This window comes from Klebsiella sp. MBT K-1 (genome assembly GCF_002556465.1).
In the GTDB taxonomy this organism is placed as follows: domain Bacteria; phylum Pseudomonadota; class Gammaproteobacteria; order Enterobacterales; family Enterobacteriaceae; genus Klebsiella; species Klebsiella grimontii.
In genome coordinates, this window is record NZ_PDEL01000005.1 from 288357 (window position 1) to 332118 (window position 43762).

Annotated in this window: 36 protein-coding genes (1 of these 36 running past the window's edge); 21 read left to right on the forward strand and 15 right to left on the reverse strand. The window is 59.0% G+C overall.

Going from position 1 to position 43762, the window contains the following annotated elements; translation table 11 throughout:
• The 8 genes from CMQ96_RS09645 to CMQ96_RS09680 all read left to right on the forward strand — a co-directional run.
• Nucleotides 1–336, forward strand: the final stretch of a protein-coding gene (locus CMQ96_RS09645) for a mandelate racemase family protein (protein ID WP_024359170.1). 819 nt of this gene lie to the left of the window's left edge; only the last 336 of its 1155 coding nucleotides appear in the window; its start codon lies beyond the left edge, outside the window; its stop codon occupies nt 334–336.
• Between the two features lie 64 nt (nt 337–400).
• Nucleotides 401–2023, forward strand: a complete 1623-nt coding sequence (locus tag CMQ96_RS09650) for an ABC transporter substrate-binding protein (RefSeq protein WP_098066669.1) — start codon at nt 401–403, stop codon at nt 2021–2023.
• Complete coding sequence (locus CMQ96_RS09655; protein WP_004138648.1) at nt 2020–3057, forward strand: ABC transporter permease; 1038 nt, start codon at nt 2020–2022, stop codon at nt 3055–3057. The genes CMQ96_RS09650 and CMQ96_RS09655 overlap by 4 nt, the downstream gene beginning before the upstream one ends.
• Entirely contained in the window at nt 3054–3959 is a 906-nt protein-coding gene (locus tag CMQ96_RS09660) for an ABC transporter permease (RefSeq protein WP_004138649.1), read from the forward strand. The genes CMQ96_RS09655 and CMQ96_RS09660 overlap by 4 nt, the downstream gene beginning before the upstream one ends.
• The gene (locus tag CMQ96_RS09665; RefSeq protein ID WP_032710982.1) at nt 3931–4794 is read left to right on the forward strand and encodes an ABC transporter ATP-binding protein; all 864 of its coding nucleotides are present in this window, start codon (nt 3931–3933) and stop codon (nt 4792–4794) included. Before CMQ96_RS09660 ends, CMQ96_RS09665 begins: the two co-directional genes overlap by 29 nt.
• 10 nt (nt 4795–4804) lie before the next feature.
• A complete protein-coding gene (locus CMQ96_RS09670; RefSeq protein ID WP_024359167.1) occupies nt 4805–5578 on the forward strand; it encodes an ABC transporter ATP-binding protein in 774 nt (257 codons plus the stop codon).
• A gap of 415 nt (nt 5579–5993) precedes the next feature.
• On the forward strand, nt 5994–6800 hold the full coding sequence (locus CMQ96_RS09675) for a winged helix-turn-helix domain-containing protein (RefSeq protein WP_024359166.1): 807 nt from the start codon (nt 5994–5996) through the stop codon (nt 6798–6800).
• Nucleotides 6787–7257 carry a hypothetical protein gene (locus tag CMQ96_RS09680; RefSeq protein ID WP_024359165.1) on the forward strand — a complete coding sequence of 157 codons (471 nt, stop codon included), beginning with the start codon at nt 6787–6789 and terminating at the stop codon, nt 7255–7257. The genes CMQ96_RS09675 and CMQ96_RS09680 overlap by 14 nt, the downstream gene beginning before the upstream one ends.
• On the opposite strand, the gene yegS is transcribed toward CMQ96_RS09680, so the two are convergent.
• The 8 genes from yegS to CMQ96_RS09720 form a co-directional block, all read right to left on the reverse strand.
• On the reverse strand, nt 7258–8151 hold the full coding sequence (gene yegS, locus CMQ96_RS09685) for a lipid kinase YegS (protein ID WP_024359164.1): 894 nt from the start codon (nt 8149–8151) through the stop codon (nt 7258–7260). It abuts the gene before it with no gap.
• A gap of 246 nt (nt 8152–8397) precedes the next feature.
• A complete protein-coding gene (yegQ, locus tag CMQ96_RS09690) occupies nt 8398–9759 on the reverse strand; it encodes a tRNA 5-hydroxyuridine modification protein YegQ (protein WP_004138658.1) in 1362 nt (453 codons plus the stop codon).
• A gap of 292 nt (nt 9760–10051) precedes the next feature.
• A complete protein-coding gene (gene baeR, locus CMQ96_RS09695; RefSeq protein WP_004138660.1) occupies nt 10052–10774 on the reverse strand; it encodes a two-component system response regulator BaeR in 723 nt (240 codons plus the stop codon).
• Nucleotides 10771–12306, reverse strand: a complete 1536-nt coding sequence (gene baeS, locus CMQ96_RS09700) for a two-component system sensor histidine kinase BaeS (protein ID WP_024359163.1) — start codon at nt 12304–12306, stop codon at nt 10771–10773. Before baeS ends, baeR begins: the two co-directional genes overlap by 4 nt.
• Nucleotides 12303–13718 (reverse strand): MFS transporter, encoded by a 1416-nt coding sequence (locus tag CMQ96_RS09705; RefSeq protein WP_049133826.1) that lies wholly within the window; start codon nt 13716–13718, stop codon nt 12303–12305. The genes baeS and CMQ96_RS09705 overlap by 4 nt, the downstream gene beginning before the upstream one ends.
• 1 nt (nt 13719) lies before the next feature.
• On the reverse strand, nt 13720–16797 hold the full coding sequence (gene mdtC / locus CMQ96_RS09710) for a multidrug efflux RND transporter permease subunit MdtC (RefSeq protein WP_049089146.1): 3078 nt from the start codon (nt 16795–16797) through the stop codon (nt 13720–13722).
• Entirely contained in the window at nt 16798–19920 is a 3123-nt protein-coding gene (locus CMQ96_RS09715) for an MdtB/MuxB family multidrug efflux RND transporter permease subunit (RefSeq protein WP_098066671.1), read from the reverse strand.
• The gene (locus CMQ96_RS09720) at nt 19920–21164 is read right to left on the reverse strand and encodes an MdtA/MuxA family multidrug efflux RND transporter periplasmic adaptor subunit (RefSeq protein ID WP_098066673.1); all 1245 of its coding nucleotides are present in this window, start codon (nt 21162–21164) and stop codon (nt 19920–19922) included. The genes CMQ96_RS09715 and CMQ96_RS09720 overlap by 1 nt, the downstream gene beginning before the upstream one ends.
• Nucleotides 21165–21548: 384 nt before the next feature.
• On the opposite strand from CMQ96_RS09720, the gene CMQ96_RS09725 reads away from it, so the two are divergent.
• From CMQ96_RS09725 to CMQ96_RS09740, 4 genes are all read left to right on the forward strand, one after another.
• Nucleotides 21549–22310: a dimethylarginine dimethylaminohydrolase family protein gene (locus tag CMQ96_RS09725; protein ID WP_098066675.1), complete on the forward strand. Its 762-nt coding sequence runs from the start codon at nt 21549–21551 to the stop codon at nt 22308–22310.
• Between the two features lie 27 nt (nt 22311–22337).
• Nucleotides 22338–23111 carry an ABC transporter substrate-binding protein gene (locus CMQ96_RS09730; RefSeq protein ID WP_098066678.1) on the forward strand — a complete coding sequence of 258 codons (774 nt, stop codon included), beginning with the start codon at nt 22338–22340 and terminating at the stop codon, nt 23109–23111.
• Between the two features lie 64 nt (nt 23112–23175).
• Entirely contained in the window at nt 23176–23868 is a 693-nt protein-coding gene (locus CMQ96_RS09735) for an ABC transporter permease (RefSeq protein WP_024359158.1), read from the forward strand.
• The gene (locus tag CMQ96_RS09740) at nt 23865–24590 is read left to right on the forward strand and encodes an ABC transporter permease (protein WP_004138673.1); all 726 of its coding nucleotides are present in this window, start codon (nt 23865–23867) and stop codon (nt 24588–24590) included. The genes CMQ96_RS09735 and CMQ96_RS09740 overlap by 4 nt, the downstream gene beginning before the upstream one ends.
• Here the strand turns inward: CMQ96_RS09740 and CMQ96_RS09745 are convergent, their stop codons facing one another.
• On the reverse strand, nt 24591–25046 hold the full coding sequence (locus CMQ96_RS09745) for an Lrp/AsnC family transcriptional regulator (RefSeq protein ID WP_004122605.1): 456 nt from the start codon (nt 25044–25046) through the stop codon (nt 24591–24593). It abuts the gene before it with no gap.
• Nucleotides 25047–25060: 14 nt separating this feature from the next.
• On the opposite strand from CMQ96_RS09745, the gene CMQ96_RS09750 reads away from it, so the two are divergent.
• Complete coding sequence (locus CMQ96_RS09750; RefSeq protein WP_004138674.1) at nt 25061–26179, forward strand: succinylglutamate desuccinylase/aspartoacylase family protein; 1119 nt, start codon at nt 25061–25063, stop codon at nt 26177–26179.
• Here CMQ96_RS09750 and CMQ96_RS09755 read toward each other — a convergent pair.
• Together CMQ96_RS09755 and CMQ96_RS09760 are read right to left on the reverse strand one after the other, a co-directional pair.
• Entirely contained in the window at nt 26151–27083 is a 933-nt protein-coding gene (locus CMQ96_RS09755; RefSeq protein ID WP_098066679.1) for a proline iminopeptidase-family hydrolase, read from the reverse strand. The two genes, CMQ96_RS09750 and CMQ96_RS09755, sit on opposite strands and share 29 nt — an antisense overlap.
• A gap of 84 nt (nt 27084–27167) precedes the next feature.
• Entirely contained in the window at nt 27168–27920 is a 753-nt protein-coding gene (locus CMQ96_RS09760) for a LuxR family transcriptional regulator (RefSeq protein WP_024359155.1), read from the reverse strand.
• 201 nt (nt 27921–28121) lie between these two features.
• On the opposite strand from CMQ96_RS09760, the gene CMQ96_RS09765 reads away from it, so the two are divergent.
• The 7 genes from CMQ96_RS09765 (at nt 28122) to CMQ96_RS09795 (ending at nt 35816) form a co-directional block, all read left to right on the forward strand.
• On the forward strand, nt 28122–29021 hold the full coding sequence (locus tag CMQ96_RS09765) for a proline iminopeptidase-family hydrolase (protein ID WP_098066681.1): 900 nt from the start codon (nt 28122–28124) through the stop codon (nt 29019–29021).
• On the forward strand, nt 29021–29959 hold the full coding sequence (locus CMQ96_RS09770; protein ID WP_098066683.1) for an ABC transporter permease: 939 nt from the start codon (nt 29021–29023) through the stop codon (nt 29957–29959). The genes CMQ96_RS09765 and CMQ96_RS09770 overlap by 1 nt, the downstream gene beginning before the upstream one ends.
• Nucleotides 29956–30801 carry an ABC transporter permease gene (locus CMQ96_RS09775; RefSeq protein ID WP_049100347.1) on the forward strand — a complete coding sequence of 282 codons (846 nt, stop codon included), beginning with the start codon at nt 29956–29958 and terminating at the stop codon, nt 30799–30801. Before CMQ96_RS09770 ends, CMQ96_RS09775 begins: the two co-directional genes overlap by 4 nt.
• The gene (locus CMQ96_RS09780) at nt 30798–31778 is read left to right on the forward strand and encodes an ABC transporter ATP-binding protein (RefSeq protein ID WP_098066685.1); all 981 of its coding nucleotides are present in this window, start codon (nt 30798–30800) and stop codon (nt 31776–31778) included. Before CMQ96_RS09775 ends, CMQ96_RS09780 begins: the two co-directional genes overlap by 4 nt.
• Entirely contained in the window at nt 31778–32812 is a 1035-nt protein-coding gene (locus CMQ96_RS09785; protein WP_171016403.1) for an ABC transporter ATP-binding protein, read from the forward strand. The genes CMQ96_RS09780 and CMQ96_RS09785 overlap by 1 nt, the downstream gene beginning before the upstream one ends.
• Entirely contained in the window at nt 32793–34307 is a 1515-nt protein-coding gene (locus tag CMQ96_RS09790) for an ABC transporter substrate-binding protein (RefSeq protein ID WP_024359149.1), read from the forward strand. The genes CMQ96_RS09785 and CMQ96_RS09790 overlap by 20 nt, the downstream gene beginning before the upstream one ends.
• A 234-nt stretch (nt 34308–34541) precedes the next feature.
• Nucleotides 34542–35816 (forward strand): dicarboxylate/amino acid:cation symporter, encoded by a 1275-nt coding sequence (locus CMQ96_RS09795; protein ID WP_049085868.1) that lies wholly within the window; start codon nt 34542–34544, stop codon nt 35814–35816.
• A 298-nt stretch (nt 35817–36114) separates the two neighbouring features.
• Here the strand turns inward: CMQ96_RS09795 and CMQ96_RS09800 are convergent, their stop codons facing one another.
• From CMQ96_RS09800 to CMQ96_RS09810, 4 genes are all read right to left on the reverse strand, one after another.
• Entirely contained in the window at nt 36115–36732 is a 618-nt protein-coding gene (locus CMQ96_RS09800) for a transcriptional regulator (RefSeq protein WP_024359147.1), read from the reverse strand.
• 108 nt (nt 36733–36840) lie between these two features.
• Nucleotides 36841–36981 (reverse strand): small membrane protein, encoded by a 141-nt coding sequence (locus CMQ96_RS28315; RefSeq protein WP_004138686.1) that lies wholly within the window; start codon nt 36979–36981, stop codon nt 36841–36843.
• A gap of 366 nt (nt 36982–37347) precedes the next feature.
• Nucleotides 37348–38046, reverse strand: a complete 699-nt coding sequence (locus tag CMQ96_RS09805; protein WP_024359146.1) for a response regulator transcription factor — start codon at nt 38044–38046, stop codon at nt 37348–37350.
• Nucleotides 38043–39950, reverse strand: a complete 1908-nt coding sequence (locus CMQ96_RS09810; protein ID WP_098066687.1) for a sensor histidine kinase — start codon at nt 39948–39950, stop codon at nt 38043–38045. The genes CMQ96_RS09805 and CMQ96_RS09810 overlap by 4 nt, the downstream gene beginning before the upstream one ends.
• Nucleotides 39951–40664: 714 nt before the next feature.
• On the opposite strand from CMQ96_RS09810, the gene fdnG reads away from it, so the two are divergent.
• Nucleotides 40665–43715, forward strand: a complete 3051-nt coding sequence (gene fdnG / locus CMQ96_RS09815) for a formate dehydrogenase-N subunit alpha (RefSeq protein ID WP_098066689.1) — start codon at nt 40665–40667, stop codon at nt 43713–43715.
• Nucleotides 43716–43762: the final 47 nt, after the last annotated feature.

The following is a 43762-nucleotide window of genomic DNA, read 5'->3' on the forward strand; positions in this document are numbered from 1 at the left end:
GGAGCCTGCGACATCCTGCGCGCCGGGGCCAACGGCGTGGGCGGCATTACCCCCACCATGAAGGTGGCGGCGCTGGCGGAATCCTTCGGTATGGACTGCGAAGTCCACGGCAACGGCGCGGCAAGCCTGGCGGTGGTCGGCGCGATCCGCAACTGCCGCTGGTACGAGCGCGGCCTGCTGCATCCATTCCTCGACTACGATGAGCCGGCGGCCTATCTCAACAGCATTGTCGATCCTATGGATGACCAGGGCTTTGTGCATTTGTCCCAGCGTCCGGGTCTCGGCGAAGACATTAATTTTGCCTGGATCGAAGCCAATACCGTTAGCCACGACTGATGAATAACTAAAAAAACAGGCGCGTGCTGAGTCGCGACGCCTGAGTACCCTACAGGCGATAGATATGAAAAAAAACTCCTTACTGGCAGCGTGCTTACTCGCGCTCGCCGTGTCGATGGGGAGCGGGGCGGCGTTGGCGAAAACGCCGCCGGATCAGCTCATCATCGGCATGAATATGAATAACCTGCTCACCCTTGACCCGGCGGCGATGACCGGGAACGAAGTGGTGGGGATCGTGGTTAACCTCTACGACTCGCTGGTGGAGCTTGATCCTGAGCAGCTCACCAACGTCAGGCCCGCGCTGGCGAAATCCTGGGACATCAGCCCGGACGGTAAAACCCTGACCTTTCATCTGCGCGACGACGTGAAGTTTCACTCCGGCAACCCGCTGACCGCCGCCGACGTGGTGTGGTCGATGCGGCGTATTTTGCATCTCAACCTCGCGCAAGCCTCGGTGTGGAAGTCTTACGGCTTTAGTAAGAAAAATATCGACGGCCAGGTCAGCGCGCCGGACAGCTTCACGGTGCAGATCGTGCTGCCGAAAGATAACGACCCGCAGCTGGTTATCTACTCGCTGGCGGCGCTGGGCAACCTCGGGGTGCTGGACAGCAAAACGGTGCAAAGCCGCCAGCAGGATAATGACTGGGGCAACCGCTGGCTGACCACCCATGACGCCGGTTCCGGGCCGTTCACGCTGGAAACCTGGCAGGCAAAAGATGTGCTGCGCATGAAGCGCAATCCTGACTACTGGCGCGGCGAGGCGAAAATGAGCCGCGTGGTGCTGCGCCACTTCCAGGAGTCGCAAACCCTGCGCCTGATGATCGAAAAAGGCGACCTCGATATTGCCAACAATATGGCGGTTTCCGACATCAACGCCCTGCGCGGCGACCCTCAGCTGACCGTCGACGCGGTGCAGCGCGGCACCATGTACTACGTGGCGATGAGCATGAAAGAGGCGCACTTCGCTAACCCGAAAGTGCGCGAAGCGGTGCGCTATCTGATTGATTATCAGGGCATCAATAAAGCGCTGATGCCGGGCTACGGGGTGCTGCATCAGCGGCCGATTAAGGCGGGTATGCCGTCAACGCTGCCCGATCCTGGCTACAGGCTGGACGTGGCGCGGGCGAAAAAGCTGCTGGCGGAAGCGGGCTATCCCAACGGGTTTGATACCACGCTGCGGGTGCTCGCGGATCAGCCGTTTCTCAATATCGCCATCGCCGTGCAGTCGACGCTGATGCAGGCGGGGATTAACGCCAAAATCATCACCGGCACCGGTAACCAGATTTATGGCGCGATGCGCGAGCGTAAATTTGACCTGCTGGTGGGGCGCGGCGGCAGCGGCATGGAGCCGCACCCGCACTCCAGCCTGCGCGCGCTGGTCTATAACCCGGATAACAGCGATGAGGCGCGCCTGACCAACTTCCAGGGCTGGCGCACCGGCTTTTACGACCCGCAGCTCAATTCGATGATTGACCACGCCCTGCTGGAACGCGATGCGCAAAAGCAGGTCGCCGATTACCAGGCCATTCAGGCGCGCTACGACCAGCTGATCCCGGCGTTAATTCCGCTTTCGCAGATGGTCGATTCGGTGGTGGTGCGCAACGAGGTGCGGGAGTATCAGCCGCACCCCTCCGCCACCACTTTTCTGCGTGACGTCTACAAAACCCGCGAAGGAGAGAAAGGATGAGCACCGCAATCCTTGCGCCCGGCTCACGCGGCCGGCGCTTATCAAAACGGCTGCTGCAGGTGGTGATTACCCTGTTCGGCCTGCTGCTGCTGACCTTCACCATCGGCCGCGTTATGCCCATCGACCCGGTGCTGGCGATTGTCGGCCCGGACGCTGATCAGAGTACCTATCAGCAGGTTTACCAGCAGCTGGGGTTTGATAAATCGCTGACCACCCAGTTTGGGATCTATTTCGTCAACCTGCTGCACGGCGATCTGGGCAACGCGCTGCTGACCGGGAAACCGGTGGTGGACGATATTATCCGCGTCTTCCCGGCCACCATGGAGCTGGCGACGATGGCGATTCTCGTCGGCGCCGGGCTGGGCATCCCGCTTGGCGTGCTGGCGGCGGCGCGACGCAACAGTATTTCCGACTATGTGGTGCGCATTATCAGCCTGGCGGGCTACTCAACGCCGATCTTCTGGGTGGGGATGATGGGGCTGCTGCTGTTCTACGCCTGGCTTGGCTGGGTGGGCGGCGCCGGTCGGGTAGACCTCGGGCTGGACGGTATCGTGCCGCGGCGTACCGGTCTGATGACCGTCGATGCGCTGCTGGCGGGCAACGGGCAGGTGTTCTGGAACGCGATTAACCACCTGATTCTCCCCGCCTCGCTGCTCGGCTTTCACTCGCTGGCCTACATCAGCCGCATGACCCGCAGCTTTATGCTGGCCCAGCTGTCGCAGGAGTTCATTATTACCGCACGGGTGAAGGGGCTGACCGAGCGTCAGGTCATCTGGAACCACGCGTTTCGCAATATCCTCGTACAGCTGCTGACGGTGGTGGCGCTGGCCTACGGCGCGCTGCTGGAAGGCGCGGTACTGATTGAAACCGTCTTCTCCTGGCCGGGCTTTGGCTCCTATCTCACCGGCAGCCTGCTGTTGGGCGATATGAATGCGGTGATGGGCTGCGTGCTGCTGGTGGGGGTGATCTTCGTGATGCTCAACCTGCTCTCCGACATGCTGTATCAATTCTTTGACCCGAGGACAAAATCATGACCGTTTCTCTGGATTCGCCGCTTTCCGACGGCACGGGTGAAGGCCGCCAGCGGCTGCGGCGCGCGGCGTCGCGGACGGCCGGGTTTATCGGCAAAATGGCGCGCAACCCGCTAACGGCGATCGGCGGCGGAATTATCTTTCTGCTGCTGGTGGTGGCGATTTTCGCGCCGCTGATTGCGCCTTATAACCCGCTGGTGCAGGACCTGAACAGCGCGCTGGTCGCGCCGAACGCGCAGCACTGGTTCGGCACCGATGAGTTTGGCCGGGATATCTTTAGCCGCCTGGTGTACGGCTCGCGCATCACGCTTTACATCGTGCTGCTGGTCTCGGTGACCGTCGGTCCACTCGGGCTGCTGCTCGGCGTCAGCGCCGGCTATTTCGGCGGCAAAGTCGATATGGTGCTGATGCGCGTTACCGATATTTTCATCTCCTTCCCGAGTCTGGTTCTGGCGCTGGCGTTCGTCGCCGCCTTAGGTCCGGGGCTGGAGCACGTGGTTATCGCCATCACGCTTACCGCCTGGCCGCCGATTGCCCGTCTGGCGCGCGCCGAAACCCTCTCTCTGCGCCAGGCCGATTTTATCTCCGCCGTACGTCTGCAGGGCGCGTCATCGGCCCGCGTCCTCTGGCGACATATCGTGCCGCTGTGTCTGCCGTCGGTGATTATCCGCATCACCATGAATATGGCGGGGATCATTCTGACCGCGGCCGGTCTGGGCTTTCTCGGCCTCGGCGCCCAGCCGCCGGAGCCGGAGTGGGGGGCGATGATCTCCAGCGGGCGCACTTATATGATGGAGTGCTGGTGGGTGGTTACGATTCCGGGGCTGGCGATTCTGATCAACAGCTTAGCGTTCAACTTTTTAGGAGATGGCCTACGTGACATCCTCGATCCTCGCAGCGAGTAATGCTCCGCTGCTCGACGTACGCGATCTGTGCGTCGACTTTGTTAACGGCAGCGCGGTGACCCATGCAGTGCGCGGCGTCTCCTTCCAGCTGGGGCGCGAAAAGCTGGCAATTGTCGGCGAGTCCGGTTCGGGTAAGTCCACCGTTGGGCGCGCGCTGCTGCAGCTGCATCCGAAAAAAGCCCGCGTCACCGCCGCCCGGATGCAGTTTGCCGACCTCGACCTGCGGCATCTTAGCGAAGCGCAGATGCGCGGCGTACGCGGTAAGCGTATCTCCATGATTATGCAGGACCCGAAATATTCGCTCAATCCGGTGGTCTGCGTCGGCAAGCAAATCGCCGAGGCCTGGCTTACCCATCATCCGGGGCGTAAAGATGAGGCCAAAGCAAAGGCGCTGGAGATGCTGGAGGTGGTGCGTATTCGCCAGCCGGAGCGCGTTTACCAGCTTTATCCGCATGAAATATCCGGCGGGCAGGGGCAGCGCATCATGATCGCCATGATGCTGATTACCGACCCGGAGCTGGTGATCGCCGATGAACCCACTTCCGCGCTGGACGTGTCGGTGCGCCTGCAGGTGCTGGGCCTGCTGGATGACCTGGTTCAGTCGCGCGGGCTGGGGCTGATTTTTATTAGCCACGATATCAACCTGGTGCGCAGCTTCTGCGACCGCGTGCTGGTGATGTACGCCGGACGGGTGGTGGAGTCCATCGCCGCTAGGGATCTCGATAACGCCCGCCATCCCTATACTCAGGGATTGATTAACTCGCTGCCGGATATGCAGCATCGTCGCCCGATACTGCCGGTGCTGCAGCGTCAGGCCAGCTGGTTAACGGAATAAGGAGCGGATGATGATTGAAGTTCAACATCTCAACCTCGCGTTCGGCGAAGGGGAGAAGCGCAATCAGGTGCTGTATGACGTCAGTTTCCACGTTAAGCCCGGCGAGATCTACGGTCTGGTGGGCGAGTCCGGCTCCGGTAAAACCACGGTGCTGAAGTGTCTGGCGGGGCTGTTTACCCACTGGCAGGGGGAGCTGGCAATCGATGGTCAGCGTTTAGGCCACGAGATTAACCGCGAGCGCTGCCGGCAGGTGCAGATGGTTTTTCAGGATCCGTACGGTTCGCTGCATCCTCGTCACACCATTGGCGACATCCTCGAAGAGCCGTTACAGATTCATCGCATTCGCGATCGCGACCGGCGGATCAATGCGCTGCTGGACAAAGTGGGCCTCAATCGCGCCTTTCGCGAACGCTATCCGCACCAGCTCTCCGGCGGCCAGCGGCAGCGCGTGGCGATTGCCAGAGCGCTGATTCTTGAGCCACGGGTGCTGCTGTTGGATGAGCCGACATCGGCCCTGGATGTGTCGGTGCAGGCCGAGATCCTCAACCTGCTGGCGGAGCTGCAGCAGGAGGCGAAGCTCACTTACCTGATGGTGACCCACGATCTGGGCGTTATTGCCCACTTATGCCAGAAAGTAGCGGTGATGCAGTATGGCAAGATCCTCGAAACTTTGACGGTGGACGCGCTGGTCAACGGCGAAGCGCAAACGGCCTATACGCAGATGCTGGTTAACGCCAGCCAGCAATATACGCGCGAAATGGCGCGGGCGGTCGCTGCCTATTAGGCAATATGGCGCATTCTCTACCGGAGTCTGCGCCATTTTTTAGATAAAAGATTGAAATTATATGTATTTATAGTTATAAATATCGTATATTAATGTAAAAGTGGTGTTTAGATCTAAAATGATTATATCTTTCGTATAAATGAAATTATATGAAACTATAATTTATATTTATGGTTTTTAATGACATAAACGACCATTTTCTGTTTAAAGTGCAAAATCATCCCTTCTGTAAATTCGCTTAAACCTTGTTAATAGCAAGGAAAAACTGCGTATTGTGCCTCCAGATCCGCTGAGTAATAGAGTAAACTCGCTTGCGAAAAATCTTAAGCTGTCATCTCCGTCATGGAGGATTATCGTATTTAAAATACGGTACCCATGCCGCTCATCCACATGATTACCACGCTCAGGGAACAGGATGGAAAAATATACGATTAATGGAATAGTGGAATTTACTCCGCAACGTAGCGTTTTAATACTCATTGCTGACGAGACGAAAGCGGTATCATTAAATATGCCGGCCAGCCGCTGCCTGTTGCTGCTTATTCAGCAGGATGGCAAAAACGTAGCCCGTGAAACCTTTTTCGAGGAAGTGTGGATAAAGCATGGTGCCCAGGTGACCAGCAACGGTTTCTATCAGAATATTTCCCTGCTGCGCCGCGCATTTAAGGAACTGGGCGTCGAGGAAGATATTATTATTACGGTGCCGAGAGTGGGCGTCAGGCTGGAGGCGACATTAACGATGACGGAATTTCAGCCGGACGAGGCGGAAAAGACGCCGGTCGCGGAGGAACAACGCCCGCACGTTGACGAGCCTGGGCATAAGGAGGTCGCTGCTGCGAGTGTGCCGGGAAAAAAGCGGTTAAGGCCGCGAAGCTCTCTTCTGTGGGGGCTTGCGGCGCTGTTGAGCTGTCTGGTGGGCGGTTTTGTTGCGTGGTACACAGAATTCGACTCTTATTTGCAAAGTTATGTGCCCATTAATGCTAAATTTTCGCAACAATGTCATTTTTTTGCCAATAATGATGTGGTAGATCACGTTCGGCATACGACTTTTATCAATCGTAGCAAATTTGATTGTGAAAAATATTCGTGGATTTATTTGACGCTTTATCCTGGGGGAGCCCGCGTTTCGGTGATTAGCTGTCAGCAAAAATTTAGTCAATGGCGTGATAATCAATGCCTCACCAAATATTACATTAAGGAGGTAGTCAATGCGCCGGCGTGAAATTAACTGGTTAATCACTATCGTATTTATCGGCATATTAACTGGGGTAGCAATAAAATCCTGGCAATACTGGCAGCGCAACCATTTTCAGTGTAGCGGGGAGCTGCGGCTATTTAGCGCAGGTTACCAGGGCGATATTTCGTTACGCTATGTATTTGATAGCAGCCGCGGGCTGGTGATTGTTCGCGGGGAAATTACGCCGCCGCAGGGCGAGTCGTTTACTATTAATCAGAACATCTGGTTTAGCTTTACCCGCGACGGCCGGCACTACTTCCTGCGTTCAGAAACCGTCTCGGCCAGCATCGGCGAGACCGAGCAGGAGGAGCACATAAAGCGCATCCTGCCCTCGTTTTTCCTGCAGCCGCAGGTGCCGTTTTACCTGAACATCCAGCGGCTTAACGAGCGTACCCGGCTGCTGTATACCAGCCGGGCGCCGTCTTTACTTTGCGAAGCCTGATTAGCGTAACAGCGGGCAGTCGGGCGGCAGTCGGCAGCGCAGCGCGGCCGGTAAGAGCTCCATCCGGAAGGTTTTACCGGTTAGCGGTTCGCCGTCGAGGTTAAACGTCATCTCATGGGGAGCGGTTATCTCAAACCACGATGAGACGCCGTCGATAATATTCGGTGAGTTTTCCGGATTGGCGAGGGTGCTGAACAGCGTAGGGATCAGCTCTTCGCCGGTGAAGATGCGCAGGTGCAGCAGGCCGTCGTTAATTAACGCTTCCGGGCACAGCTGCTGGCCGCCTCCGGCCTGGCGTCCGTTGCCGATGCCGATGACCAGCGCATCGCCGTGCCAGTAAAAGTTCTCGCCGCGGATTTCGCAGCGGTCCGGTTTGAGCGCGTCCATACGCATCAGGCCGTGGATTAAATAAGAGACGCCGCCGAGCGCGGCCTTGAGTTTCTCCGGGGTTTCGGTCGTGATTCGGGTGCCAAAGCCGCCGGTGGCCATATTAATAAAACCGGTCTTATCATTAACCCGCGCAATATCTATCGCCACGTCGCGGCCAACAATGGCTAGCTTCAGGGCGCTGGCCAATTCCTGGGGGATACCGACGCTGGTAGCGAAGTCGTTCGCCGTGCCCAGCGGTAAAATTCCCAGCGCCATATCGCCGTCGCGCTCGACCAGCGCCGTCGCCACCTCATTGATGGTGCCATCGCCGCCGCCGGCAATCACCGTTTCGACATTCAGCTTCAGGGCCTCATCGATAAACCGAGCGGCATCGCCTTTTTCCCAGGTCACGCGGACGTGAATATCAATTCCTTCGTCGCGTAACAATTTAACCGCCTCTCGTAGCGACGGTTCATTGGCGCCTTTGCCATTCAGAATCAGTAAGCTGGCTGGAAACGTGGACATTATCAGGGGACCTTTGTTGCTCAGTAATGCATAAAGTGTACCGCATGAAGAAAGGGAAGGACGGGGGAGAGAGATAAAAAAATAAGCCCGCGTAAGGGAGATTACGCAGGCTAAGGAGGTGGTTCCTGGTACAGCTAGCATTTATGGGTTATGTTTTTCAGCGAAATGGATGATATCTGCTTTGAACGAAACGGTATGTGATCCGTTTCTAATATCTTTACATCGTGAAAAAATAACCCCGATTAACTAGTTTCCGTGTGGGTTTCTGGTCGTCTGACCCGCAAAATTGCGCATCAGCAGCGCATACTGCAGCGCCATATCTTCCGGAACGGGCAGCCATACCGTGTGGCCATCGCCTGGCGCGACCGGCATGATTTCGCCTTTGCCGTTTTCCATATGCTCAAGGGTAAAGTTGACGTTGCCCTGCGGGGTCATCAGCTCCAGGCTGTCACCGACGGAAAATTTGTTTTTCACCGCCACCGCGGCCAGCTGGCCTTTGCGCTCGCCGGTAAATTCGCCGACGAACTGCTGGCGTTCGGACACGGAGTAGCCGTGCTCGTAGTTCTGGTAGTCATCGTGGGTATGGCGGCGCAGAAAGCCTTCGGTATAGCCACGGTGAGCGAGGTTTTCCAGAGTATCCAGCAGGCTGGCGTCGAACGGTTTGCCTGCGGCAGCGTCGTCAATGGCCTTGCGGTAGACCTGAGCGGTACGGGCGCAGTAGTAATGTGATTTGGTGCGGCCTTCGATTTTCAGCGAGTGGACGCCCATCTGGGTCAGGCGCTCAACGTGGGCAATCGCGCGCAGATCTTTCGAGTTCATAATGTAGGTACCGTGTTCATCTTCGAACGCGGTCATATATTCGCCCGGACGCTTGGCTTCTTCAATCATAAACACCTGGTCCGTGGGCGCGCCGATGCCCAGCGTCGGCTCGACGTTCTGCACCGGGATCGGTTCGTGCTTGTGAACGATATTGCCGACGTCGTCTTCTTTGCCTTCCTGAACGTTGTACTCCCAGCGGCAGGCGTTGGTGCAGGTGCCCTGGTTGGGATCGCGTTTGTTGATATAGCCCGAGAGCAGGCAGCGGCCAGAGTAGGCCATGCACAGCGCGCCGTGAACGAAGATTTCAATTTCCATCTCCGGCACCTGGCTGCGAATTTCGGCGATCTCATCCAGCGACAGCTCGCGGGAGAGAATCACGCGGGTCAGCCCCATTTGCTGCCAGAACTTGACCGTCGCCCAGTTGACGGCGTTAGCCTGTACCGAGAGGTGAATATCCATGTCGGGGAAATTCTCGCGCACCAGCATAATTAACCCCGGATCGGACATGATCAGCGCATCCGGCCCCATTTCCACTACCGGCTTCAGATCGCGAATAAACGTTTTCAGCTTAGCGTTATGCGGCGCGATATTGACTACCACATAGAACTTTTTACCCAACGCGTGGGCTTCGTTGATGCCGAGCTGCAGATTTTCGTGATTGAATTCGTTATTACGCACGCGCAGCGAGTAGCGCGGTTGGCCCGCATACACGGCGTCTGCGCCATAAGCGAAAGCGTAACGCATATTTTTCAGCGTTCCCGCCGGGGAAAGGAGTTCCGGTTTAAACATGATTTTCTCGTTCTGATGACAGGTCAGATTCGCCGCACCCGGTGCGGCGAGTTGGGGAGTGCCCCCACATTAAGGGCGGGCATTGTAGCGCCGTGGGGGAGGGGAGTAAATATCAGCCGGGTATCTTTGGCGATCAGCGGGCGGCAAATCTTTACAGGGCATGAATCGCGCGGCCGCTCTCTGCTGGTTTCAGCCGCTGCTTTTCCCCGGAGGCGGCGCTTGACGCGCCTGTCCGGGCTACCCGGCCCGCGGACGGCGGTGAACCTGTAAGCGCAGCGCGAGCCGGGGCTAACTACGCCAGCCGGCAGGCGTCGGCTTCCCAGCGGTATCCAACGCCGTACACCGCGCGGATAAACGACTGATCGGCGTCCAGCGACTCCAGCTTACGCCGCAGATTCTTGATATGGCTGTCGATCGTTCGGTCGGTGACCACGCGGTAATCATCGTACAGATGATTCAGCAGCTGCTCGCGCGAGAAGACTTTACCCGGCTCCTGGGAGAGGGTTTTCAGCAGGCGGAACTCGGCGGGAGTGAGGTCCAGCAGCTTATCGCGCCAGGAGGCCTGGAAGCGCCCCTCGTCGACAATCAGCGGGCTTTGCGCATCCAGCGCCTGCAGATCGCGCTGCGGTTTGCAGCGGCGAAGAATGGTCTTCACGCGGGCCACCACCTCGCGCGGGCTGTAGGGCTTACAGATATAGTCATCGGCGCCGATCTCTAACCCCAGCAGGCGGTCGATCTCTTCGATTTTGGCGGTCACCATCACCACCGGAACCTCAGAAAAACGGCGGATTTCCCGGCACAGGGTGAGCCCGTCGGTGCCGGGCAGCATCAGATCCAGCAGGATCAGGTGCGGCGGCGTCTGGCGAACGTACGGCAGAACCCGATCGCCGTGATTAATCAGCGTCGGCGCATAGCCCGCCGCCTGAAGATAATCAATCAGCAGCTGACCCAGCTTGGGCTCATCTTCCACGATAAGAATGCGTGGCGTGTTTTCATCAACAGGTAATTCAGTCATACGTCTCTCGATAAATTACGTTCCAGAGGTAGCTCTACTTTAATGCTAACCCCGCCCAAAGGCGAATGGCCGACACGTAAAGTGCCGCCGTGGGCCGCGACGATGTTAAGGCAAATCGCCAGTCCTAAACCAGAGCCGCCGCTGGCACGATTGCGCGACCCCTCAGTACGGTAAAAACGCTCAACCAGCCGCTCCAGCTGTTCATCGGTGACGCCGGGGGCGCTATCGGCGAAATCGAGAATTAGCCTATCGCCGCTCTGGCTGGCGCTAATCTGCAGGCCGCCGCCGCTATCGGTATAGCGCAGGCTGTTTTCCAGCAGGTTATTAAAAAGCTGCATCAGGCGATCCCGGTCGCCGAAAACCGTCGCGCTTTCCGGCAGCGAAACGCCGATCGACAGTCCGCGGCTGGCGAAGCGTTCGCGAAACGCGCCGGCGGCGACCTCCAGCAGGTTGATGATATCCACCGCGCTTTTCTGATAGGAGAGGGCGCCTTCATCGGACATCGACAGCTGGTGCAAATCATCGACCAGTTTGGTCAGGGTGGCGACCTCCGCCTGCAGGGAGGCGATGGAATCCGGGGTGAATTTCCTGATCCCATCCTGAATCGCCTCCAGCTCGCCGCGCAGCACCGCCAGCGGCGTACGCAGCTCGTGGGAGATATCGGCCATCAGGTCCCGGCGCATCTGCTGGTTGCGCTCAAGGGTGCTGGCCAGCTGGTTAAAATCTTTGGCCAGACGCCCTAGCTCATCGCTGCTGGTGGCGGCGACGCGGGTGGAAAAATCCCCGGCCGCCAGACGGTGCGTCCCCTCAACCAGTCGTTTGACCGGCGCGAGCAGGCCGCGCGCCAGCGGGAAGGTGGCCAGCGCCGCCAGCAGCGTGGCGAGGGCGACAATCAGCCAACTGGTGCGCTTCTGCTGGCGGTCGAAGTTGATATCGGTATTGCGCGTCAGGCGTTCAACCGGCGAGGCGATGACCGCGCCAACCTCAACGCCGTCGACCATAATACTGCGCCGGGTCCCGTCCTGCGGCACGCGCTCGCGCGGGCCCACCAGCACGCGCCCTTTTTGATCGACCACCCAGAACATGGTGCGCCAGCCGTGGGGAGGCATATCGGGGCCGGGACCGCGATCGCCACGATCGCCGCGCGGACCGTCGAGCGGCCGGTCCGGCGCGGCATCCGGCGGCATCTCTTCGGGGCCGGGGCCACCGTGCGGCTCATCTCTCGGACCATGACCCATACCGCGGCCCGGCGGCGAGCGGTCGTCGTTGTCGCGTTCAAAGGTTTTCAGCAGCTGGAAAATAAAGCGGTCGTTGTTGCGCAGGAACGTCCAGCTGCCGTGCTGGGCATACTGCTCGCTCAGGGCATCGCCGAGCATCGTCAGCCGCTGTTCATTGCCGCGTTTGATATAGTCGATAAACCCGCGTTCAAAGCTGATGCGCACCGCCCAGTGCATGCTGATCAGCAGCACGATGCAGGTGGCGAGGATCGCGATAAACAGCTTGCCGGTAATGCCGGGACGCCAGAACTTCAAGACTCACTCCTTTTACGGCGACGAATCACGGTATTGACCGTGGTGTCGTCCGGTACGCGGGCAAAAATCAGCGCGGGCAGCGCGATAATCACCGCCATGCTTAAGTAGGTATAGAGAAAGACCTGGTGCGTGGTCGGCGCATCGGCGCTGATATGCTGCTGGCCGTAGAAACCCAGCAGCATGCCGGCGACGGTCACGCCGATACTCATCGACAGCTGCATGACCATCGACAGCAGGCTGTTGCCGCTGCTGGCCAGATCGTCGGGCAGGTCTTTCAGGGTCAGCGTATTCATAGAGGAAAAGCGGCTGGCGTTGATCATCCCCTGCATAAACAGCACCACCGGCAGCAGCCAGTACCAGCCCGCGAGGGCGACGGCCATGAACAGCAGGCTGACCAGCGCGAGGCCGATCGTCGAGGCCACCAGCACCCGACGGTAGCCGAAGCGGTTGACCACCTGGACTACGATGCGCTTCATCCCCATGCTGCCGAGCACCATCGGGATCATCATCAGACCGGCGTGGAACGGCGTAAAGCCGAGGCCAATCTGTAAAAACACCGGGGTCATAAACGGCAGCATACCGCTGCCGATGCGCCCGGCGAAGCTGCCGCCAAGGCCGAGCGAAAAGGTGCGGTTGTTGAATAGCTTAAGGCTAAACAGCGCGTTGCGGTTGCCGCGCGCGTGCCGCAAATAGTACAGAATGGACGCCACGCCGACCGCCACCAGCCCCGCCAGCCACAGGGGAGAGATCCCGAGCCCTTTGTTGCCGTCCAGCGCCAGGGTCAGCGTCGCCATCCCGGCGGCCAGCAAAACAAAGCCGAAGAGATCGAAGCGGCGGGTTTGCAGGGTGTAGTTGGGCATCAGGCACAGCGTGGCGATGGCGCCGACAATACCGACCGGAATGTTGATCAGAAAGATCCAGTGCCACGAGGCGTACTCCACCAGCATTCCGCCGAGAGCCGGGCCGAGCAGCGGGCCCACCTGGCCGGGTAGGGTGACGAAGGTCATCGCCGCCATATATTGGCTGCGCGGGACGATTTTCATCACCGTCAGGCGGCCCACGGGAACCATCATCGCGCCGCCGACGCCCTGCAGCACGCGGGCGAGTATTAACCCATCGAGGGTAGCGGCCTGGGCGCAGAACAGGGAGCCGGCGGTAAACAGCACGATGGCGCAGAAAAAGATATTGCGTACCCCAACGCGGTCCGCCAGCCAGCCGCTGGCGGGCAGCATCACCGCTACCGTCAGGACATAGGAGACGATAACCATATGCATATGCAGCGGGCTCTCCCCAAGGCTTTTCGCCATCGAGGGGAGAGCGGTGTTAACGATAGTGGTATCCAGCGCCTGCATAAAGAAGCCGAAGGCCACTATCCATAGCTGCCAGCGCACGCTGGAGGGGAGGTCTGTCATGTTATTCGCTTACCGGTTGATGGACTTTTCGCGAAAAACGCAGCCGCAGACGGTCGAAGAACAGATAGACCACCGGCGTGGTGTACAGGGTCAACAGCTGACTCATCACCAGACCGCCGACAATGGTAATCCCCAGCGGCTGGCGCAGCTCGGATCCATCGCCGCCGGAGAGCACCAGCGGCAGCGCGCCGAACAGCGCCGCCAGGGTGGTCATCATTATCGGCCGGAAACGCAGCAGACAGGCCTGGAAGATGGCCTCTTCCGGCGGCAGGTTGCCGTTGCGCTGCGCCTCAAGGGCGAAATCGACCATCATGATGGCGTTTTTCTTCACGATACCAATTAATAGCATAATCCCGATGAGCGCGATTAGGCTGAACGGGGCATCGAAAAGCTCCAGCGCCAGCAGCGCGCCGACGCCGGCGGACGGAATGGTCGACAGAATGGTCAGCGGATGAACGTAGCTCTCATAGAGGATCCCCAGCACGATATAGACCGTGGCGATGGCCGCCAGGATCAGGATCACCTGCGAGTTCATGGTCTCCTGGAACACCTGCGCGGTCCCGGCGAACGACCCGCGTACGCTGGACGGCACGCCAATCTGGGTCATCGCCCGGTTGATGGCGTCACTGGCTTCCGACAGCGACTTGCCGGTAGGCAGGTTAAAGGAGATGGTCGATGCCGCCGAGAGTCCCTGGTGATTCACCGACAGCGGCGCGTTGGCCGGCTGCCATTTCGCGAAATAAGCAAGCGGAATCGGCTTGTCTTCGCTGTTGATCACAAACATCTTATCGAGGGCGCTGACGTCCTGGGTGTAGACCGGGTCGACCTGCATCACCACTTTATACTGGTTCAGCGGCTGGTAGATGGTGGAGATCTGCCGCTGGCCGAAGGCGTTGTTCAGCAGATTGTTGGCGTCCTGCACGCTGATGCCGAGCCGCGACATGGTATCGCGATCGTAGATCAGGTCCATCTCCGCGCCGTTATTCTGACTGTCGGAGTTAACGTCCGCCAGCTCCGGCAGCGCCGCCAGCGTTTTGCGGATTTTCGGCTCCCATTCCCGCAGCGCCGCGAGGTCGTCTGACAGCAGGGTGTACTGATAGCTGGCGTTGGCCTGACGACCGCCGACGCGGATATCCTGTACCGCCATCAGGAACAGGTTGGCCCCCGGCTCCTTCGCCAGCTTTTTGCGCAGTCGATCGATAATCTGCTGCGCCGTCTCATGGCGCTCATCGCGCGGCTTCAGGGTGATAAACATCATCCCGCTGTTGACCCGCGAGCCGCCGGTAAAACCGGTGACGTTGTCTACCGCCGGATCTTCACGAATGATCTTCATAAAGTCCTCCAGCTTGCCGCGCATCGCCTGGAACGAGATGCTCTGGTCCGCCTGGATGCCGCCCATCAGCACCCCGGTGTCCTGCTCGGGGAAGAAGGTTTTGGGAATCGAGATATAGAGCCAGACGCTTAGCGCGATGGTGCCGAGCAGCACCAGGCCGGTTAAGCGGCTGTGCTTCAGCACCCACTTCAGCGACTTACCGTAGCCGCCCTGAATCGCCACCAGCAGGCGGCCAAACCCGCGCTTGCGCGTCGGCTGGTGGGGCTTGCCGCTTTTCAGCAGCCAGCCGCACATCATCGGCGTCAGGGTCAGAGAGACCGCCAGCGAGATGCCGATCGCCACCGACAGGGTGACGGCGAATTCGCGCAGCAGCCTTCCCGGCAGGCCGCCCATCAGCAGCAGCGGCAGGAACACCGCCACCAGCGACAGGCTCATCGACAGGACGGTAAAGCCGACTTCCCGGCTCCCCTGCAGCGCGGCCTGCAGCGGCTTCATGCCGGCTTCGAGATGGCGGGAAATATTCTCCAGCACCACGATGGCGTCATCGACCACGAAGCCGGTGGCGATGGTCAGCGCCATCAGCGACAGGTTGTTGAGGCTGAAACCGCACAGGTACATAGCGGCGAAGGTGCCGATCAGCGATACCGGAACGGCCACCGCCGGGATCAGCGTCGCGCGCCCTGAGCGCAGGAACAGGAAGACCACGAGGATCACCAGCGCCACCGAAATCACCAGCGTTTGCTCGACTTCCTCCAGCGAGGCGCGGATGGTCGGCGAACGGTCCTGGGCGATCTGCAGATCGACTGAGGCCGGGATGGTGCGCTGCAGCTCCGGCAGGCGGGCGCGAATGCTGTCCACCGTCTCAATGATATTGGCTTCCGGCAGCTTGCGGATCATCAGCAAAATCGCCGGTTTGGCGTTAGTCATCCCGGCGTTGCGCACGTCCTGCACCGAATCGGTGACGTTGGCGACGTCGCCGAGGCGCACCGCCGCGCCGTTATTGTAGTGCACGATCAGCGGCTGGTATTCGGCGGCGGTCTTCAGCTCGTCGTTGGTCGCTACCTGCCAGCGGTGGGTCGCGTCTTCCAGCGCCCCCTGCGGTCTACGCACGTTGGCGTTGCTGATGGCGGTTCGCACCGCGTCCAGCGACACGCCCTGGTTAAACAGCGCCTGCGGGTTGAGGTCGACGCGCACCGCGGGCAGCGAACTGCCGCCGACGTCAACGTCGCCGACGCCGTCAATCTGGGCAAGGGTCTGCGCCAGCTGGGTAGAGGCGAAGTCGTACAGCTCACCCTGGGACCAGGTATCCGAGGTGAGGGTGAGGATCATGATCGGCGCGTCGGACGGGTTGGCTTTGCGGTAGGTCGGACGGCTCGGCATGCCGCTCGGCAGCAGGCTTTGCGCGGCGTTAATCGCCGCCTGCACGTCACGGGCCGCGCCGTTGATATCGCGGTCAAAGTTGAATTCGAGAATGATTCGCGTACTGCCGAGCGAGCTGGAGGAGGTCATCTCATTGACCCCGGCAATCCGCCCCAAAGAGCGCTCCAGCGGGGTCGCCACCGACGAGGCCATGGTCTCCGGCGACGCGCCGGGCAGCGAGGCGCTGATCATGATCACCGGGAAATCCACCTGCGGCAGCGGCGCCACCGGCAGCAGGCGGAAGCCGAGGATGCCGCACAGCGTAATGGCGAGCGAAAGCAGAATCGTCGCCACCGGACGATAAATGAAGAGGGCGAAAAACTTCACCTACGCCTCCTCCTCACGCCGCGGGAAGCGGCTCTTCATATACAGCGACAGGCGGTCGAACAGCAGATAGATAACCGGCGTGGTGAACAGCGTTAGCACCTGGCTGAGCATCAGGCCACCGACCATACCAATCCCCAGCGGTCGCCGCAGCTCCGCGCCGACGCCGGTACTGAGCATCAGCGGCAGCGCGCCGAACAGGGCGGCGAGGGTGGTCATCAGGATCGGGCGAAAACGCAGCAGACAGGCCTGATAAATCGCCTCGCGCGGCGGCATACCCTGTTCGCGTTCGGCGGCCAGCGCGAAGTCGATCATCATGATGGCGTTTTTCTTGACGATGCCGATCAGCAAGATGATGCCGATAATGGCGATAACGTCCAGCTCGCTCCCGGCCAGCCATAGCGCCAGCAGCGCGCCGACGCCCGCCGTCGGCAGGGTGGAGAGAATGGTGATCGGGTGAATAAAGCTCTCATACAGCACGCCGAGGACGATATACATCGCCACCACCGCGGCGACCACCAGCCAGACGGTACTGCCGAGCGCCGACTGGAAGGCCAGCGAGCTGCCCTGGAACTGGGTGCGGATGTCGCTCGGGAAGTCCAGCGCCTGCTCGGCGCTAAGAATCGCCTCGACCGCATCGCCCAGCGAATAGTTGTCCGGCACGTTAAACGAAATGGTGGTGACCGGGAACTGATCGAGATGGTTAATCGACAGCGGAGCAAAGCGCTGCTCGACTTTGGCGATCGCGGTGAGCGGCACGATCCCGCCGTCGCTGCTGGTAAGGCGGATATTGTCCAGCGCCGCCAGCCCCGGCGTGGCCTGGGTATCATGCTCCAGCACCACGCGGTACTGGTTCGCCTGGGTATAGATGGTGGAAATCAGACGCTGACCAAAGGCGTTATACAGGGCGTTATCGACGTCCGCCATGCTGATGCCGAGGCGGCTGGCGCTGTCGCGATCAACGTTGATATACGCCGCCAGCCCCTTATCCTGCCAGTCGCTGCTGACGTCGGAGAGCTGCGGCAGCGCCTGCAGCCGGGCCAGCAGCTGCGGGACCCAGTTGCTCAGCGCGTCCAGCGAATTCGCCTGCAGGGTGAACTGGTACTGGGTCCGGCTGACGGTGGTGTCAATGGTCAGATCCTGGGTCGGCTGGAGATAGAGCTCGACGCCGGGGATGCCGCTCACCACGTTTTGCAGACGGCCGATCACCGTCTGCACACGATCGTCGCGTTCATCCAGCGGCTTGAGGTTAATCTGCAGGCGGGCGCTGTTCAGCGCCGGGTTGGTGCCGTCGACGCCGACGAAAGAGGTCAGGCTTTCCACCGCCGGATCTTTGAGTATCGCCGCCGACACCTGCTGCTGGCGCTCGGCCATATTGGCGAACGACGCCGACTGCGGCGCCTGTAGCGTGCCCTGGATAATACCGTTGTCCTGAATCGGGAAGAAGCCTTTCGGAATAAACACCCACAGCATAATCGACAGCGCCAGGGTGCTGAGGGCTACGCTCAGGGTCAGCCACGGATGATTCAGCACCCGGCTCAGCCAGCGGCCGTAGACGGCAATCACCCGCTCAAAAAAGCGTTCGCTGGCGCGCGAGAAGCGGTTCTGCTTGCGCAGCGATTCATGGCTGAGCATGCGGGCGCACATCATCGGCGTCAGGGTCAGCGACACCACCGCGGAGATCAGGATCGCCACCGCCAGGGTAATGGCGAACTCGCGGAACAGGCGGCCCACGATATCGCCCATAAACAGCAGCGGGATCAGCACCGCAATCAGCGAGAAGGTCAACGAGATAATGGTAAAGCCAATCTCTCCGGCCCCTTTCAGGGCGGCGGCCAGCGGCTTTTCGCCTTTCTCGATATAGCGCGAGATGTTTTCGATCACCACGATGGCGTCATCGACCACAAAGCCGGTGGCGATGGTCAGGGCCATCAGCGTCAGGTTGTTAATCGAGAAATCGAGAAACACCATTACCGCAAAGGTGCCGACCAGCGATAGCGGCACGGCGATGCCGGGAATAATTGTCGCCGGGACGTTGCGCAGAAAGACGTAAATAATCATCACCACCAGGGCGATAGCCAGCATCAGCTCGAACTGGGTGTCGCTAACCGACGCCCGGATGTTGGTAGTGCGGTCGGAAAGCACCTGTACTTTGACTGATTTCGGCAGGCTTTCGGTCAGCTGCGGCAGCATCTGGCGGATGCTGTCGGCGGTCGAGATAATATTCGCCCCCGGCTGGCGCTGGACGTTCATGACGATCGCCCGCTGATTGTTGGCCCATGCTCCGAGCCAGCTGTTTTCCGCGCCCTGTTCCACGGTAGCGACGTCGCCGAGGCGAATCGGCGCGCCGTTCTGCCAGGCGATAATCAGCCGGCGGTAATCCTCCGCCGACTGCATCTGATCGTTGGCGGAGAGGGTAACCGCCCGCGACGGGCCGTCGAGGCTACCCTTCGCCGAATTGACGTTAGCGCTGGTAATCGCGGTGCGTACCGTTTCGCTGGTCAAGCCGAGGGCGGCGATGGCCTGGGCGTTGAGCTTGACGCGTACCGCCGGGCGCTGCCCGCCCGCCAGAGTCACCAGCCCGACGCCGGAAACCTGGGAGATTTTTTGCGCCACGCGGGTCTCGACCATATCTTCGACCTGGGTCATCGGCACGGCGGAAGAGGTGACCGCGAGGGTCATAATTGGCGGATCGGCAGGGTTCACTTTGCTGTAGACCGGCGGGTTAGGCAGGTCCGAGGGCAGCAGGTTGGTGGCGGCGTTGATCGCCGCCTGCACTTCCTGCTCAGCGACGTCCAGCGGCAGCGTGAGCTGGAACTGGAGCGTGACCACCGACGCGCCGCCGGAGCTCTGGGAGGACATCTGCTTAAGGCCGGACATCTGGCCAAACTGCCGCTCCAGCGGGGCGGTCACCGACGAGGTCATCACGTCCGGGCTGGCGCCGGGATAGAGCGTTACCACCTGAATCGTCGGGTAGTCCACTTCCGGCAGCGCCGAAACCGGTAGGAAACGATAGCCGATAATCCCGGCCAGCATAATGGCCACCATTAACAGCGTGGTGGCGACCGGGCGCATGATAAACAGACGGGATGGGCCGCCCGTACTGCTCGGCGGTAGCACTTGCATCAGGAGCGCGCTCCTTTTTTACCGTATTCGCGGCTGGTGGCTTTCGCCGGTTCGGCGGCGCTAGCCGCATTCTGGGCTTCCACCACTTCAACCTTCGCGCCTTCGGTCAGACGGTCGATACCGTCGGTCACTACGCGATCGCCGGCGGAAAGCCCGGCGTTAATCACCACTTTCAGGCTGTCCTGAATACCCGGCGTGACGGTGTGCTTGCTGACTTTGTTCTCATCGTTCAGAACCCAGACAAAATGGCCTTCGTTACCCATTTGCAGCGCGGCGGTTGGGATCACCACCGCGTTCTGCTCGGTATCGACCAGCATCCGGGCGTTAACGAACTGATTCGGGAACAGGGCATCGTCCAGGTTAGTAAAGCGCGCTTTCAGTTTGATGGTGCCGGTGGTGGCGTCAATCTGATTATCGAGGCTCAGCAGTGAGCCTTCGCTGATTTTCTGTTTATTGGTGCGGTCCCAGGCTTCGACGACCAGCTTTTTCCCCGCCTTTTGCGCCTGTACCACCGTGGCGATTTGGTTTTCCGGCAGCGTAAACACGACGTCGATCGGGTGCGTTTGCGTCAGCACCACGATCCCGGTGGTATCACCGCTGGAGATTTGGTTGCCGATATCCACCTGCTTTAAGCCGACCCGGCCGTCGATCGGCGCGGTGATGCGGCTCCAGTTCAGCTGCAGCTGGGCGCTGGCGACGGCGGCTTCGTCCGCTTTGATCGTGCCCTGGGTTTCGCTGACCAGCGACTGCTGGGTATCCAGCTCCTGACGGGAAACCAGATTGGTTTTCACCAACTGCTGGTAGCGCGCCAGATCGCGGCGGGCGTTGGCCAGGGTTGCCCGATCTTTCGCCAGCTGGCCTTCGGCCTGGGCGAGGGCGACCTTAAACTGGCTGGGGTCGATTTCCGCGAGCAGATCGCCCGCTTTAACCTGCTGGCCTTCGGTAAAGTGGATAGCCAGCAGCTGACCGTCGACGCGGCTGCGAACGGTGACGGTATTCGCCGCCGTTACCGTACCGAGGCCGGAAAGATAGCGGGGCACCGCTTCGCTGGCGGCGATTGCCGCCTGCACCGGCGCGAGGGCGGCGCCAAAACGGCCAGCACGCCCGCCGCCGGGCCCCGGACCTGCCGCCGTTGCCGACGGCGCGTTTGCCGCTTCGCGACCCTGCCAAAACCAGTACGCGGCACCCGCGATGATTGCCACCACCAGCACGGCTGCCCAACGGCTTTTATTGCTACCTTTCATTAATTTGCTATCTCATCCTGAAACGTTTCACGGAATGATACTAGTTTAGCCAGCGAACGCTGCTTAAAAATGGAGGAATTATGAAAAGACTGTCCAGATATGTCTGTAAAAAAGGCTTTTCGCTGAGCCGTTTACGGTGAATATTTACGCGCAATTTACGCTTAGTCATTTTCGACTACCGGCCTGGCGAACAGGGCTGCTTATTACCCTCATTCGGCGCTTTCAGGGGGCCAACAGCGGAATACGTCGAACCTGAACTGATATACAGCGTGAATAAGCGGCCCGGGGAAGTGATTCAGCCTGATTGGCGGCGGCATCTGATTAATAATCAAATTCACTCACCGTTTTGCCTTAAACAATGCGACCAATACCAGAGGGTTCTTTATGCATTTTACCCAGGCTATCGCCCGCCTACCGGCCGCCACCTGCGGCGCGGGACAAACTACCGCCCAACTGGGCGCGCCGGATATCGCCGCCACCACCCGCCAGTTTCTCGCCTATGTGGAAACCCTGCTGCAGCTTGGCCTGAAGGTCACGGTGCTGCCCCCGGCGGCGGATTATCCTGATGCGCACTTTGTTGAAGATACCGCCGTGGTCATGCCGGAACTGGCGGTGATTACCCATCCGGGCGCGCCGAGCCGTCAGGGCGAAGTCGATACCATTGCGCCGGTGCTGGCGGGGTTTCGTCCGCTGGCGCGGATGAGCGAGCGCGGGCATATGGACGGCGGCGACGTGCTGTTAGTGGATAAGCAGTTTTTTATCGGCCTGACGGCGCGCACCGATGAGCAGGGGATCCGCGAGTTTGCCGCCGCCGTTGAGCCGCACGGCTATCAGGTCGCGGCGATCGAAGTCAGCGCCGGTCTGCATCTGAAATCAATCGTCAACTACGTGGGCCGCAATACGCTGCTGCTGACGGAAGGCTACGTTAACCATCCGGTGTTTAGCGGTTTCAACAGCATCGTGATCCCGGAGGAGGAGGCCTACGCCGGAAATACGCTGTGGATCAACGATACCTTAATTACGCCGCAGGGCTATCCCCATACCCTCGGCGAAATCAGCAAGCTGGGAATGCCTATCGTGCAGCTCGACACCAGCGAATTTAAGAAAATGGATGGCGGCCTGACCTGCCTCTCACTGCGTTTTTAATCATCGCGCCAACACCGGGGAATCAAAATGAAAATACGCCTTGCCGCATTACTGGCCTGTATGGCGCTGAGCGCGCCGCTGGCCGCCCAGCAGTTTGACACCATCAGCTTTGGCGTCGATGGCGGCTATCCGCCTTTTGACGTGCTGGCGCCCAGCGGCGAAATCACCGGCTTTGATATTGATATCGCCAACGCGCTGTGCACCCAGCTAAAAGCCAAATGCGTTTTCGTGAAGCAGCCGTTTGAGAGCATGATCGCCGCCCTCAACGCGCATAAGTTCGATGCCATTATCGCCTCGCTCAATATTACCGATGAACGTAAAAAGGAAGTGGATTTCACCGACCGCTACTACCGCAGCGCGGCGCAGCTGGTGGCGCGCAAAGGCAGCCCGTTGCTGCCGAATGCCGCCAGCCTGAAAGGCAAAACCGTCGGCGTTCAGACCGGCTCTACCCATGAAGCGTTTGCGAAGGCCAACTGGGCCAATCATGGCGTGAAGATTGTCGGTTACGCTAACCAGGATAACGTCTACCTCGACCTGCTCTCCGGGCGCATCGACGCCGCGTTGCAGGATAATATCCAGGCGGCGACCGGCTTTATTGATACCCCACGCGGGCAGAAATTCGCCTTTGCCGGCCCGGTTATCCAGGACGGCGGCATCTCCTCCGACGTCGGGATTGCGGTCAATAAAGACAATCCGGCGCTGCGCGATGCGCTGAACGGGGCCATTAAGGCAATCCGCGCCGACGGGACCTATGACGCCATTCAGAAAAAATACTTTAGCTTTGATATTTATGGCAAATAAGTCGTAAAGGTGCGGGCGTGGGCGCTGGCCTGCGCCCCTTTACGACCTCCGCGGAAGGCTGAATATGGTCGCAGACTATTTACCCCTGTTGTTACGCGGCGCGGCGCTTTCGCTGTGCGTGATGCTCTCTTCATTACTGGTCGCTCTGCTGCTGGGGCTGATTAACTCGCTGATTAAGCTCTTCGGCCCGCCGTGGCTGCGCCTGTTTTCCACCGCCTACACCACGCTGGTACGCGGGATCCCGGAGCTGGTGATTATGCTGCTGCTGTTTTTCGGCGGCGAGATGCTGGTTAACCTGCTGCTGGGTCTGGTGGGGCTGGGGCCGGTGCGCTTCAATACTTTTATCTCCGGCGTGCTGGCGATTGGCTTTGTTTTCGGCGCCTATTACACCGAGACTTTTCGCGGCGCGTTTCTGACCGTCGATAGCGGGCAAACCGAAGCCGCGCAGGCCTACGGGATGCGACCCTGGACGGTATTCCGCCGGGTGATGCTGCCGCAGATGCTGAGCTTCGCGATCCCGGGCATCAACAACAACTGGCTGGGGCTGATGAAAGCGTCAGCGCTGGTGTCGATCCTCGGCCTTGAGGATATGGTCTGGCTGGCCGAACAGGCTGGGCGCGCCACGCAAAAGCCGTTCCTCTTCTATTTTCTGGTCTCGCTGATTTACATGGTGATTACCGCGCTCTCCAGCTGGCTGTTCAGCCGCCTGGCGAAGCGTTACGCGCTGCGCTCTTCCACGGCGGGGGCGGCCTTATGAATCTGCAAACCTTTATCGATGCGATTCCGAGCTTTTTGTGGAGCGACGGCAACGGCGCCGCCAGCGGACTGGCGGTCACGGCGGAGCTGTTTTTACTCTCCATCGTTCCCGGAATGGCGCTGGCGATAGCGATGGCGGTGGGGCAGGTGTACGGTCCGCGCGGGCTGGCGCTGCCCATTCGCGCGTTTACATATTTTTTTCGCAGCACGCCGCTCTATCTCCAGCTGATGCTGATTTACTACGGCCTGTCGCAGTTCGATATCGTACAGACGGGCTGGATGAACGACCAGCCGTTCTGGCTGCTGTTTCGCGATGCGACCTTCTGCGCCACCCTGGCGCTGGTTCTCAACACTGCCGCGTACGTTGCGGAGCTGCTGGCGGGGATGATGGTGACTTTCCCGCGCCAGGAGTGGATCGCCGGAGAAGCCTACGGGATGGGGAAATGGCAAATTATTCGCCGTCTGGTTCTGCCCGCGACCCTGAGGCGCGGGATCCCGGCGCTGAATAATGAAATGGTCTTTTTGCTGCACGCCACGTCGCTGGCCAGCACCGTGACCCTGCTGGATATTACCGGCGTGGCCCGCGCGTTCTACGCCATGACCTATTCGCCGTTTATTCCGTTTCTGATGGCCGCGGCGCTGTATCTGCTCTGCACCTTTTTGCTGATTTTCACCTTCGCGCGCGCCGAGCGGCGCTGGCTGGCGTTTATCCGTCGTGGCTAATCAGGAGCGCTTAATGGCCTGCAGTTCGGTGAGGGTGACGATTTTATCGACGTGAAACTTTTTACTGGTCAGCCAGCTATCCGCCAGCTGGCAGTAGTGCGCCATGCTGCGGCAGCCGATACGCACCAGAAAGTCGAAGCTGCCGCTGACCAGCCAGCAGTCCAGCACTTCGGGCGTCTGGCGCATCTCCTGTTCAAACACTGGCTGCGATCGCCCGTGGTCGGCCAGCGCGATTTGCGCCTGCACCACAAACGCGTGCTCCGGCTCGGGCAGTTCTACAATGGCGCTGTAGCCGCGAATAATGCCGTCGCGCTCGAGGCTGCGCACCCGTTCCAGGCACGGACGGGCGGTAAGGTTTACCTGCTCCGAGAGCTTTTGATAAGAAATGCGGCCATCCCGGCGCAGGATTTCAAGGATCTTGTGATCGATACGGTCAAGCCGGATTTTCTTTTCCACAACCAGGACGTCCAATGAAAATTAAACACTATACATTACCTGAACATGCACTCGGTGGGCAGCGGCAATTAAGCCATTTTCATTTCGGCGCGCCCGGCACAGGAGAGAAGGTCTATCTGCAGGCGGGGCTGCACGCCGATGAAATTCCGGGCATGCTGGTTCTGCATTATCTTAAAAGATTACTCAGTCAGGCGGAACGGCGCGGCGAGCTGCGCGGCGAAATCATTCTCGTGCCGGTGGCCAACCCGCCGGGGCTGGCCCAGGTGCTGCTCAGCGGCGGCATAGGTCGTTTCGATCTGGCAAGCGGGCGTAATTTTAACCGCGATTTCCCCGATCTGGCTGCCCTGGCGCAGCCCTATCTGCGTGCGCCATCGCCCGGTTCGCGCCGCGAGTACCTGCAGCAGGTGCGCGCGGCGATGCGGGAGGCGCTGGCGGCGCTGCCCGTGGTCAGCGAAGTTCAGGCCCTGCGCCATCATCTGCTGGGCCTCGCCTGCGATGCCGATTTGGTACTCGATCTGCACTGCGATGACCAGGCGATTTTGCATCTCTACGCCGACCCGGCCTGGCAACGCGAGGCGAAAGTTCTGGCGGCTTTCCTCGGTATTGGCGCCGTGCTGCTGTCGCAGGAGAGCGGCGGTCATTCGTTTGATGAGGCCTGCGGCCTGCCGTGGCAGCGCCTGGCGGCGCGTGATTCATCGCGCTCGCAGCAGCAGCCCGGCTGTATGGCGGTGACCGTCGAACTGCGCGGCCAGCAGGAGGTGGATCACGCCACCGCCTGCGACGATGCCGAACGTCTTTATCGCTATCTGCAGTACCGCGGCGTACTGGCCGGCGCGAAGCCTGAGATTCCGCAGCAGGAAACGGTAATGCTGCCGTTTGCCGCCGGGGAGATTGTTACCGCCCCGGCGACCGGCATCCTGGTGCTGTTAAAACAGCCCGGCGAGTGGGTCAGCGCCGACGATGTGGTCGCGGAAATCATCGATCCGCTGACCGATATGGTCAAAGCGGTGCGCCCGACATCGGGCGGGCTGATTTATGCCAGCCGTCGGGCGCCGTTTGTCACCCTGGGGGCCGAAGTGATGAAAATCGCCGGCGAGCGGCCGTTCAGCGGCGGAGGCGGGCTGGCGCTGTAAGCGGCTTTTCGTTTATCGCGCGGCTTAAAAAGTCGTTTACCGTCTTCATGCACAGCTCGCGCTCTTCGACGTGCGGCATATGGCTTGAGGCTTCGAAAATGACCCACCGCGCGTCGGGGATGTTGTCCATAAAGGGTTGTACCACCTCCGGGGTGGCTTCATCGTAGCGCCCGGAAATCAGCAGGACCGGAACGTCAATGCGCGCGAGGCGGTCGATAATCGTCCACGCTTTCATGCTGCCGATGACGTGGAATTCGGTGGGGCCATTCATGGCGTGATAAACCGTCGGGTCGGCATCCATGGCGTCGAAGGTACGCCGCACTTCCGCTGGCCAGGGATCGAGGCGACAGACGTGGCGTTGATAAAATACCTGGCTTGCCGCCTTATATTCCGCGCTGTCCAGCGTTCCCGCCGCCTCATGGGCCAGCAGCGTCTGCTGGACGTCGGCGGGCAACTGCGCCCGCAGCCTGGCCGCTCCCTGTAGCCACAGGGCCATCGACGCCGGGGAGTTGGCGATAATCAGCGCCTTTAACCCCTTTGGCCTCGTTACGGCGTGCTCCGCGCCGAGCATACCTCCCCACGATTGGCCGAGCAGGGCGTAATGATCGGCAATATTGAGATGCTGCAGCAGGTTGGCCAGTTCGTCGAGGAACAGCGCCGGTTGCCAGAAATCGGCGGGCTGCTGCGGGAGATGGGTTGAGCGTCCGTTGCCTAACTGATCGTAGTGGATCACCGCCCGCCCGCTGAGGGCGATATCGCGGAACGCATCAACATAATCATGCGTGCACCCCGGCCCGCCGTGGGCGATGACCAGCGGCGTGAGCCCGCTATCGATATCGCCGCAAACGCGAAACCAAGTTTGATAGCGCCGAAACGGGGCGTAACCTTCGCTGATGGTATACATGAATCATCTTTACCCTGCTAAGTGGACCGGCTTTCAGGGTAAAGGGTGGCAACCGCGGCTGAACACTAGCAAAAATGCTAGTTCTTAGCTGTCGAGCAGGCGGTAGTGCAGGGCGCGGACTACCGCCTGTACGCGGTTGCTGGCGCCGAGCTTTTTGGCCGCGGTATTAAGATGCAGCGTCACCGTCGCTACCGAGCGGTGCAGCTTGCGGGCGATCTCTTTAGCGGTAAGTCCTTCGGCGGACCACGCCAGGCATTCGCGCTCGCGGTTGCTTAGCTTCACATGGCGGCAGGTAAGCAGGGTGCTGTCAAACAGCGGAAACGCCGACTCCTGAAACTGGTGGGCGAGCAGCATCAGCTGCGCCAGGGTGGCGCTGATTTCCCGTTCCTGACGCTGGCCGGTATGGATGCCGGTGAGAGTGACGAAACTGCCGTTGGGGAGATGCAGGGGAACCGTCGCCCCGCAGGGCATATTATGTTCGCGCATATAGTCGGTGACCGCGGTGGCGTGATTGTTCAGCCTCCCGCGCAGCATGCTGTTGTCCGGTCGTTGATAGGACCAGACAAAAGGCGCGCAGCTTTCGAGCGCGCAGTGCTGCACCGGATCAAGCTGGTAATATCCGCGCTCGCACCATAGCTGGCGCATATCTTCCGGCACATTGCACGTTTTCAGCAGCGAAGGCGTAATCAGCTCCCCTTCCAGAGAACGCGGGACCGGCGTGTAGTCGTAAATGACCGCGTCAAATCCTAACTTCCGGGTGGCCTGAAAAAGTCCGCTGAATGCCTCATCCAGGCTAGCCGCCCGCGCGCTGCCGGGGCGTTCAAATTCCAGTCGCATATAACCCCCTTCATCTAAAACGAGACCTGCGACGGGCACGATTTGTGCAAATCCGTCAATAGTTAGCGCAAAAGGCATGCAATTCCGGTGCCGCACCGGCGCCGCGCAAAACTAGTATTTTTGCTAACTGTTCAGCCTCCGGGGTTGCCGTTAGCGTTAACGCAACGCCAGAACCGGGCCATCGACGATGAGGAGTACACCATGTGGAGCGAAATAGCGCCCGATCAGTACCATAACATTGCGGTGGAGGGATATAACGTCGTGGCCTATCAGTTTGGCGACGGCGAGGAGACCGTTCTCTGCCTCAACGGCGGGCCGGGGCTGCCCTGCGATTATCTGCGCGAAGCCCACTCCTGCCTGAAGCAGCACGGTTATCGGGTGATCGCTTTTGACCAGCTGGGTACCGGCAAGTCCGACCGGCCGGATGATGCCAGCCTGTGGACGATGGCGCGCTACGTGCGTGAAGTGGAGACCGTGCGTCAGGCGCTGGGGCTCGGTCAGGTGCATCTGCTTGGTCACTCGTGGGGCGGATGGCTGGCGATTGAAGTGGCGTTGCACCATCCTGGCGCAATTCGCTCGCTGATTCTGGAAAACACCGTCGCCGATATGCCGCATCTGGTGCAGGAGCTGAACCGTCTGCGCGGGGCGCTGGGGCCAGAAACCGTCGCGATGATGCAGCGCTACGAAGCGCTCGGCTGGCTAGACCATCCGGCCTATCAGGCAGCGATTACGCTGCTGAATTACCGTCATGTGTGCCGTCTTGACGTCTGGCCGGAGCCGGTTACCCGCTCGCTCGGCGACTGGAATATGGGGCCGTATACCACCATGCAGGGGCCGAACGAATTCCTCTATACCGGCAATTTAAAAAACTGGAACCGCAGCGCTGAGCTGGCGTCAATCCGCGCGCCCTGTCTGATCACCAGCGGCCAGCACGATGAGCTGACGCCCGCCTGCGCCCTGAAAATGAAGCAGGGCCTGGCGAACGCCGAAATAGCCATTTTTGCCAACAGCAGCCATATGCCGTTTTACGAAGAGCCGCAGGCTTACTATCCGGTGCTGCACGATTTTCTGGCGCGCCAGCGCGACGCGGGAGGCTGTTGATGCACCGTTACCGCTTTCTGCTTTTTCGCCCGCTACAGCTGCTGCCGGTTCTGCTGGGTATCAGCCTGATCACCTTTATGATGGTGCGCGCCATCCCCGGCGATCCGGCGCGTATTCTGCTCGGGGTGCGCAGCACGCCGGCGGCGCTGGCCCGCATCCGCGCGCAGTTTGGCCTCGACGAACCGCTGTGGGTTCAGTACGGCTATTTTCTGCGCAATCTGCTGCAGGGCGAGCTGGGTAAGTCAATTGTTTACCGGGTCGATACCCTGAAGCTGATTGCTTCGCGTCTGGAACCGACGCTGTGGCTGGTGCTCGGCAGCGTTCTGCTGGCGATAGCGTTGACGGTACCGCTGGCGGCGATGGCCGCACGCCAGCGCGGGCGCCTCGCCGATCGGCTGATTCGTCTGTTTACGACCGCCGGGCTCGGGTTTCCGGCGTTCTGGCTCGGCATCATGTTGATTCTGCTGTTCAGTATCGCGCTCGGCTGGTTTCCGGTCTCCGGCTACGGCAGCGATTTTGTAGACCAGCTGCACCATATGGTTCTGCCGTGCCTGACCGTGGCGCTGGCGCTGTCGGCGGTATTGATTCGCAACCTGCGCGCCAGCCTGCTGATGGAGATGAATAGCGACTATGTGGTGGCGGCCCGGGCGCGGGGACAGCAGGAAAGACGTATCTTCTGGCGGCACGTGCTGCCGAACTCTCTGGTGCCGACCATCAATCTGCTGGCGGTGAATATTGGCTGGCTCATCGGCAGTACGGTGGTTATCGAAAGCGTGTTTGCCATCCCCGGCCTCGGACAGCTGTTGGTTAAGGCGATTTTTAGCCGCGACTACATGGTGGTGCAGGGCGTGGTGATGGTCTTTGCCCTTGCTACCGTAGCGGTCAGCCTGCTGGCGGATATTCTGACCGTGGCCCTCGACCCGAGGATAAAACTATGAAGGCGATAGCGACGTTTTCCCGTCTGCGTCAGCGGGCTATCCCGCGTCAGCAGGCGCTCTACGCCGGGCTGGCGATCGTCGGACTATGGCTGCTGGTCGCCTGTCTGGCGCCGTGGATCGCGCCGTTCGATCCGATTGCCCAGGACGCCTCTTCCAGCCTGCTGCCGCCGGGCGGCGCGCATCTCTTCGGTACCGACAACTTTGGCCGCGACGTTTTTTCCCGCGTGCTGTGGGGCGCGCGGGTCGATCTCCAAATCTGCCTGCTGGGGGTGCTGTTCCCCTTTATGCTCGGTACCGCGCTGGGGGCGCTTGCCGGCTATTCTGGCAGCGTGGTCGATGCCCTGGTGATGCGGGTTATTGATATCGTGCTGGCCTTTCCGTTTCTGGTGCTGATGCTGGCAATCATCGCCATTCTCGGGCCGGGACTGAGCAGCTTTTACATCGCCATGGCGATGGTGGGCTGGGTCTCCTACGCCCGGCTGGTGCGCGCTCAGGTACTGACGCTGAAACAGCGCGATTTTATTCTGGCGGCCCGCAGTCTGGGCTACGGCCATCCGCGGATTTTGTTCCGTCATCTGCTGCCGAACGCGCTAACCGGAGCGATCGTTTTTTCGATGTCCGACTGCGTACTGGTGCTGCTGAACGGAGCCGCGGTGAGCTATCTCGGGCTCGGCGTGCAGCCACCAACCGCCGAATGGGGCGTTATGGTGGCCGAAGGGCAGAGCTTTATCACTACCGCGTGGTGGATAACCACCTTTCCAGGGCTCGCCATCGTGCTGCTGGCGATGGGCTTTAGCCTGCTGGCCGATGGGCTCGGTGACAAGTTAGGAGGACGGGGATGAGTTTGCTGAAGGTGAATCGCCTGGCGGTCACGGGCGGCGAGGATATCGCGCTGGTCGATAACGTCTCATTCACGCTTGAAGCCGGGGAGATGCTGGGGTTGGTTGGCGAAAGCGGGTCGGGAAAAACCGTGACCTGCCGGGCGCTGATGCGCCTGCTGCCGGGGGACGGACTGCGGATTAGCGGCGGTGAGGTTGTGCTCGACGGCCGGGATATCTTACCCCTCAGCGAAGGGCAAATGTCGGCGGTGCGCGGGCGGGAAATCGGTATGATTTTCCAGAACCCGACCAGCCATCTCAATCCGGTGATGACCATTGGGGAGCAGATCGCGGAAAGCCGGCGCCTCCATTTTGCGGCAAACCGCCGTCAGGCGCGGGAAGATGCGCTGGCCCTGCTGCGCCAGGTCGGCATCCCGGACCCGCAGAATCGGCTCAATAGCTATCCGCACGAATTTTCCGGCGGTATGCGCCAGCGGGCGATGATCGCCGTCGCCCTCGCGTCGGAACCGCGGCTGCTGATTGCCGACGAACCGACGACCGCGCTGGACGTCACCGTGCAGATGCAGATTTTGCGCCTGCTCAGCGACCTGCGTGCCGAGCTGGGGCTGGCGGTCATTATGATCACCCACGATCTCGGGGTGGTGGCGCAAACCTGCGACCGGATCGCGGTGATGTACGGCGGCAGGCTCTGCGAGGTGGGCGACAAACGCGAAGTGCTCGCCGGGCCGCTGCACCCCTATACCCGCGGGCTTATTGATTGTCAGCCGGCCAGCGAAGGCGGACGGGGGAGGCTGACGATCATCGACGGCCAGCCGCCGAGCGCCGACCACTTTCCATCAGGCTGTCGCTTTCATCCGCGCTGCCGCCGCGCCGATGAGGCGTGCCTGCAGCAGCCGCCGCTGCATTACGGGCAGGATCGCCATAGCCACGCGGTGGCTTGCCATCACCGGTTACCCACGCTGACCCGACAGGAGGGATAATGGCTAACGCTCACTGGCCGCTGCTTGAGGCCGATAATCTTTGCGTCACCTTCCCGGTGTCGGGCGGTCTTTGGCAGCCGAAGCGGGTCGTGCACGCGGTGAACCAGGTCACGATGCAGATCTTTCCCGGCGAAACGCTCGGTCTGGTCGGCGAATCCGGCAGCGGCAAGAGCACGCTTGGCCGAGCGCTGTTACAGCTTGAACGGGTAGCCGATGGCGAGGTGCGGTTCGAGGGGCAGCGTATTACCCATGGCTTAACCAGCGATATCGCCCGTCTGCGCCAGCAGAGCGCGATGATTTTCCAGGATCCCTTTGCCTCGTTGAACCCGCGGCAGACCATGGGAGAGAGCATCGCCGAGGTGCTGCGCGTGCATCAAAAAGTGCCCCGCGGGCAGGAGTCGCGGCGGGTAGCTGAACTGCTCACCCTGGTGGGCCTGCGCCCGCAGCAGGCCAGCGCGAAACCGGCTCAGCTTAGCGGCGGCCAGTGCCAGCGCGTCGGTATTGCCAGAGCGCTGGCCATGGAGCCGCGGCTGATCGTGGCCGATGAGTGCGTCGCGGCGCTGGACGTCTCTATTCAGGGACAGATCGTCAACCTGCTGATGGATCTGCGGGAGAAGATGGGGCTGGCGATTCTGTTTATCGCTCACGATCTGGCGATTGTGCGGCGGCTCTGCGATCGGGTGGCGGTAATGTACCTTGGACGGATTGTGGAGGAGGGGCCGGCAGAGGCGGTCTTCACCCATCCGCTGCATCCTTATACCGCCGCGCTGGTCTCGGCGATCCCGGAAATCGACCCGGATAAACCCCTACCGAAAAATTTGCTGGGAGGCGAGCCACCCAGTCCCGTTGCCGTTCCACAAGGCTGTGCATTTCATCCGCGCTGCCCTTATGCGCAGGTGCAGTGCCGCACCGGCGCACCACCACCAACCCGGCAGATTGCCGATCGCGCTTATGCCTGCGTGCTCAACCTCGCGGGCGATGAGACCGTTTTTCCTTTAACAGGGGGATCTTTTGATGAAGCACAGGCAAGTTAAATTACTGGCGGCGAGCGTTTTTCTGGCGCTTAGCGTGGTGAGCGAAATGGCCCAGGCGGCGGGGGTATTGACCATTGGCCGCCGGGAGGACAGCACCACGTTTGACCCGATAAAATCGGCGCAAAACGCGGATAACTGGGTCTTTTCCAACGTCTTTGACCCGCTGGTGCGGGTGGATAAGAGCGGGACGAAGCTGGAGCCGGGCGTGGCTGAGAGCTGGACGATTTCTCCGGATGGCAAGGTCTACACTTTTAAAATTCGCGACACGACCTTCTCTGACGGCACACCGCTAACCGCCAGCGATGCGGCGTTTAGCTTGATGCGTATCCGCGATGATGAAGGCTCGCTGTGGCGCGACTCCTATAGCATTATTGCCAAAGCGGAAGCCCCGGACCCGCGCACGCTGGTAGTGACGCTGAAATCGCCGTCAGCGCCGTTCTTGTCGCAGTTGGCCCTGCCGAACGCCTCGGTGATTTCGCAGAAGGCGATGAAAGCGGAAGGCGAAGAGGCGTTTGCCGAAAAACCCGTGGGCTCCGGCGCGTTTAGCGTGAAAGAGTGGCTGCGCGGGGAAAAGATCGTGCTGGTGAAGAACCCGCACTTCTGGCAGGCGAAAAACGTCAGCCTCGATGGCGTGGAGTGGTTAACCATTCCGGACGATAATACCCGCATGCTGAAGGTGCAGGCCGGCGAGCTCGACGCCGCGCTGACCGTGCCTTTCTCACGCATTGCATCGTTACAAAAGGATGCCAATCTGAAGGTGGAACTGGACCCCTCCACGCGCGAGGACCATCTGCTGATCAACCATTCTCACGGCGCGCTGGGCAAGGTGGAGGTGCGCCAGGCGCTGGACTTCGCGATTGATAAAGACGCAATCGTGAAGACCGTGACCTTTGGCTACGGCCAGGTGGCCAACTCCTATATTCCCGCCGGGGCGCTTTACCACTACCAGGATAATCTTCGCCGGCCGTACGATCCGCAGAAGGCCAAAGCGATGCTAAAAGCGGCGGGCGCTGCCGATCTGAAGCTGAACTACGTGGTCAACGCCGGGGATGAAGTCGATGAGCAGATTGCCATTTTGCTGCAACAGCAGCTGGCGAAAGCCGGGGTGACGGTGAATTTGCAAAAAGTCGACCCGAGCCAGAGCTGGGATATGCTGGTGGCCGGAGAGTACGATATTTCGGTGATGTACTGGACCAACGATATTCTTGACCCCGATCAGAAAACCACTTTCGTGCTGGGTCACGATGCCAATATGAACTATATGACCCGCTATCATAACGAGCAGGTAAAAGCGCTGGTGGCTGCCGCGCGCGTCGAAATGGATGGTAAAAAGCGCGAGCAGATGTATATCGACCTGCAAAAAATGGCCAAGGCCGATGTGAACTGGGTCGATCTGTATTACAGCCCGTACCGCAACGTCAGCCGCAAAAATATCGACGGTTTTTATCAGAATCCGCTGGGACGTTTCTTCCTGGAGGATACCGTAAAACGCTAATGCCTCTTTGCGCCGGTTGTCCTCTGACGCCGGCGCCTTTTTCATCTTTCCGGCGGCGCGACGCGGTTTGATGCATATCAACGAGCACATTAACTTTTACTATAAAAACTAAAAAAGAGTTGTAACCCCGCCTGCTTTTATTCAATTTATGTGGTGAATGTTTAATGTATTCCAATAAATAAAGCATATATACATTAAAAAACAACACGTTAAATAAATCAGGGGTTAATTTTTGTGGCAAGTGCAAACAAACTCACGCTGTTCATCGTCATCTTCATGCTGCTGGGGATCCTCTCCGGCGCGGCCATCCACGCTTACGCCGGGCAAACGACCATTACCGCATGGTCGGAAAACATTACGCTGCTAACCGATGTGTTCCTGCGCCTGATTAAAATGGTGATAGCGCCATTAGTCTTCAGTACCCTGACGGTCGGCATTATGCGCCTTGGCGAAACGGCGACTATTGGCCGGGTCGGCGGTAAAGCCATGGTGTGGTTTATTACCTCGTCAATTCTCTCCATTCTGGTCGGGCTGGTGATTGTCACCCTTGAGCATCCCGGCGCCGGTCTGAACCTGGCGATCCCGAAAGAATCCGTGGATACCGGGCTGGCGGTGAGCGGGATGAGCCTGAAAGGCTTTCTGACCCATACCATCCCGACCAGCATTACCGAAGCGATGGCCAGCAACGAGATTCTGCAAATCGTGGTGTTCTCGATGTTCTTCGGTATTGCCGGGGCGTCGCTGGGGGAGAAATTCAATGCTCCGCTGGTGGCGGCGCTCAACGTGGTTTCCCACATTATGCTGAAGGTGACCGGGTACGTGATGTACGTCGCGCCGCTGGCGATTTTCGCCGCTATCTCTTCGGTTATCGCCTCGCAGGGGTTGGGGATCCTGCTTAACTACGCCTCGTTTATCGGCGGATACTATGTCGCGATCCTGCTGACCAGCGCGGTGCTGCTGGCGGTGGGGTATATGGTGCTCAAAAAAGAGGTTTTTCGCCTGCTGAATATGCTGAAAGACCCGGTGCTGGTGGCGTTCACCACCAGCAGTTCCGAAGCGGCCTATCCGAAGACCCTGGAGCGCCTGGTGGAATTTGGCTGTTCGCGAAATATCGCGTCGTTTGTGCTGCCCATCGGCTACTCCTTTAACCTGGTCGGCTCAATGGTGTACTGCTCTTTTGCCGCCATGTTCATCGCTCAGGCCTATAATGTTCAACTGAGCTTTAGCGAAATTACCGTGATGATGCTGACGCTGATGCTGGCCTCGAAAGGGATTGCCGGGGTACCGCGTTCGGCGCTGGTGGTGCTGGCCGCGACCATCCCGAGCTTCAATATTCCGGTGGCGGGTATTTTGCTGCTGATGGGCATTGACCATTTCCTCGATATGGGGCGCTCAGCGATTAACGTGCTGGGTAATGGGATTGCGACGGCGATGCTGTCAAAAAATGAAGGTCAACTGCAGGAAGAGGTCCCGGAGGCTGAAGCCGCGCCTCAGCAGGCCGAAGCCTGATCGTCGCGCGCCCTCTCTGACGGGGGCGCGTTCCGCAGAGAAAAAGAGGCCCCTAACAGGCACGCAAGGGGCAATGTGACGAAGTAACAGATTCCTCGATAAAGACGTTGTTCTTATTATATAAAAATACGCTCCGGTATTTTCACATTGAGGAACCGGGTAATGGTACCCGCAGCCCGTTACCCCTGAGTAGATGTTTTTGAGGTTACCGATCTTTTTCGGAATCCCGTCGCTAACAAGCCGTCAAATTCCTAATTTTAACGTACAGAATGCGCTCACCGGCGGGCACAGCGCGAGTTTACCAGCGCTCTTTTAACAAGTTAATGAACTGAAAAAAGTCATGATTGTTATTAAGACGGTATTTTTCCATGATTTTGCTTTTGTGCCAGGTGATGGTTTTGGGGGTGACTTTGTTGAGGGCGGAAATTTTAATGATATCAAAGCCATCGATGATGCCGGTGGCGACGGCAGCCTGCGATTTGGAGAGCATTTTATGCGGGCAATGGGTGCAAACGAGCGTGGAGTTGCTGCTCTGCGCGCCGGGGAGAATTTCGCTCCTTTTTAGCTCCTGGGCAATAATTTCGAACATCTCATCGATATTGACCGATTTGATAGAAACAAAGATAACGCCCTTGAGACAGTTAACGATCAGCTCTTTTTCCGGCAGCTTGTCATAGCTGTGCAGGATAATCACCGAACTGTTTTTTTTACGGTTCTTTATGCTGGTATTGCACAGATAGATCTCGCCGGGGAGAACTTCAGCGATGATGATATCTTTATCTAAAAAATCATTATGCTTATAAGAAAAAGCGACTTTAAGATTCCCGCTGCGGCTGATGAGCTCATTGACGACGGAAACCAATGATTCTCTGAGAAAGGTATTTCTGGTGTTGATGGCGATGTTTACTTTTTTCATGGCGTTATTTCCCTGATATATCAACATAACGCCATGTTGTGATCAATCCTCCGGGCGTATGCGGTGATTGTTGCTATGCAGATTTCGTTATTATTAATGTGACTTTAGTTATTTTCTGCGCGTAGAGTTCTTTGCTGAAAACGGAAATTTCTGTTTTCGCCTGTCGCGGATATACGACACAAGACTATAAACAGAAACGCAAAGGCAAAATATGCACAGCAATAAGGCTAACCATGTTTGCATGGCCATAATTGAGATCCTTTAACTTAATTTTTGGTGTTAAAAATGTACCTCGCAGGCACGTGAATATTTTTATACTCTTCGTTAAACCGTGCTCGCGATGCGCGGACGAAATGCGCATGACAAGCGGCCTGCATTCGGCTCGCGCTGAATTCAGCAATAGCCTGATAGCTCAGGTCGCTTTGGGTCGATACGCTCACGACGCCCGGTCAATGTAAGAAAATTCTTAATGTGCTGTCAGTCTCATTTCTCTCATTCCTCTCAAAAACTGAAAAAAATTAACAAGAAACGCCAGGCTGAAAACATATTCGCCATGACCTCGCGCGGATGGCGGAACGGTGGCCGGCGGCGTCGCCGCTGCCGGCTGGGGAAAGGTCAGGAGAGAAACGCCAGCCCTTTGCCAAAAATCGCGCGAATCGGCAGGGTGATGCCCTGTAGGCGGGCCTTGTGGCGCAGGCGGCTGATCACCACGTCGATGCGGTGCAGTTCCGGCTCGCCCTCATCGGTAAACAGCGAAGTGTGCAGGTCAACTTTGCTGCACACTTCATTGCGATTACGCATTAAGACTTCCAGCAGCCGGTACTCTTGCTGCGTTAGCGGCAGGATCCGCCCCGATGGCGCCACCAGGCGCTCGCTCTGGAGAATCCAGTGGGAAGGGGCTGACCGCTCCGCTGATGGCGCCGGATTGACGCCTTCCGCCGGTTGTTGCTGGCGAAGCCGGGAGCCCAGCGCGTGGATGCTCTCCGCGAGGTCGGAAAAGTTGACCGGCTTGATGAGATAGAGGTCGGCGCCGGCGTTTAAGGCCTGGAGCCGATCCTGCTCATGCCCTCTGGCGGTAATGACAACCAGGCCGAACTGGCCAATCTCGTGCAGATAGTCCAGCACGCTAAACCCGTCTTCGCCCGGCAGGCCAATATCGATAAGAACGATATCAACCGGATCGCGATGCAGCTGCCGCCAGAAGGCCTCGGCGCTGCCGACGCCCCAGGCGTCAAAGCCGCGATGGCGCAGAAAAGCCAGCAGCTCGTCGAGTAGATCTGCGCTATCTTCAATGATAGCTACGCGTAGTGTCATGGTTTGTCCTTCTGCTGTCCCGTCAGCGGGAGAGTGAGCGCAAATTCGCATCCGGCTGAGCTATTTTCTGCCAGCCACAGGTCCCCGCCGTGGGCCTGGATGATTTGTCGGGCGACGTACAGCCCAAGACCGGTCCCGGCCGGCGTTGTGGTGTGCGTTTCGCCGCGTCGGTAGCGCTCGTAAATATGCTCGACCTGTTCCGGCGGGATGCCGGGACCGCGATCGCCAATGCGTAATTCAACGTGCTTTTCCTGCTGATAAATCTCGATTCTTATTTCGCCTGCTGCAGCATATTTAACCGCGTTATCGAGCAGGTTGGCGATCGCAATACACAGCAGCCCGCTATCAATAAACAGCACCGGCGAAGGGGATTGCGGGCCGACAGTTTGCCCCTCAAGGGTGACATTCAAATAATGATTAAGCGAAAGATCCACGACGGTCGCCGCCATATGGATGACCGGCAGCAGTTCGGCATCCTGCTTGTCGGCGTGCAGGTCTCGGGAGGAGAGGCGGGCGTCGGCCAGGCAATTATCGGTAAGCTGCACCAGGCGGGTTGTCGCGCGCTGCATGCGGTCGAGGTGCAAGCTCTGGGTGACGGTTGCGGGACTCAGGCGCTGGTTTTCCAGCGCCGCCTGGAGGATCGCCAGCGGCGTTCTGAACTCATGCGCCACCATTCCCATAAACTGGCGCTGGTGGAAGCTGGCCTCGCGTTCAATCTGCAGTTCCCGCGCCAGCTGCTGCTTGCGCACCAGGGTACGGTTTTCCGCCCGCACCCGCAGTACCGCGATGATCAGGACGGTGACGATATGGATAATCAGCGCGTACTGCCAGGTGGAATAAACCATGTTATGAAACGGAATGACGCCGTGAATAGAGAGCAGCGCCAGCCCGGCGGAGACGACGTATACCGGCGGCAGCAGCCCCAACAGCAGGGTGTTGATATCAACCGCTTTGCGCCGCCACAGCATCCATGAGGTGATCAACAGAATCGGCGCGGCGATGAAGAATATCCCCGCTTCAATCTGCATCGCCTGGCCGTAAAACCCTAGCGGGATACTGATCTGCAGAACAATGTTTAAGGCGATCGCCGCCAGCAGCAGTTGATGCAGCCGCGGCATGTTTTTCTTCAAATCGAAAACTTCGCTATGCAACCACAGCGCGGTGGCGTAGCTCACCAGCGACAGGCAGCTAATCATGTAATCCTGCACCGGCAGCAGGGCATCGCCAAAGAGCCATTCCGGGTAGCCATGAAGGGCCGCGACGAGCGGATAGTTGAGCGAGAACAGGCAGATCCCCCACAGCAGGCGTCGGCGCAGCGCGACGGCAAGCCACAGGGCGATACCGCTGGCAATCACCGCCAGGCCAAAATAGAAACTCCAGAAGGCGGTATCGAGGGTGGCCGAACGCACGAACTCCTGCGGCGACGAGAGCGTCGCCAGCAGGATCAGGGTGCTGGTGCTCTGGAGACGGAAGACCATCTCGTAGCCAGCCGCCGTGGGCGGGGGCGGTAAAATCAGCACGCTTTCGCGGTAGTCGAGATCGTTATCGCGGGCGGAAGCGTGGTCGCCAAACTCTTTTTGTTTCCAGGGGGCATCGCTGCCGCAGGGGCGATAAAATACGCTCAAGCGATCGACAAACGACGGACCGAGCTGCAGCCAGCGCTGCTCGCCTGCAAACCAGGCCGCCGGGAGCGAAGTACGTAGCCAGTAGGTCTTTGACGAATAACCGAACGACGGGATAAGCGGCGCCGTTTTTAGCGCCTCCTGTGGCAGCGAAAGAAAGGCGTCGAGGGGCATCGTGTCGCTGGCGTCGGCGTACCAGTAGACCGGGATATCGATACCCAACTGGCGGACTTCCGCGCGCGCCGGCGCCCACCACTGCAGGGAAATAATGACGCCGCACATTGCCCAAAAATACGCGCTGTGGCTCCTGCGAATAAGATCAAAAAAAGCGCACGAACGATTCAATCACGCCCCCTTGCGGCATGGATTAATAAATCAGTACGGTATAAACGAACAGGGACTCTGCTACTGGCACAGATAACCCTCCGCCATTCGGGAAATATACGTGTAGGGCTGGACAACGCAGCATTCTGCTGGTGCCGAAGATATTATTCCAGCGTTATCTACGCGCCGGGGAACTGGCCAGACCTGCTGTAAGAAGATCCTTAATCAAAGTTAACGTATGGGGGAGATGCATAATAAGCAAGCGGAAAGTTCAGTCACGACATACGGATTTACGATGTTATGCCATGAATTCACGCGATAGTTATATAAAAAGTGGCAATAAATTATTTAATCAGCGCATATAAAACCCGATAGTTATATTAAACGTTAATTACCGTTGTTATTGATGGCCGGATAACGGCGGCACATCGCCCACCTCATCAAACGAAGTTGGGTACGGTCCGAAGGTTTGTAGACGGCCAGGGGATGACAATGATTAGCATGGCGTTAACATTCCCGGCCCCTGTTTTAAGGCGATGGATTTTAACTAGTTGAAATGAAATGGATTAATTGTTTGTTTTTTGTCGTAAATGTTAACAGCAGATGCAAAAGCCAAAAATACCCGTATAATCATTGTCCCTTTTCCTGTCTTAAGTTTAAGCTGGAGGCACAATGGAGCTCAGTCGCAGGCAGTTCTTTCGCATCTGCGCGGGTGGTATGGCAGGGACGACCGTAGCATCGCTTGGTTTTCTTCCCTCGTTTTCCGCTCACGCAGAGACGCGTCAATATAAACTCTTAAAAGCTAAAGAAACCCGTAATAACTGCACCTACTGTTCAGTCGGCTGCGGGATCCTCATGTACAGCTTCGGAGATAACGCCAAAAACGTGCGTGAACGCATTTATCACGTCGAAGGCGATCCCGATCATCCCGTGAGCCGCGGATCGCTGTGCCCAAAAGGCGCAGGCGTACTGGACTATATTCACAGCGATAACCGTTTACGCTATCCGGAGTACCGCGCGCCGGGCTCGGACAAGTGGACGCGTATGAGCTGGGATGAGGCCATCGATCGTATCGCGCGATTGATGAAAGATGATCGCGACGCCAACTTTATCGAAAAGAATGCCCAGGGCGTCACCGTCAACCGCTGGACCTCAACCAGTATGCTGTGCTCTTCGGCGGCGAGCAATGAAACCGGGATCCTTGACGGTAAATTTACCCGCGCGCTGGGGATGGTATCGATTGACTGCCAGGCGCGCCTTTGCCACGGCCCGACGGTATCGGCGCTGGCGCCAACCTTTGGTCGTGGGGCGATGACCAACAACTGGGTGGATATTAAAAACGCCAACGTGGTGCTGATTATGGGCGGCAACGCGGCGGAAGCGCATCCGGTAGGGTTCAAATGGGTTATCGAAGCCAAAATTAAAAATAATGCGACGGTGATCGTCGTCGATCCGCGCTTTAACCGCAGCGCGGCGGTGGCTGACCTGTACGCGCCCATTCGCGCCGGCTCCGACAGCGCTTTCCTGCTCGGCGCGATCCGCTATCTTATCGAACACGATCGGATACAGCATGAGTACGTGCGTCACTACACCAACGCCAGCATGATCGTGCGGGAAGATTATGATTTCGACGAGGGGCTGTTTAGCGGTTTTGATCCGCAGAAGCGTCAGTACGATAAAACCAGCTGGAATTATGAACTCGACGCGAACGGCTTCGCCAGGCGCGATGATACGTGGAATCATCCGCGCTGCGTCTGGAATCTATTGAAGCAGCACGTTGAGCGCTATACGCCAGAGCTGGTCAACCGCCTGTGCGGCACCTCGTTACACGATTTTCAGCGCATTTGCGAACTGTTAGCCAGCACCAGCGCTGCGAATCGAACCGCGACAATCCTGTATGCCCTCGGCTGGACCCACCACACCACCGGAGCGCAGACCATCCGCGCTGCCGCGATGCTGCAGCTGCTGCTGGGCAATATCGGCATGGCCGGCGGCGGCGTTAACGCGCTGCGCGGGCACTCCAATATTCAGGGCTATACCGACCTGGGACTGCTTTCGACCAACCTACCGGGATATATGCCGCTACCGTCGGAAAAACAGGTTGATTATCAGAGCTATATTTCACAAATCACCCCCGCGGCGCTGGGCGTGAACGAAGTGAACTACTGGCAAAATACGCCGAAGTTTTTCGTCAGCATGATGAAAAGCTTCTGGGGCGATGCCGCAACAGCGGAAAACAGCTGGGGCTATGACTGGCTGCCGAAATGGGATCGTTTATACGATGTCATGACCCAGGCCGAGCTAATGGCCCAGGGCAAAATCAACGGCTACGTGGTACAGGGATTTAACCCGCTGGCGGCGTTCCCGGATAAAAACAAATCCGCCCGCGCGCTGGCGAAGCTCAAATATCTGGTGGTGATCGATCCGCTGGTGACCGAATCGTCGAATTTCTGGCAGAACCACGGCGAAATGAACGACGTGCGTCCTGCAGATATCCAGACCGAAGTCTTCCGCCTGCCGTCCTCCTGCTTCGCCGAAGAGAACGGTTCGATCGCCAACTCGGGCCGCTGGCTACAGTGGCACTGGGCGGCGGCCGAACCGCCGGGCGAAGCGCTCCACGATGGCAAAATTCTCGGACGCCTGTTTATGCGCCTGCGCGATCTGTATCGGCAAGAGGGCGGCGCAAACCCGGCGCCGGTGCTGAATATGTCCTGGGATTATCACGATCCCCTCGACCCGCAGCCGGAAGAGGTCGCCAGGGAGGCCAACGGCAAGGCGCTGCGCGATATCGTTGACGAGCAGGGCCGGGTAGTTGTCAAAAAAGGCCAGCAGCTGAGCAGCTTCGCGCAGCTAAAAGATGACGGTTCAACCAGCAGCTACTGCTGGGTTTACTGCGGCTGCTGGACCGAGCAGGGCAATCAGATGGCGAACCGCGATAATAGCGACCCGTATGGTTTAGGCTGCACGCCCGGCTGGGCATGGTCCTGGCCGGCGAACCGCCGCATCCTCTACAACCGCGCCTCCGCGGACCCGGCGGGTAAACCCTGGGATCCGCAGCGCTCGCTGCTGAACTGGGACGGCAAACGCTGGACCGGTATGGACGTCGCCGACTATAGCCAGGCGGCGCCGGACACCAACGTCGGGCCGTTTATCATGAATCCGGAAGGCGTGGCGCGCCTGTTCTCGCTGGACAAACTAAACGATGGCCCGTTCCCGGAACACTATGAGCCTGTCGAATCGCCGATTGGCACCAACCCGCTGCACCCGAAGGTGGTCTCCAGCCCGGTAGCGCGCATCTATCACGATGACCTGGCGAATATGGGCAAAGCGGATGAGTTCCCCTACGTGGCGACAACCTACTCGATCACTGAACTGTTCCGTCACTGGACCAAGCATGCGCGGCTGAACGCCATCGTTCAGCCCGAGCAGTTTGTTGAAATTGGCGAGGCGTTGGCGAAGGAGAAGGGCATCGTCGCGGGGGACACGGTAAAAGTGATGTCGAAGCGCGGGTTTATTAAAGCCAAAGCGGTAGTGACTAAGCGAATACAGGCGCTGACTATTGATGGCCGTACGGTGAATACCATCGGTATTCCGTGCCACTGGGGTTTTGAGGGGGCGACGCGGAAAGGATTCCTGGCCAATACGCTGACGCCATCGGTGGGGGACGCGAACTCGCAGACGCCTGAATATAAAGCTTTCCTCGTGAACGTGGAAAAGGCGTAACGGAGACGAATTATGGCTTATCAATCGCAAGACATTATCCGTCGTTC

What these genes read in the sequence shown, in the direction of transcription:
- CMQ96_RS09650 (WP_098066669.1), top strand. Translation starts at nt 401, where the DNA reads ATGAAAAAAAACTCCTTACTGGCAGCGTGCTTACTCGCGCTCGCCGTG.
- CMQ96_RS09655 (WP_004138648.1), top strand. Translation starts at nt 2,020, where the DNA reads ATGAGCACCGCAATCCTTGCGCCCGGCTCACGCGGCCGGCGCTTATCA.
- CMQ96_RS09660 (WP_004138649.1), top strand. Translation starts at nt 3,054, where the DNA reads ATGACCGTTTCTCTGGATTCGCCGCTTTCCGACGGCACGGGTGAAGGC.
- CMQ96_RS09670 (WP_024359167.1), top strand. Translation starts at nt 4,805, where the DNA reads ATGATTGAAGTTCAACATCTCAACCTCGCGTTCGGCGAAGGGGAGAAG.
- CMQ96_RS09675 (WP_024359166.1), top strand. Translation starts at nt 5,994, where the DNA reads ATGGAAAAATATACGATTAATGGAATAGTGGAATTTACTCCGCAACGT.
- CMQ96_RS09680 (WP_024359165.1), top strand. Translation starts at nt 6,787, where the DNA reads ATGCGCCGGCGTGAAATTAACTGGTTAATCACTATCGTATTTATCGGC.
- yegS (WP_024359164.1), bottom strand. Translation starts at nt 8,151, where the DNA reads ATGTCCACGTTTCCAGCCAGCTTACTGATTCTGAATGGCAAAGGCGCC.
- yegQ (WP_004138658.1), bottom strand. Translation starts at nt 9,759, where the DNA reads ATGTTTAAACCGGAACTCCTTTCCCCGGCGGGAACGCTGAAAAATATG.
- baeR (WP_004138660.1), bottom strand. Translation starts at nt 10,774, where the DNA reads ATGACTGAATTACCTGTTGATGAAAACACGCCACGCATTCTTATCGTG.
- CMQ96_RS09705 (WP_049133826.1), bottom strand. Translation starts at nt 13,718, where the DNA reads ATGACAGACCTCCCCTCCAGCGTGCGCTGGCAGCTATGGATAGTGGCC.
- CMQ96_RS09715 (WP_098066671.1), bottom strand. Translation starts at nt 19,920, where the DNA reads ATGCAAGTGCTACCGCCGAGCAGTACGGGCGGCCCATCCCGTCTGTTT.
- CMQ96_RS09720 (WP_098066673.1), bottom strand. Translation starts at nt 21,164, where the DNA reads ATGAAAGGTAGCAATAAAAGCCGTTGGGCAGCCGTGCTGGTGGTGGCA.
- CMQ96_RS09725 (WP_098066675.1), top strand. Translation starts at nt 21,549, where the DNA reads ATGCATTTTACCCAGGCTATCGCCCGCCTACCGGCCGCCACCTGCGGC.
- CMQ96_RS09730 (WP_098066678.1), top strand. Translation starts at nt 22,338, where the DNA reads ATGAAAATACGCCTTGCCGCATTACTGGCCTGTATGGCGCTGAGCGCG.
- CMQ96_RS09735 (WP_024359158.1), top strand. Translation starts at nt 23,176, where the DNA reads ATGGTCGCAGACTATTTACCCCTGTTGTTACGCGGCGCGGCGCTTTCG.
- CMQ96_RS09740 (WP_004138673.1), top strand. Translation starts at nt 23,865, where the DNA reads ATGAATCTGCAAACCTTTATCGATGCGATTCCGAGCTTTTTGTGGAGC.
- CMQ96_RS09750 (WP_004138674.1), top strand. Translation starts at nt 25,061, where the DNA reads ATGAAAATTAAACACTATACATTACCTGAACATGCACTCGGTGGGCAG.
- CMQ96_RS09755 (WP_098066679.1), bottom strand. Translation starts at nt 27,083, where the DNA reads ATGTATACCATCAGCGAAGGTTACGCCCCGTTTCGGCGCTATCAAACT.
- CMQ96_RS09760 (WP_024359155.1), bottom strand. Translation starts at nt 27,920, where the DNA reads ATGCGACTGGAATTTGAACGCCCCGGCAGCGCGCGGGCGGCTAGCCTG.
- CMQ96_RS09765 (WP_098066681.1), top strand. Translation starts at nt 28,122, where the DNA reads ATGTGGAGCGAAATAGCGCCCGATCAGTACCATAACATTGCGGTGGAG.
- CMQ96_RS09770 (WP_098066683.1), top strand. Translation starts at nt 29,021, where the DNA reads ATGCACCGTTACCGCTTTCTGCTTTTTCGCCCGCTACAGCTGCTGCCG.
- CMQ96_RS09775 (WP_049100347.1), top strand. Translation starts at nt 29,956, where the DNA reads ATGAAGGCGATAGCGACGTTTTCCCGTCTGCGTCAGCGGGCTATCCCG.
- CMQ96_RS09780 (WP_098066685.1), top strand. Translation starts at nt 30,798, where the DNA reads ATGAGTTTGCTGAAGGTGAATCGCCTGGCGGTCACGGGCGGCGAGGAT.
- CMQ96_RS09785 (WP_171016403.1), top strand. Translation starts at nt 31,778, where the DNA reads ATGGCTAACGCTCACTGGCCGCTGCTTGAGGCCGATAATCTTTGCGTC.
- CMQ96_RS09790 (WP_024359149.1), top strand. Translation starts at nt 32,793, where the DNA reads ATGAAGCACAGGCAAGTTAAATTACTGGCGGCGAGCGTTTTTCTGGCG.
- CMQ96_RS09800 (WP_024359147.1), bottom strand. Translation starts at nt 36,732, where the DNA reads ATGAAAAAAGTAAACATCGCCATCAACACCAGAAATACCTTTCTCAGA.
- CMQ96_RS28315 (WP_004138686.1), bottom strand. Translation starts at nt 36,981, where the DNA reads ATGGCCATGCAAACATGGTTAGCCTTATTGCTGTGCATATTTTGCCTT.
- CMQ96_RS09805 (WP_024359146.1), bottom strand. Translation starts at nt 38,046, where the DNA reads ATGACACTACGCGTAGCTATCATTGAAGATAGCGCAGATCTACTCGAC.
- CMQ96_RS09810 (WP_098066687.1), bottom strand. Translation starts at nt 39,950, where the DNA reads ATGTGCGGCGTCATTATTTCCCTGCAGTGGTGGGCGCCGGCGCGCGCG.
- fdnG (WP_098066689.1), top strand. Translation starts at nt 40,665, where the DNA reads ATGGAGCTCAGTCGCAGGCAGTTCTTTCGCATCTGCGCGGGTGGTATG.